Source organism: Streptomyces sp. A0958 (assembly GCF_004795035.1).
GTDB lineage: Bacteria > Actinomycetota > Actinomycetes > Streptomycetales > Streptomycetaceae > Streptomyces.
Genome location: NZ_SSBK01000048.1, coordinates 1 through 41,149 on the forward strand (window position 1 = coordinate 1; position 41,149 = coordinate 41,149).

The 41,149-nt window shown below is 70.7% G+C and carries 40 protein-coding genes, 1 rRNA gene and 3 pseudogenes; 26 read left to right on the top strand and 18 right to left on the bottom strand.

Features of this window, described 5'->3' with window-relative positions; translation table 11 throughout:
* Window positions 1-112: 112 nt before the first annotated feature.
* Both E6P78_RS29685 and E6P78_RS29690 read right to left on the bottom strand, forming a co-directional pair.
* Window positions 113-943 carry a hypothetical protein gene (locus E6P78_RS29685; protein WP_136206727.1) on the bottom strand — a complete coding sequence of 277 codons (831 nt, stop codon included), beginning with the start codon at window positions 941-943 and terminating at the stop codon, window positions 113-115.
* Window positions 944-1,015: 72 nt separating this feature from the next.
* Entirely contained in the window at window positions 1,016-1,762 is a 747-nt protein-coding gene (locus E6P78_RS29690; protein ID WP_136206728.1) for an ATP-binding cassette domain-containing protein, read from the bottom strand.
* A 719-nt stretch (window positions 1,763-2,481) separates the two neighbouring features.
* Between E6P78_RS29690 and mshD the strand changes: the two genes are divergently transcribed.
* The 11 genes from mshD (at window position 2,482) to pstB (ending at window position 14,166) form a co-directional block, all read left to right on the top strand.
* Window positions 2,482-3,420, top strand: coding sequence for a mycothiol synthase (gene mshD, locus E6P78_RS29700; protein WP_136206730.1), 939 nt, complete (start codon window positions 2,482-2,484; stop codon window positions 3,418-3,420).
* A gap of 88 nt (window positions 3,421-3,508) precedes the next feature.
* On the top strand, window positions 3,509-3,919 hold the full coding sequence (locus E6P78_RS29705; protein ID WP_136206731.1) for a GntR family transcriptional regulator: 411 nt from the start codon (window positions 3,509-3,511) through the stop codon (window positions 3,917-3,919).
* Window positions 3,916-4,812 (top strand): ABC transporter ATP-binding protein, encoded by an 897-nt coding sequence (locus E6P78_RS29710; protein ID WP_136206732.1) that lies wholly within the window; start codon window positions 3,916-3,918, stop codon window positions 4,810-4,812. The genes E6P78_RS29705 and E6P78_RS29710 overlap by 4 nt, the downstream gene beginning before the upstream one ends.
* Window positions 4,809-5,822 (top strand): hypothetical protein, encoded by a 1,014-nt coding sequence (locus tag E6P78_RS29715; protein ID WP_136206733.1) that lies wholly within the window; start codon window positions 4,809-4,811, stop codon window positions 5,820-5,822. Before E6P78_RS29710 ends, E6P78_RS29715 begins: the two co-directional genes overlap by 4 nt.
* A 273-nt stretch (window positions 5,823-6,095) precedes the next feature.
* Window positions 6,096-8,351 (top strand): RNA degradosome polyphosphate kinase, encoded by a 2,256-nt coding sequence (locus E6P78_RS29720; protein ID WP_136206734.1) that lies wholly within the window; start codon window positions 6,096-6,098, stop codon window positions 8,349-8,351.
* A complete protein-coding gene (locus E6P78_RS29725; RefSeq protein WP_240799422.1) occupies window positions 8,338-9,354 on the top strand; it encodes a CHAD domain-containing protein in 1,017 nt (338 codons plus the stop codon). The genes E6P78_RS29720 and E6P78_RS29725 overlap by 14 nt, the downstream gene beginning before the upstream one ends.
* Window positions 9,351-9,764 (top strand): NUDIX hydrolase, encoded by a 414-nt coding sequence (locus E6P78_RS29730; protein WP_136206736.1) that lies wholly within the window; start codon window positions 9,351-9,353, stop codon window positions 9,762-9,764. Before E6P78_RS29725 ends, E6P78_RS29730 begins: the two co-directional genes overlap by 4 nt.
* A gap of 259 nt (window positions 9,765-10,023) precedes the next feature.
* The gene (gene pstS, locus E6P78_RS29735; RefSeq protein ID WP_136206737.1) at window positions 10,024-11,160 is read left to right on the top strand and encodes a phosphate ABC transporter substrate-binding protein PstS; all 1,137 of its coding nucleotides are present in this window, start codon (window positions 10,024-10,026) and stop codon (window positions 11,158-11,160) included.
* A 136-nt stretch (window positions 11,161-11,296) separates the two neighbouring features.
* A complete protein-coding gene (gene pstC / locus E6P78_RS29740; RefSeq protein WP_136206738.1) occupies window positions 11,297-12,283 on the top strand; it encodes a phosphate ABC transporter permease subunit PstC in 987 nt (328 codons plus the stop codon).
* Complete coding sequence (pstA, locus tag E6P78_RS29745) at window positions 12,280-13,362, top strand: phosphate ABC transporter permease PstA (protein WP_136206739.1); 1,083 nt, start codon at window positions 12,280-12,282, stop codon at window positions 13,360-13,362. Before pstC ends, pstA begins: the two co-directional genes overlap by 4 nt.
* Window positions 13,363-13,389: 27 nt before the next feature.
* Window positions 13,390-14,166 (top strand): phosphate ABC transporter ATP-binding protein PstB, encoded by a 777-nt coding sequence (gene pstB, locus E6P78_RS29750; RefSeq protein WP_136206740.1) that lies wholly within the window; start codon window positions 13,390-13,392, stop codon window positions 14,164-14,166.
* Between the two features lie 136 nt (window positions 14,167-14,302).
* Here the strand turns inward: pstB and E6P78_RS29755 are convergent, their stop codons facing one another.
* On the bottom strand, window positions 14,303-15,301 hold the full coding sequence (locus E6P78_RS29755; RefSeq protein WP_136206741.1) for an inorganic phosphate transporter: 999 nt from the start codon (window positions 15,299-15,301) through the stop codon (window positions 14,303-14,305).
* Window positions 15,302-15,306: 5 nt separating this feature from the next.
* Window positions 15,307-15,927, bottom strand: a complete 621-nt coding sequence (locus E6P78_RS29760) for a DUF47 family protein (RefSeq protein WP_026242618.1) — start codon at window positions 15,925-15,927, stop codon at window positions 15,307-15,309.
* Between the two features lie 200 nt (window positions 15,928-16,127).
* Here E6P78_RS29760 and E6P78_RS29765 point away from each other — a divergent pair, with 200 nt between their 5' ends.
* Complete coding sequence (locus tag E6P78_RS29765) at window positions 16,128-16,523, top strand: metal-sensitive transcriptional regulator (protein ID WP_136206742.1); 396 nt, start codon at window positions 16,128-16,130, stop codon at window positions 16,521-16,523.
* 33 nt (window positions 16,524-16,556) lie between these two features.
* Here the strand turns inward: E6P78_RS29765 and E6P78_RS29770 are convergent, their stop codons facing one another.
* Both E6P78_RS29770 and E6P78_RS29775 read right to left on the bottom strand, forming a co-directional pair.
* The gene (locus tag E6P78_RS29770) at window positions 16,557-16,751 is read right to left on the bottom strand and encodes a hypothetical protein (protein WP_018554431.1); all 195 of its coding nucleotides are present in this window, start codon (window positions 16,749-16,751) and stop codon (window positions 16,557-16,559) included.
* A 285-nt stretch (window positions 16,752-17,036) separates the two neighbouring features.
* Entirely contained in the window at window positions 17,037-17,894 is an 858-nt protein-coding gene (locus E6P78_RS29775; RefSeq protein ID WP_136206743.1) for a hypothetical protein, read from the bottom strand.
* Between the two features lie 178 nt (window positions 17,895-18,072).
* Between E6P78_RS29775 and E6P78_RS32945 the strand changes: the two genes are divergently transcribed.
* Both E6P78_RS32945 and E6P78_RS29780 read left to right on the top strand, forming a co-directional pair.
* Window positions 18,073-18,246 (top strand): hypothetical protein, encoded by a 174-nt coding sequence (locus E6P78_RS32945; RefSeq protein ID WP_168712737.1) that lies wholly within the window; start codon window positions 18,073-18,075, stop codon window positions 18,244-18,246.
* A gap of 42 nt (window positions 18,247-18,288) precedes the next feature.
* Window positions 18,289-19,896, top strand: coding sequence for an FAD-binding oxidoreductase (locus E6P78_RS29780; protein WP_136206744.1), 1,608 nt, complete (start codon window positions 18,289-18,291; stop codon window positions 19,894-19,896).
* 622 nt (window positions 19,897-20,518) lie between these two features.
* Here the strand turns inward: E6P78_RS29780 and E6P78_RS29785 are convergent.
* The 7 genes from E6P78_RS29785 to E6P78_RS29810 all read right to left on the bottom strand — a co-directional run bounded on the left by E6P78_RS29785 (window position 20,519) and on the right by E6P78_RS29810 (window position 26,805).
* The gene (locus tag E6P78_RS29785; protein ID WP_136206745.1) at window positions 20,519-21,253 is read right to left on the bottom strand and encodes a phosphatase PAP2 family protein; all 735 of its coding nucleotides are present in this window, start codon (window positions 21,251-21,253) and stop codon (window positions 20,519-20,521) included.
* A gap of 239 nt (window positions 21,254-21,492) precedes the next feature.
* Entirely contained in the window at window positions 21,493-22,497 is a 1,005-nt protein-coding gene (locus E6P78_RS29790) for a bifunctional lytic transglycosylase/C40 family peptidase (RefSeq protein ID WP_206307953.1), read from the bottom strand.
* Window positions 22,498-22,578: 81 nt separating this feature from the next.
* A complete protein-coding gene (locus E6P78_RS29795; protein WP_240799423.1) occupies window positions 22,579-23,118 on the bottom strand; it encodes a hypothetical protein in 540 nt (179 codons plus the stop codon).
* Window positions 23,115-24,914: an alpha/beta hydrolase gene (locus E6P78_RS29800; RefSeq protein ID WP_136206746.1), complete on the bottom strand. Its 1,800-nt coding sequence runs from the start codon at window positions 24,912-24,914 to the stop codon at window positions 23,115-23,117. The genes E6P78_RS29795 and E6P78_RS29800 overlap by 4 nt, the downstream gene beginning before the upstream one ends.
* Window positions 24,911-25,324, bottom strand: coding sequence for a hypothetical protein (locus E6P78_RS33700; protein WP_240799424.1), 414 nt, complete (start codon window positions 25,322-25,324; stop codon window positions 24,911-24,913). The genes E6P78_RS29800 and E6P78_RS33700 overlap by 4 nt, the downstream gene beginning before the upstream one ends.
* Window positions 25,325-25,485: 161 nt before the next feature.
* The gene (locus E6P78_RS33705; RefSeq protein ID WP_240799425.1) at window positions 25,486-25,719 is read right to left on the bottom strand and encodes a hypothetical protein; all 234 of its coding nucleotides are present in this window, start codon (window positions 25,717-25,719) and stop codon (window positions 25,486-25,488) included.
* A gap of 162 nt (window positions 25,720-25,881) precedes the next feature.
* Window positions 25,882-26,805, bottom strand: coding sequence for a hypothetical protein (locus tag E6P78_RS29810; RefSeq protein WP_240799426.1), 924 nt, complete (start codon window positions 26,803-26,805; stop codon window positions 25,882-25,884).
* A 178-nt stretch (window positions 26,806-26,983) separates the two neighbouring features.
* On the opposite strand from E6P78_RS29810, the gene E6P78_RS33710 reads away from it, so the two are divergent.
* On the top strand, window positions 26,984-27,505 hold the full coding sequence (locus tag E6P78_RS33710; protein WP_240799427.1) for a hypothetical protein: 522 nt from the start codon (window positions 26,984-26,986) through the stop codon (window positions 27,503-27,505).
* A 62-nt stretch (window positions 27,506-27,567) separates the two neighbouring features.
* On the opposite strand, the gene E6P78_RS29820 is transcribed toward E6P78_RS33710, so the two are convergent.
* Entirely contained in the window at window positions 27,568-28,827 is a 1,260-nt protein-coding gene (locus E6P78_RS29820; protein ID WP_240799428.1) for a hypothetical protein, read from the bottom strand.
* A 165-nt stretch (window positions 28,828-28,992) separates the two neighbouring features.
* Here E6P78_RS29820 and E6P78_RS29825 point away from each other — a divergent pair, with 165 nt between their 5' ends.
* The gene (locus E6P78_RS29825; protein WP_136206747.1) at window positions 28,993-29,805 is read left to right on the top strand and encodes a DUF4232 domain-containing protein; all 813 of its coding nucleotides are present in this window, start codon (window positions 28,993-28,995) and stop codon (window positions 29,803-29,805) included.
* Between the two features lie 63 nt (window positions 29,806-29,868).
* Here E6P78_RS29825 and E6P78_RS29830 read toward each other — a convergent pair whose 3' ends face one another.
* Together E6P78_RS29830 and E6P78_RS29835 are read right to left on the bottom strand one after the other, a co-directional pair.
* The gene (locus E6P78_RS29830; RefSeq protein ID WP_136206748.1) at window positions 29,869-30,282 is read right to left on the bottom strand and encodes a VOC family protein; all 414 of its coding nucleotides are present in this window, start codon (window positions 30,280-30,282) and stop codon (window positions 29,869-29,871) included.
* A gap of 48 nt (window positions 30,283-30,330) precedes the next feature.
* Window positions 30,331-30,726 carry an AraC family transcriptional regulator gene (locus E6P78_RS29835; RefSeq protein ID WP_206307954.1) on the bottom strand — a complete coding sequence of 132 codons (396 nt, stop codon included), beginning with the start codon at window positions 30,724-30,726 and terminating at the stop codon, window positions 30,331-30,333.
* A 121-nt stretch (window positions 30,727-30,847) separates the two neighbouring features.
* Between E6P78_RS29835 and E6P78_RS29840 the strand changes: the two genes are divergently transcribed.
* The 7 genes from E6P78_RS29840 to E6P78_RS29870 all read left to right on the top strand — a co-directional run bounded on the left by E6P78_RS29840 (window position 30,848) and on the right by E6P78_RS29870 (window position 39,300).
* Entirely contained in the window at window positions 30,848-31,537 is a 690-nt protein-coding gene (locus tag E6P78_RS29840; RefSeq protein ID WP_136206749.1) for a DUF402 domain-containing protein, read from the top strand.
* Between the two features lie 278 nt (window positions 31,538-31,815).
* A complete protein-coding gene (locus E6P78_RS29845; RefSeq protein ID WP_018101695.1) occupies window positions 31,816-32,124 on the top strand; it encodes a hypothetical protein in 309 nt (102 codons plus the stop codon).
* 182 nt (window positions 32,125-32,306) lie between these two features.
* Window positions 32,307-33,176 (top strand): hypothetical protein, encoded by an 870-nt coding sequence (locus tag E6P78_RS29850; RefSeq protein ID WP_136206750.1) that lies wholly within the window; start codon window positions 32,307-32,309, stop codon window positions 33,174-33,176.
* Entirely contained in the window at window positions 33,166-34,536 is a 1,371-nt protein-coding gene (locus E6P78_RS29855) for a hypothetical protein (RefSeq protein WP_136206751.1), read from the top strand. Before E6P78_RS29850 ends, E6P78_RS29855 begins: the two co-directional genes overlap by 11 nt.
* A complete protein-coding gene (locus E6P78_RS29860; protein ID WP_136206752.1) occupies window positions 34,533-36,083 on the top strand; it encodes an SCO6880 family protein in 1,551 nt (516 codons plus the stop codon). The genes E6P78_RS29855 and E6P78_RS29860 overlap by 4 nt, the downstream gene beginning before the upstream one ends.
* A 159-nt stretch (window positions 36,084-36,242) precedes the next feature.
* The gene (locus E6P78_RS29865; protein ID WP_136206753.1) at window positions 36,243-37,661 is read left to right on the top strand and encodes an ATP-binding protein; all 1,419 of its coding nucleotides are present in this window, start codon (window positions 36,243-36,245) and stop codon (window positions 37,659-37,661) included.
* A gap of 1 nt (window position 37,662) precedes the next feature.
* On the top strand, window positions 37,663-39,300 hold the full coding sequence (locus E6P78_RS29870) for a type IV secretory system conjugative DNA transfer family protein (protein ID WP_136206754.1): 1,638 nt from the start codon (window positions 37,663-37,665) through the stop codon (window positions 39,298-39,300).
* Between the two features lie 144 nt (window positions 39,301-39,444).
* Here E6P78_RS29870 and E6P78_RS29875 read toward each other — a convergent pair whose 3' ends face one another.
* Window positions 39,445-40,002 (bottom strand): GNAT family N-acetyltransferase, encoded by a 558-nt coding sequence (locus E6P78_RS29875; protein WP_136206755.1) that lies wholly within the window; start codon window positions 40,000-40,002, stop codon window positions 39,445-39,447.
* 143 nt (window positions 40,003-40,145) lie between these two features.
* Between E6P78_RS29875 and E6P78_RS33950 the strand changes: the two are divergent.
* The 3 pseudogenes from E6P78_RS33950 to E6P78_RS29890 all read left to right on the top strand — a co-directional run.
* Window positions 40,146-40,403, top strand: a pseudogene (locus E6P78_RS33950) (ATP-binding cassette domain-containing protein); the annotation flags it as partial.
* A 1-nt stretch (window position 40,404) separates the two neighbouring features.
* Window positions 40,405-40,653: pseudogene (locus E6P78_RS33720) on the top strand (sensor histidine kinase); the annotation flags it as partial.
* Window positions 40,650-40,963 (top strand): annotated as a pseudogene (locus tag E6P78_RS29890) (LuxR C-terminal-related transcriptional regulator); the annotation flags it as partial. The pseudogenes E6P78_RS33720 and E6P78_RS29890, both read left to right, overlap by 4 nt.
* A gap of 59 nt (window positions 40,964-41,022) precedes the next feature.
* Here E6P78_RS29890 and rrf read toward each other — a convergent pair.
* Window positions 41,023-41,139, bottom strand: a 5S ribosomal RNA gene (gene rrf, locus E6P78_RS29895).
* Between the last annotated feature and the right edge of the window lie 10 nt (window positions 41,140-41,149).

Sequence of the window (41,149 nt, forward strand, 5' to 3'; positions counted from 1 at the left end):
CGTACAGGGCCACGGCATCGGCCTTGAACTCGTCCGAGTAGTCCTTCATCGCCATCGGCGGTGTTCTCGCTTCCTCCGGATCAAGCAGATCCAGTATCAGCGTGTCCACCACTCAGGGGGAGGCCCCCGCTGCTATTCCTGCGGCCTCAAGCCGCTTGAGCGGCTGTACGGCATCCCGTCGCAACTGCGCGGCGTAAGGCTCGTACTCCGGCGGTACGCACACCATTGGTGCACGTCCGACACAAGAAAGGCTGACGTCGCATGGCTCCATGGGATTGCTGTATCCCCAGCCGATCACGGCAGCGCGGCCTGCGACGACTGCAACGGTAAGCACGACCAGGGCAGTGATCACCGCCGCGCCGCGCGGGCGCATTTGCGCCAGCACCCAGAAGGCGAGGGCCAAACCTGTCACGACACCCCATGGCACGAGGTACACGGCTGGAGTCAGCACGTCGGTGACGGTCGACTCACCATCGATGAACCCTCCCAGGTGTCGTATCCAGGGGGCGGACATCGCATGCGGCATGGTCAGCCAGGCCCAGCAGCCGACCGCGGCAAGGGGCGCCGCTACGCTCCGGGGCAGGAGCACCCCCAACGACCAGCCGATGAACAACCAACCGCAGGAAATGACGAGTAGGTGCCCCACCGCGAGCCACCCGATTCCGTCGGGCAGCGTGCCGACCTCCCGCTCGGCCATGACAATCGCACCACCGACCAGGACGATCAGCAAGAACAGCACCGGGACGGCGGCTCGCATGAACTGCCGAACCGCGCCACGTCGGCTGGTCCTCCCCAGAGCACCCAGCAGACGATGGCGCCCTGCCTCCCACGCGCCGGCCGCCGCTACGGCCGTCGCTATGGCCGCGAGGCCCTGTGCGGCCAGTTCCCCGGCTTGAACGCCGTATCCCGACGGTACGGTATATACGGCGCCGTCGATATACACGCCCGCGAAGATTCAGAATGGGAAGCACGAGCCAGGGCGCAGAGGAGGCCCGGAGATTGGCCCAGGTGATCCTCATTCGGCAGCCTCCAGGAGCGACGCATAGGCGCTCTCCAGACGTCGGCCGGGGGCGCAGTCCGGGGCGGCATGGCCGGCGAATGCGTTGACGGTTCCCCTGAACCTCGGCTTTCCCGCTTCGAGGACCACGACCTCGTCGAAGGACTCGTCGAGGTCGCCGATGTCGTGGGTCGAGACGATCACATGCACCGTGCCGCGCAGGGAGACCAGCAGGTCGAGGAAGCGGCGACGCTGGCTCGGGTCGAGGCCGACGGTCGGCTCGTCAAGGAGCAGCAACTCGGCGTCGTGGACGAGTGCCTGCGCAATCGCGATGCGCTGCTGCTGGCCGCCGGACAGGGATGTGATCTTGCTCTGGCTCTTCTCGGTAAGACCGACGCGTTCGATCGCCGCGGCCGCCGCGTGCCATGCCTCGCGCTCTCGCATGCCCTTGAGCCAACCCACGTAGGCCACATGCTCCCTGCACGTCATCCCGGGAAGAAACCCGGGGCGCTGCGGTAGCCAGGACACCTTGCTCCGGTAGGCGCGCAGGTCCTTACGGATCGCCGGATCGAGCGACTGATAGCGGACGCGACCGGCCTCGGCCTTGGCGGCCCCGGCGCCCAGCGCGAGGAGCGTGCTCTTGCCCGCACCGTTCGGGCCGAGGAGGACGGTGTGCCCAGGAGCGAAATCCAGGTCGAGCCCGTCCAGGACTGAACGTGATCTGCGTCCGTAACGGAAACTGCAGGACTGATAACGCAAAGGCATGAGACACCTCGAGGCCGGAAAGGGAGAACCTCCCCCGCAGACGTCGCCACGCTTTGCGGGCGCGCTCCGGGGGAGGCGAGGAAATGACGCTCAGTAAATGGTCGTGATCGACGCGACCCAGACATGCACACCCACAAGGGCCCCATTGACATCGAAGTAGTAGGAACCGGAACCATGGTCCTCCCACCACCCGGAAGACGTCCCGCCACTGAAGCACTTCGAAAATGCCTGAGCCGAGTAATACGCGTCCGGCGCGAGCTTCCTATTCTTGAAAAGGGTGACTGCCGCCCTCTTGTTGGTGTAGTCATCCGTGCAACCGGAGAACTTGATGTTCGTCCTACCGCCGTCGTCGTCCCAGCGACGGGACTCATAGCCTGGACCAGCCCCCGTCAAGTGGCCGGTCCAGCTGGATGCCTGGGCGGGAGCGGCGATGAAGCCCAGGACGGCGGCGGCACCCAACGCCACCGCGCCTACGCGACGGCGGATTCGCGGGAGGCAGTCAGACGCAGACGGCTGGATCTCATGTCTGACCTCCGTAGTTGGAACGTGCAACCAAGGCGAGCAATCGCACACATGATCCACACACGAAGAGCACGTGAACAACAGGATCGGTATTTCCAGACAGACATTGGCCTGATCCTTCATTCGGCCCAACGCTTGTCCGCCCCGCCTTCCCGCTCCCACGTCACGAGCGTCCCACCCCCCGTACGCTCGTACGCATGACGACTGACGTACCCCTCCCCGCCCCCGGCCGCGAGATCCAGACGCTCGACGCCCTCTCCCCCGAGCAGGCGGAAGCCGTCTCCGGGCTCCTCGCCGAGGCGGCCGTCTCCGACGGCAGGCAGGCCGTGTCCGAGCAGGGGCGGTTGCAGTTGCGGGGCGGGCACCGGGAAGGCGTGCGGCACTTCCTGCTGAGCGCGGGCGGCGTGCTGGCCGGGTACGCGCAGCTGGAGGACACCGACCCCGTGGAGGCTCCGGCCGCCGAGCTCGTCGTGCATCCCTCGCACCGGGGGCACGGGCACGGGCGGGCGCTCGGGGCGGCGCTGCTGGCCGCCACCGGGAAGCGGCTGCGGGTGTGGGCGCACGGCGGCAGGTCCGCGGCGCGCCATCTCGCGCAGGTGCTCGGCCTCTCGCTCTTCCGCGAACTGCGCCAGCTGCGGCGGCCGTTGAGCCCGCTGAACATCGCGGAGCCGGTGCTGCCGCCGGGCGTCACGGTCCGTGCGTTCGTCCCCGGCCAGGACGACGCCGCCTGGCTGGCCGTGAACCGCGCCGCCTTCGCCCACCACCCCGAGCAGGGCTCGCTGACCCAGCGCGACCTCGACGACCGCAAGGCCGAGCCCTGGTTCGACCCGAAGGGCTTCTTCCTCGCCGAGCGCTCCACCGATGACGGCAGCACCGAGCTGCTCGGCTTCCACTGGACGAAGGTGCACGCCGAGGAGCAGCTCGGTGAGGTGTACGTGGTCGGCATCCGGCCCGACGCGCAGGGCGGCGGCCTGGGCAAGGCGCTCACCGCGATCGGGCTGCGCCACCTCGCCGCCGAGGGCCTGCCGACCGCGATGCTCTACGTCGACGCGGACAACACCGCGGCCGTGACGGTGTACGAGCGGATGGGTTTTGTCACCCACGAGGTCGACCTGATGTACCGCACGGAGTCCTGACCCCACGACTCGCTTCGGGGCGGCGTCGCTTGACGCCGCCCCTTCCTTACGCCACTCTTTCACTACTCAATTAGTGAAAGGGGTAAAGATGGCCGAGTCCGCAGCGGTCGAGTTCCGCATCGACCGGCGCAGCGGCGTCGCCACGTACCTCCAGATCGTCCAGCAGACCAAGCAGGCCCTGCGCCTGGGTCTGCTGGAGCCGGGCGATCGGCTGCCGACCGCGCGGGAGGTGGTCGAGGCGACCGCGATCAACCCGAACACCGTGCTCAAGGCCTACCGGGAGCTGGAGCGCGAAGGGCTCGTCGAGGCCCGGCGCGGGCTCGGCACCTTCGTCACCCGGACCCTCGGCGGCGCGGCGGCCGCCGACGACTCCCCGCTGCGCGCCGAACTCGCCGGCTGGACGAGCCGGGCACGTGCCGCCGGTCTCGACCGGGACGACGTGAGCGCACTCTTCACCGCCGTACTGGACAGCACATTCGAAGGGGACCAGGACCGATGACAGGGACCGCGCTGGAGGCCGACGGCCTCGGCATGAAGTACCGGAGCAGGGGCGGCGGCTGGGCGCTGCGTGACTGCTCGTTCCGGCTCCCCGCCGGCCACGTCTGCGCGCTCGTCGGGCCCAACGGGGCCGGCAAGTCCACCCTGCTCGCCCTCGCCGCGGGCTTCCTGCGGCCGGGCGAGGGGGCCGTACGGGTCCTGGGGTCGGAGCCGGCCGAGGCCCGGACCCGGATGGCCTTCGTGGCCCAGGACAAGCCGCTGTACCCGCAGTTGACGGTCGCCGAGACGCTCTGGGCGGGCGCCGAGCTGAACCCCGCCACCTGGGACCAGGACGCCGCCGAGCGCATCACGGAACCACTCCCGGCTGACGCGAGGGTCCGCGACCTGTCCGGCGGCCAGCGCACCCGGCTCGCGCTGGCCCTCGCGCTGGGCAAGCGGCCCGAACTGCTGCTGCTGGACGAGCCGATGGCCGACCTCGACCCGCTCGCCCGGCACCAGCTGATGGGCGCCCTGATGGCCGAGGCCGCCGAGTACGGCACCACCATCGTGATGTCCTCGCACATCCTCACCGAGCTGGAGGGCGCCTGCGACTACCTGCTCCTGGTCGACGGCGGCCGCATCCGCCTCGGCGGCGAGACGGACGACCTGCTCGCCGCGCACACCCTGCTCACCGGTCCCGTACAGGACCTCGCCCCGCACACCGTGGTCAAGTCCCGCACCACGGGACGGCTGCTGACCGCACTCGTACGGAAGGAGGGCCCGGTGGACATCACCGCCTGGGAGACGGCCGAGCCGTCGCTGGAGGAACTGCTGCTGGCGCATCTGCGGTCGCCCGAGGCGCCGGCGCTGCTGACGCCGAGCGCGACGGCCCGTGGGGCGGTGGCTGCCGCATGAGCACGCTCGTCGCGCCTGTCGCGCCCCGCACCACCCCGTCCGGCCCCACCCTGCGCGCCGGTGCCCGCGTCGTCGTGCTCCGGCACCGGCGGGCGCTGTGGATCGCGGGCGCACTCGCTCTGGTCTGGATCGGCACCCTGGTCGGTTTCACCCTGTGGGCCGACCACGTCGGCGACGCCTTCGCGGCCGACCCCTGTACGGCGCAGTCGGCCGACCACGCCTGCAATGAGCGGCTCCGGGAGTTCAGCGACTCCATGCACCTCTTCAGCACAGTGCTGAAGAACGCGGGACTCGCCCTGACCGTCCTGCCCGCGCTCGTCGCCGCGTTCGTCGCGGGCCCGATGATCGCCAGGGAGTTCGAGAGCGGTACGTACAAGCTCTCCTGGACGCAGTCGGTGTCCCCCGCCCGCTGGCTCCTGGCCGAACTCGCCGTTCCGGCCGCGCTGCTGGTCGCGGGGGTGTCCGTCCTGTCCGCCGTCTTCGCCTGGGCACGGGCGCAGGCCGGCGAGGAGTACCCGGTCGGCCAGTTCGAGCACACCGCCTTCGGCGCGATGGGAACAGCACCCGTCGCGTACGCCCTGCTCGGGCTCGCTCTCGGCGCGCTCGCCGGACTCCTGACGCGCCGCACCGTGCCCGCGATGTCCGCGGCCGTGCTCGCCACCGCCGCGGTGGGCGTGACGCTGAACCGGGTACGCAGCGGGCTGTGGCCGCTGAGCACGCAGACCAGCACCGGGACGTCGTACGTGCCACAGGTCCCCGACGACGCGTGGATCAGCGAGACCGGACGGATCACCGGCGACGGCACCCGCCTGCCGTTCGGCACGTGCTGGGAGGCCGGACCCGAAGTGGACCGCTGTCTCGCGGGCCACGGCGTCACCGGCTACTACATCGACTACCACCCCGTCTCCCACTTCTGGCCCCTCCAGCTCGTCGAGACCGGCATCCTGCTCGTCCTCGCCGCCGCCGCGGTCGCGCTCGCCTTCCGGGTGCTGCGCCGCCGCCACGGCTGAGCCGCCGACGGCCGTGCCCGGGGGCCGCGACCCCGGGCACGGCCGCGCCCAACCCCGTACGCACCCCACACACGGCCGCTCACCGCTTCCTGCACGTCATGTCGTCGTTACCGGGCATTCAGACGCCCTTGCGACCCTCTCAGGATGCAGCCAGCTGTGCCGACCCCCCGCAACGGGCGAAATCCCGGCGGAACGCGCCCCGACCGCGCCGCCTCCGCGATCTCGTCCTCCTCCGACGCGCCCCCTGAGCGCTCCGCGCGGAACAATGGGCTCATGAGCCAGCAGCCCAGCTCCGAGGTCCCGGTCCAGCCCGCCGCCCAGCCCTCCGTCGGCTCCCTCGCCGCACACCGGCCGCACGCCGTCGCCTCCCCCTCGTCCAGGGGGGCCGGTCTGTCCACCGCGGCGGATCTCGATCCCGACATCGACGCGGACGCCGACGCGTACGAACCCGATGTGGACGGGGACGAACTGCCCCAGGGCCGGTTCCTGGACCGGGAACGCAGTTGGCTCGCGTTCAACGAACGTGTTCTGGAACTCGCCGAGGACCCCGCCACACCCCTCCTCGAACGGGCTAATTTCCTCGCCATCTTCGCCTCGAACCTGGACGAGTTCTTCATGGTCCGGGTGGCCGGCCTCAAGCGCCGCATCGCGACCGGGGTCGCCACCCGGTCCGCGTCCGGTCTCCAGCCCCGCGAGGTCCTGGACCTGATCTGGACCCGCTCGCGCGAACTCATGGCCCGGCACGCCGCCTGCTACCAGCAGGACGTCGCCCCCGCCCTGTCCGACGAGGGCATCCAGCTGATCCGCTGGCCGGAGCTGACCGAGAAGGAGCAGGGCCGCCTGTTCACCTTCTTCCGACAGCGCGTCTTCCCCGTCCTCACCCCCCTCGCCGTGGACCCGGCGCACCCCTTCCCGTACATCTCCGGCCTCTCGCTCAACCTCGCCGTCGTCGTGCGCAACCCGGTCAGCGGCCACCGCCACTTCGCCCGGGTCAAGGTGCCGCCGCTGCTGACCCGCTTCCTGGAGGCCTCGCCGCAGCGCTACGTGCCCATAGAGGACGTCATCGCGGCCCACCTGGAGGAGCTGTTCCCGGGCATGGAGGTGCTGGCGCACCACATGTTCCGGGTCACCAGGAACGAGGACCTGGAGGTCGAGGAGGACGACGCGGAGAACCTTCTCAAGGCCCTGGAGAAGGAGCTCATGCGGCGCCGCTTCGGCCCGCCGGTCCGCCTGGAGGTCGAGGAGTCCATCGACCCGTACGTGCTGGACCTGCTGGTCCGCGAGCTGAAGGTGTCCGACGCCGAGGTCTACCCGCTGCCGGGACCGCTCGATCTGACCGGCCTGTTCGGCATGGCGTCGCTGGAGCGGCCCGAGCTGAAGTTCCCCAGGTTCATCGCCGGCACCCACCGCGACCTCGCCGAGGTGGAGTCCGCGTCCGCCCCGGACATCTTCGCCGCCCTGCGCGAACGCGATGTGCTGCTGCACCACCCGTACGACTCCTTCTCCACCTCCGTCCAGGCCTTCCTGGAACAGGCGGCGGGCGACCCGGACGTCCTCGCGATCAAGCAGACCCTGTACCGGACCTCGGGCGACTCGCCGATAGTGGACGCCCTCATCGACGCCGCCGAATCCGGCAAGCAGGTCCTCGTCCTCGTCGAGCTCAAGGCCCGCTTCGACGAGCAGGCCAACATCAAGTGGGCGCGCAAGCTGGAGGAGGCGGGCTGCCACGTCGTCTACGGGCTCGTCGGCCTCAAGACGCACTGCAAGCTCTCCCTCGTCGTCCGCGAGGAGGGCGACACCCTGCGCCGCTACTCGCACGTCGGCACCGGCAACTACCACCCCAAGACGGCCCGGCTCTACGAGGACCTCGGCCTGCTCACCGCCGACCCGCAGGTCGGCGCGGACCTCTCCGACCTCTTCAACCGGCTCTCCGGCTACTCCCGCCGCGAGACCTACCGCCGCCTGCTCGTCGCCCCCAAGTCGCTGCGCGACGGCCTGATCGCCCGAATCGCCAAGGAGGTGACGCACCATCGGGCCGGCCGCCCCGCCTACGTACGGATCAAGGTCAACTCGATGGTCGACGAGGCGGTCATCGACGCCTGCTACCGGGCCGCGCAGGCCGGGGTGCCGGTCGACATCTGGGTGCGCGGCATCTGCGCGATCCGCCCCGGCGTCGCCGGTCTCTCCGAGAACATACGGGTCCGCTCGGTCCTCGGCCGCTTCCTCGAACACTCCCGGGTCTTCTCCTTCGGCAACGGCGGCGAACCCGAAGTCTGGTTCGGCAGCGCCGACATGATGCACCGCAACCTCGACCGCCGCATCGAGGCCCTGGTACGGGTCACCGACCCCGCCCACCGGGCCGCGCTCAGCCGCCTCCTGGAGACCGGCATGGCCGACACCACCTCCTCCTGGCACCTGGGCCCCGACGGGAACTGGACCCGGCACTCCGTCGACGCGGACGGCCGGCCCCTGCGGCACGTACAGGAAATGCTCATTGACGCCCGGAGGCGCCGGCGTGCGACGCCCTGACCACCAGACCCAGGCCGGCCCGACCGGCGCGGCCGGCACCACCGGCGTGAGCGCCGGAGCGGTGCTCGGCCCTTACCTGCGCACCCAGGCCGCGGACTTCCTGCGCAGCCTGCGCCTGCACCGCGAGAACACCGCCCCCACGGACGCCGGTTCCCGCGCCGCCGAGCAGGCCGCCGCGGCGCTGCGCCGCTCGTCGCGCCGGATCGGCTCCACCCTGCGCACCTTCCGCGCGGCGCTCGACCCGCTCTGGGCCGAGCAGCTGCGCACCGAACTGGCCTGGCTGTCCGGCACGCTCGCCCGCGAGCACACGTACGCGGACCGGCTGACCCGGCTCCTCGAAGCGCTGCACGGGCTGTCCGGCGACCCCGCACTCCCCGCCGCCCGCACCTCCGGGGAGCCCGCCGGCGAGGGGCGCCCGGTCCTCGGTGTCGGGGCGGCGCGCGCCGGAGCGCTGCTGGAGCGGCAGCTGACCCTCGCCCGGACCCGCGCCCACTCCGCCGCCCTCCAGGCGCTGGGCTCCGCCCGCTTCCACGCGGTGGCCGACGCGGTCGCCCTGCTCGCCACCGAGGTGCCGCTCTCCGCCGCGGCGGCCGGTCCCGCCGGTGAGCTGCTGAGCGGCCCCGCGGACCTGGCGGAGCAGCGGCTGCTCGGCGCGGTGGCGGCGCTGCCGTCGGACGAGTCGGCCGAGCCGTACAACGAGGCACACGACGCGCCCTGGCACCAGACCCGGCTGCTGCTGCGGCTGCACCGGTACGCCCTTGAGGTGGTGCGCGGCGCCCCCGATCCGGTCCTGGCCGCCCCCGGGCACGCGCTCGATCTGCACCGGGACGCGGTGGAGGCGGCCGGTGCGGCGGCCACGGCCGCCCGTACGCCGAGGATCGCGCCCGCGACCGCGTACGCCCTCGGTGTCCTGCACGCCGACCAGCGCCACGAGGTGGAGGGGGCGCGCGCGGTGTTCCGGGAGAGCTGGCCGTACGCGACGACGGGCGCGGTCCGGTCGTGAACGGCACGGTGCGGGCGGCGGGCTGCGTGCTGTGGCGCCGCCCGCCCGCCCCTGCCGGGGGCGTGCAGCTGTGCCTCGTGCACCGGCCGCGTTACGACGACTGGTCGTTCCCCAAGGGCAAGCTGAAGCGCGGCGAGTCCCTTCGGGAGGCGGCGGTCCGCGAGGTCCTGGAGGAGACGGGCCACCACTGTGTGCCGGGGGCCGTGCTGCCCATGGTCCGGTACGTCGCGAACGGCCGCCCGAAGGAGGTCACGTACTGGTCCGCCCAGGCCACGGCGGGCTCCTTCGTCCCGAACAGCGAGGTGGACGGCGTGCTGTGGCTGCCGCCGGACGCCGCCCGCGCCCGCCTGTCGCAGGACCGCGACCGCGAGGTGCTGGACGCGGCGCTGGGGACGTTGCCGGGCGCGTAGGGCGGCCCACCAGCCCGTCCGGCGTTTGAGGACGGAACCGACGCCCACGGCCGGGCCGCCCACGCGTGCGTGCCGCCCGCCGCGCCCGGAACCCAAGGGCCCGCCACGGTTCACCCCCCGTTCACCCACCCCCGCAAACCACGTCACCTGTTCTGCCTAATTTCAGACCTACCGGGTGCAGCGATCAGCCACTGCACCACTCGCGTCGCACGCCGCCCGCAACAGCAGCCGCGGCGGCTCCTGGAAGGAACACCCGAAAGTGAAGCTTCAGCGCAAGAACCGGCTTCGTGCCACCGCGCTCGGTGCCCTCGCCGTCTCCGGCGCCCTGGTCCTCACGGCGTGCGGTTCGGACGACAACAGCGGCGACACCTCCGCCACCGGCGGCACCAAGACGAAGGCCGCGTCCAACGTCGCGTGCGACGGCGCCAAGGGCCAGCTGCGCGCCTCCGGCTCCAGCGCGCAGAAGAACGCCATGGACCTCTGGGTCAAGGAGTACATGGCCGCCTGCTCCGGCGTGGAGATCAACTACAACTCCTCCTCGTCCGGCGAGGGCATCGTCGCCTTCAACCAGGGCACCGTCGGCTTCGCCGGCTCCGACTCGGCGCTGAAGCCCGAGGAGGTCGCCGACTCCAAGAAGGTCTGCAAGACCGGCCAGGGCATCAACCTCCCGATGGTCGGCGGCCCGATCGCGGTCGGCTTCCACCTCGAAGGCGTCGACAGCCTGACGCTGGACGCCCCCACCCTCGCCAAGATCTTCGACACGAAGATCAAGAAGTGGAACGACGAGGCGATCGCCAAGCTCAACCCCGACGCCAAGCTCCCGGACAAGGCGATCCAGCCCTTCCACCGCTCGGAGGACTCCGGCACCACGCAGAACCTGGGCAAGTACCTGGGCGCCGCGGCCCCGTCCGACTGGAAGTACGAGGCCGAGAAGAAGTGGCCGGCCCCCGGTGGCCAGGCCGCGTCCGGCTCCTCCGGCGTCGCCACCCAGGTCAAGCAGGTCGACGGCTCGATCGGCTACTTCGAGCTGTCCTACGCCACCTCGCAGCAGCTCAGCACGGTCGACATCGACACGGGCGGCTCCGCCCCGGTCAAGGCGTCCTCCGAGAACGCCTCGAAGGCCATCGCCGCCGCCAAGGTCAAGGGCACCGGCAAGGACCTGGCGCTCGACCTCGACTACACCACCAAGGCCGACGGCGCCTACCCGCTGGTCCTGGTCACGTACGAGGTCGTCTGCGACACCGGCAACAAGGCCGACACCCTCGGCACGGTCAAGTCCTTCCTGACCTACACCGCCTCCGAGGACGGCCAGAAGCTCCTCACCGAGGCCGGCTACGCCCCGATCCCCGCGGAGATCAACGCCAAGGTCCGCGAGACCGTCGCCGGCCTCTCGTAACGAGAACAACGCGCACAGCACGTACGAAGCAACCGGCGGCCGGTCCGGGACACCCCTCCGGACCGGCCCGCCACCAGCCCATCCGGTGCACCGCCGCCAGGGGAGCCCCCGCTCCCCCACACAGACCGGAAAGACCATGGCTTCCACCACACCACAGATACAGACCCCGCCGGCCGGGCGGTCCCGCCCCCGGTCCACGGGCCGCGCCGGGGACCGGATCTTCCTCGGCCTCTCACGCGGCTCGGGCATCCTGCTCCTGGTGATCATGGCGTCGATCGCCGTGTTCCTCGGCTACCGCGCCGCGGTCGCCATCTCCGAGGACGAGGGCAACTTCCTCACCACCTTCGACTGGAACCCGGCCGGTGACCCGCCCGTCTTCGGCATCGCCGTCCTGCTCTTCGGCACCGTCGTCAGCTCCGTCATCGCGATGGTCATCGCGGTCCCGGTCGCCGTCGGCATCGCCCTGTTCATCTCGCACTACGCCCCGCGCAAGCTGGCCGGCGTGATCGCGTACGTCATCGACCTGCTCGCCGCGGTGCCCAGCATCGTCTACGGCATCTGGGGAGCCCTCGTCCTGGTGCCGTACCTGGAGGGGCTGAACCTCTGGCTCGACCAGTTCTTCGGCTGGACGTACGTCTTCGAGAAGACCGAGATCGGGGTCGCCCGCTCGCTGTTCACCGTCGGCATCCTGCTCGCGGTCATGATCCTGCCGATCGTGACCAGCGTCAGCCGCGAGGTCTTCCTCCAGGTCCCCCGGATGAACGAGGAGGCCGCCCTCGCCCTCGGCGCGACGCGCTGGGAGGTCATCCGCCTCTCGGTCCTGCCGTTCGGCCGCTCCGGCGTGATCTCCGCCTCGATGCTGGGCCTGGGCCGCGCACTCGGCGAGACGATGGCCGTCGCCACGGTCCTGTCGCCGAGCTTCCTCGTCTCGCTGCACGTGCTCAACCCGGGCGGCGGGACGTTCGCCCAGAACATCGCCGCGAAGTTCGGCGAGGCCGACGCGTTCGGGCGGGACGCCCTGATCGCCTCCGGCCTGGTCCTCTTCGTCCTCACCCTGCTGGTCAACGGCGCGGCGCGGCTCATCATCGCCCGCCGCAAGGAGTACTCGGGGGCCAACGCATGAGCCACGCCACCACCGGCGTCCAGGAACACCCGACGCCCGCACCGCCCGCGCCGACGAGCAGCCTCAGCAGCCGCACCCTGCCCCGCCTCGCCCCGCTCGGCTTCGCCGCCGTCGCGGTCGCCCTGGGCGTCGGCGCCGGCCTCGCCGCCGGCTGGCAGAGCCGCGTCCAGTGGGGCCTGATCTCCGCGCTGCTCTTCCTGGTGATCTCGTACGTCACCACCAGCGTCGTCGAGAACCAGCGCCAGGCCAGGGACCGCCTCGCCACCAGCCTGGTGTGGGTCTGCTTCCTGCTCGCCGTCGTCCCGCTCGCCTCGCTGCTCTGGACCACCATCAGCCGCGGCTCCGAGCGCCTGGACTTCTACTTCCTGACCCACTCCATGGCCGGCGTCCTCGGCCCCGAGGCCGGGGGCGGCGTCTACCACGCCCTGATCGGCACCCTGGAGCAGGTCGGCATCGCCACCCTGATCTCCGCCCCGCTCGGCCTGCTCACGGCGGTCTACCTGGTGGAGTACGGCAAGGGCGCGCTCGCCAAGGCCGTCACCTTCTTCGTCGACGTGATGACCGGCATCCCGTCCATCGTGGCCGGTCTGTTCATCCTGTCGATCATGCTGCTCGCGGGCCTGGAGCCGTCCGGCCTGATGGGCGCGCTCGCCCTGACGATCCTGATGATCCCGGTCGTGGTCCGCTCCACCGAGGAGATGCTCAAGCTCGTGCCGAACGAGCTCCGCGAGGCGTCCCTCGCCCTCGGCATCCCGAAGTGGCGCACGATCCTGAAGGTGGTCCTGCCGACCGCGATCGGCGGCATCGCGACCGGCGTCATGCTCGCCGTCGCCCGCATCGCCGGGGAGACCGCGCCGATCATCCTGCTGGTCTTCGGCAGTCAGCTGATCAACACGAACCCCTTCGAAGGCGCCCAGTCGTCACTGCCGTTCTACATCTACGAGCAGTACAAGGTCGGCGAGACCGCCTCCTACGACCGCGCCTGGGCCGCGGCCCTGGTCCTGATCGCCTTCGTCATGATCCTCAACCTGGTGGCCCGCGGCATCGCCCGCTGGAAGGCCCCGCAGACCGGCCGCTAGGCCCGGCGGAAAGCAGCAGTGATTCAGATGGCCAAGCGCATAGACGTCAGCGGACTGTCGGCCTACTACGGCAGCCACAAGGCGATCGACGACATCTCCATGACCGTGGAGCCCCGCTCGGTGACCGCCTTCATCGGCCCGTCCGGCTGCGGCAAGTCCACCTTCCTGCGCACCCTGAACCGGATGCACGAGGTCACCCCCGGCGGCCGCGTCGAGGGCAAGGTGCTCCTGGACGACGAGAACCTGTACGGGACGAACGTCGACCCGGTCACCGTGCGCCGCACGGTCGGCATGGTCTTCCAGCGCCCGAACCCGTTCCCCACCATGTCGATCTTCGACAACGTCGCGGCCGGCCTGCGGCTCAACGGCTCGTACCGCAAGAGCGCCCTGACCGACATCGTCGAGAAGTCGCTGCGCGGCGCGAACCTGTGGAACGAGGTCAAGGACCGGCTGAACAAGCCCGGCTCCGGTCTCTCCGGCGGTCAGCAGCAGCGCCTGTGCATCGCCCGCGCCATCGCGGTCGAGCCGGACGTGCTGCTGATGGACGAGCCGTGCTCCGCGCTCGACCCGATCTCCACCCTCGCCATCGAGGACCTGGTCGGGGAGCTGAAGGAGCGGTTCACGATCGTCATCGTGACGCACAACATGCAGCAGGCGGCCCGTGTCTCGGACCGCACGGCGTTCTTCAACCTCGCGGCGGTCGGCAAGCCCGGCAAGCTCATCGAGATCGACGAGACGGAACGGATCTTCTCCAACCCGTCGGTCCAGGCCACCGAGGACTACATCTCCGGCCGCTTCGGCTGAGCCCGGACCGCCCCCCCCCCTGGACGGCCTTGAGGTGCTGCATGGCGGTGCCACCACAAGGCGAAGGGTCCGCCCCGCCCTCCGGGAGGAGAGCGGGGCGGACCCACACACGCATACGACCGGGGCGGCTCCGGCCTCAGCCGAACAGCAGGAAGACGATCCCGTAACTCGCGGCAGCCACCAGCGCCGCGGCCGGCATCGTGATGAACCAGCCCAGGATGATGTTCTTCGCGACGCCCCACCGCACGGCGTTCACCCGCTTCGTGGCGCCCACACCCATGATCGCCGAGGTGATCACGTGCGTCGTCGAGATCGGCGCGTGGAACAGGAACGCCGATCCGAACATGATCGACGCGCCCGTCGTCTCGGCGGCGAAGCCCTGCGGCGGGTCCAGCTCGATGATCTTCCGGCCGAGCGTACGCATGATGCGCCAGCCGCCCGCGTACGTACCCAGCGACAGCATCAGCGCGCAGACCAGCTTCACCCAGACCGGGATCGGGTCGCTCGGGGACTCCACGTCGGCGATGACCAGGGCCATCACCACGATGCCCATCGTCTTCTGCGCGTCCTGGAGGCCGTGCCCGAGCGCCATGCCGGCGGCCGAGACCGTCTGCGCGATACGGAAGCCGCGCTTGGCCTTGTGCGGGTTGGACTTCCGGAACATCCACATGATGGCGACCATCACCAGATAGCCGACCACCAGGCCGATCACCGGCGACACGAACATCGGGATGACGACCTTGTCGAGCACCCCGTCCCAGTGCACCATCGTCCCGCCGGCCAGCGCCGCGCCGACCATGCCGCCGAACAGGGCGTGCGAGGACGACGAGGGCAGCCCGAAGTACCAGGTGACGAGGTTCCAGATGACCGCGCCGACGAGCGCGGCGAAGAGGATGCCCATCCCCTTGTGACCCTCGGGCGTCGCGATCAGGCCCTCGCTGACGGTCTTGGCGACCCCACTGCCCAGGAACGCACCGGCGAGGTTCATCACCGCCGCCATCGCCAGGGCCGCACGCGGGGTCAGCGCCCGGGTGGAGACCGACGTCGCGATGGCGTTCGCCGAGTCGTGGAAGCCGTTCGTGTACGTGAAGCCGAGCGCGACGCCGATGGTCACGATCAGTACAAAGGTGTCCACGTGGTTCAGGACTCCTTGACCGCGATGGTCTCCACCGTGTTCGCGACGTGCTCGAACGCGTCGGCAGCCTCTTCCAGCACATCCACGATCTGCTTCAGCTTCAGCACCTCTATGGCGTCGTACTTGCCGTTGAAGAGGTGGGCGAGCAGCTTGCGGTGGATCTGGTCGGCCTGGTTCTCCAGACGATTGACCTCGATCCAGTACTCGGTGAGGTTGTCCATGGTGCGCAGACCCGGCATGGCCTCGGCGGTGAGTTCGGCCGCCCGCGCCAGCACCTCGACCTGCTGCTCCACACCCTTGGGAAGCTGATCGATCTGGTACAGCACGACCAGGTCGACGGCCTCCTCCATGAAGTCCATGATGTCGTCGAGCGACGACGCGAGGTTGTAAATGTCCTCACGGTCGAACGGCGTAATGAAGGAGGAGTTCAGCTGGTGGAAGATCGCGTGGGTCGCGTCGTCCCCCGCGTGCTCCGCTGCCCGCATACGCTCCGCGATCTCGACTCGGGAGGCAGAATCCGCCCCGAGCAGTTCCATCAGGAGTTTCGAGCCCGTGACGATGTTGTCCGCGGACGCGGAGAACATGTCGTAGAAGCTCGTCTCCCTGGGGGTCAGACGAAAGCGCACGTGGGGTCCTCGGGGTGCTTTGGATTCGGTCAGGCTGATGCTAGGCGCATCATCCGGCCACGGCTAACCGGCATTCTTCAGTGTCGCGCATCAGGCACAGTGATCAGCACGGGGCCCCGGTCACGTTTCAGCTGAATTCGTTAGGATATACCCGCCAGGGGTATATAAACGGCAGGGTAAAGGGAAAACGGGAGACAGCAATGACGACCACCGAGGCCACGGGGACACACCCCTCACCGGACGCGGCGTCCGGCACCGACCCGGCGGACGCCACGGCCCCCGTGGAAGCGATCGTGACCGATCACGACCGGGGAATACACGGCTACCACCACCAGAAGGCCGAGCACCTCAAACGCCTGCGCCGCATCGAGGGCCAGATCCGCGGCCTCCAGCGCATGGTCGACGAGGACGTCTACTGCATCGACATACTCACCCAGGTCTCGGCGTCCACCAAGGCGCTCCAGTCCTTCGCGCTCCAGCTCCTGGAGGAGCACCTGCGGCACTGCGTCGCCGACGCGGCCGTCAAGGGCGGCGACGAGGTCGACGCGAAGGTCGAGGAGGCCACCAAGGCCATCGCCCGCCTGCTGCGCACCTGATACCCGGCCGCCCCCGCCGCTTCGAAAGGCCCGTCAGCCCCGGTGCTCGCCCTGCCGGGGGACGGTGGTGCGGTCGGTGCTCACCTTCACATCGAGCACCTCGTCGATACGGTCCGCACTGAGCCGTTCCCCGATCGCCGCCGATGCCGCGATCATCAGTTCCCCGCACAGCTCGATCTCGGCGAGCGCCACATGGTCGGATACGGTCGGGGCGCTGAGCGTCACCACGTCACTCACCTCTCACTGCCGTCACCGGCTTCCTAGGGTAGAGAGCCCGATACGCGCCGCGCATGGCACGGACGGACCATTTCGATGCCACCGGATGGCTAGGGGACATCCCGGATCTCACGGGACGCCCGGCCCTCGCGGAACGCCCCGGTCCTCGCGGAACGCCCCGGTCCTCGCGGAACGCCCCGGTCCTCGCGGAACGCCCCGGCCCTCGCGGAACGCCCCGGCCCTCGCGGGATGCCCCGGTTGTCTGCCGTGGGGCGCCCTGTCCTCGTGGGGTTCACCTCACGCGCGCCCCTGCTCGATCTCGCCGGTGTAGATGTCCCGCTCGTCCGGCAGCCGTACGGTGACCGGCACGCCGAACCCGTACAGCAGCGTCGTCGACACGACCTCCACCGACGGGCCCTCGTTGGCGAAGCTGAAGCGGTGGCGCACCTTGCGCAGCCGCCCCTGCTCGTCCAGATACGCGTCGAACGGCACCACGGCCGTGCGGAACCCCTTCGCCGCCGCCGCCAGCGACGCCCGCGAGGGGGCGGCCGCCAGCCGGGCGGCCCGGCCGATGTCGGCGGTCCCCCGGTAGTGCCGTACGGTCACCCCGGCCAGATCCGTCTCGCCGACGTACGTCACGACCCCCGCGCCGCGCAGCAGTTCGGCGGCGACCATCGGGTCGGTCACCCCGCCGGTGACCAGGTTGCCGTCCTCCAGCGCCGTCGTGTCGATCCGCACCCACTTGCCCTCGGGCACTCCGGCGCCGCGGTTCATCATGTAGAGGGCACCCGGGGCCAGCAGCTCCGTGATGGGCCGGTACTCCTCCTCGCCCGCGGCGTCCGGCGGCAGCACGACCTTGAGCCGGCCGGAGCCGGCGCGGAAGTCGTACGCCCCCGTCCCCCTGATCGTGACCCGGGTGCCGCCCGCCGCCGTCTCCATCGACGTACTCACCTCGGCGCTCGCGACACCGTCCCCGGCGAGCACCGCCGCCGCCCGCCGCACCACCTCGACCGCCCCGTCCCGGGCGTCCGCGGCGGTGGCACGGTCCCCGCCGCCGTCGCCGGCGCACCCGGCGGCCGCCGCGATCACGCCCATCACGGCGAGGGCACGCACAGCGCGCACCCCGCCTCCGGACCTGTGCTGCTGCACCACCATCGCCTGCCAACCCCCAACGACGTACCGCCTGCCCGATCCCCCACCCGCCCCGCATAACGACGGCCCCGGGCGGCTGTAACGTCCTCACCCCCGATTGGCACCCCCCGCGCGCCCCGGGGCCTTCGCACAGCCCGTCCACCCCTGCCGGCCGGGCGGCCCCGCCCAGTACCGTGGTCGCGTGTACGACCAACACGCCGCCGAGGTCCCGCGGGACCGGCCCGCCCATGAGCCCACCACCGCCGAACGCGGCTCGTTCTGCACCGCCCGCTGCGCCTGCGGCTGGTCGGGCCCGGCCCGCAGGTCCCGCGACCGGGCCCGCGCGGACGCCGAGGAACACCGCACCACGGCCTGAGCACCGGCCCTCCCCTTCCTCTCCCCCCACTCCGGAGGTCCGATGACCCAGCCGAACCGGCGCACCCTCCTCGCCGCGGGCGCCGCCGCCGTCCTCACCGGCGCCACGGCCACCGCATGCGACTCCCCGGACCCGGCGCAGGGCGCCGCCGGCCCCACCCCGGCCTCCTCGGGCTCCTCGGGCTCCGCCTCCGCGTCCTCGACGAAGTCCGCTTCCGCCGCTGCCTCCTCGGTACCGGCGGACTGGTCCGCGCTGGCCAAGAGCCTGGAGGGGTCGCTGGTCCGGCCCGGCGACACGGCGTACCCGACCGCCCGTCAGCTCTACAACACCCGCTTCGACGACCAGAAACCGGCCGCCGTCGCGTACGTCACACACGAGGACGACATCCGCGAGTGCCTGGCCTTCGCCCGCCGCACCTCCGTGCCCGTCGCGATCCGCAACGGCGGCCATTCCTACGCGGGCTGGTCGAGCGGCAACGGGCGCCTGGTCGTTGACGTCTCGTCACTCTCCCGCGTCGAGCGGGACGGCACGATCGGCGCCGGCGCCAAGCTCCTCGACGTCTACCAGGGGCTCGCCGCGCACGGCCTGACGATCCCCGGCGGCTCGTGCCCCACGGTCGGCATCTCCGGCCTGACCCTCGGCGGCGGCCATGGGGTCGCCGCCCGTGCTTACGGCCTGACCTGCGACAACCTCACCTCCGCGACGCTCGTCACCGCCGACGGCAGCACGGTCACCGCCGACGCCAAACGCCACCCGGACCTCTTCTGGGCGCTGCGCGGCGCGGGCAACGGCAACTTCGGCGTCGTCACCGAACTCCGCTTCCGCACCCGTCCCGCCCCGCAGACCGTCACCGCGTACATGTCCTGGCCGTGGTCGCGCGCCCGTGCCGTCGTCACGGCCTGGCAGGAGTGGGGCCCGGACCAGCCCGACGAGATCTGGTCCGCCGCACACCTCGCGGCCGGCCCGGGCGGCATCAACCCGACGGTCTCGGTCTCGGCGTTCAGCCTCGGTACGTACGGGGACCTGCAGAACGCCGTCGACCGCCTCGCCGACCGCATCGGCGCCTCCGCCACCTCGGTCTCGCTGCGCCGCCGCAGCTACCAGGAGGCGATGCTCGTGTACGCGGGCTGCTCGGGCATCACGGACGCGCAGTGCCACCTGCCGGGCACCACGCCGGGCCGCACCTCGCAGGGCACCCTCCAGCGCGAGACGTACGCGGCGGCCTCCGACTTCTACGACCGCTCCCTGCCCTCGGGCGGCGTCTCGGCCCTGCTCACCGCGGTCGAGGCGTTCACCCGGCTCGACGCGGGCCAGGGCGGCGGCGGTTCGGTCGCACTGACCGCGCTGGGCGGAGCCGTGAACCGCGTCGACCCGCAGGCCACGGCGTTCGTCCACCGCCGCTCCCGGATGCTCGCCCAGTACATCGGCGCCTGGCGCCCCGGCACGGCGGGCACCGCCCAGCAGAACTGGCTGAAAGACACCCACACGGCGATGCGCCCGTACGCCTCCGGCGCGGCGTACCAGAACTACACGGACCCGTCCCTGACCGACTGGCGCCAGGCGTACTACGGCACGGCGACGACGCGCCTGGCCCAGGTGAAGAAGCAGTACGACCCGGAGGGGCTGTTCACGTACCCGCAGGGGGTGTGAGGGGGGCGGGGGGTGGAGGGCCGGACGTGGGGTGCGTGGGGCCGGGAGTGGGGCGCGGGGCGCGCACCTCGCGGCGGGGGTGGGGGTGGGGCGCGGGGCGCGGGCCCGCGGAGTTGGGCGAGAGGCGCGGAGCGCGGGGCTCGGGGAACGGGCGCGCGGAGTTGGGCGAGAGGCGCGGAGCGCGGGGAACGGGCGCGCGAAGTTGGGCGAGAGGCGCGGAGCGCGGGGAACGGGCGCGCGGCCCGTGGCGCGCGGCGGGGAGGGGGCGCGCGCGGCGAGAAGCGGAGCGCGGGGCCGGGGCGCGCGGCGAGAAGCAGAGCGCGGGGCCGGGACGCGCGGCGAGAAGCAGAGCGCGGGGCCGGGACGCGCGGCGAGAAGCAGAGCGCGGGGCCGGGACGCGCGGCGAGAAGCAGAGCGCGGGGCCGGGACGCGCGGCGAGAAGCGGAGCGCGGGGCCGGGACGCGCGGCGAGAAGCGGAGCGCGGGGCCGGGGCGCGCGGCGAGGGGTGAGGCGCGCGCCGCGCGGCGGCGGGCCCGCCCCCCGGGTCCGCGCCGCGCGCCTAAGCCCCCGTCAGGCGGCCAGATTCGCGGGCCCCCTCAGACGGCGAGGCCCGCCGGCTCCCTCAGGCGGCGAGGCCCTTCTCGCCCTCGGAGCCGCCGCCCGAACCGGGCCGGGGCTCGGGAATCCCGAGCGCATCGTCTTCCCGGCCGTCGGATGCCGCCGCCCGGGGTCGGCGCGAGCGGACGAGCGGACCGAGGCGGGCGGACCGGGAGACGGCACCCACCAGGGGCGTCAGCACCATCATGGCGAGGGGCGCGAGGAGCAGCGCGACGGCCGTGCCGAGGGCGAAGCCGCCGATGACGTCGGTCGGGTAGTGCACGCCCATGTAGATCCGGCAGAAGCCTTCCAGCAGGGCGAGCCCGATGGCTGCGATGCCGAACTTGCGGTTGGCCACGAAGAGGCCGACGCCGAGGGCCATCGCCATGGTGGCGTGGTCGCTGACGAACGAGAAGTCGTTCTTGCCGTCGACGAGGACGTCGAGCCCCTGGTGGTCCTTGAACGGCCGGGGGCGCTCCACGAAACCGCGGATCGGGATGTTGATGAGCAACGCGATCCCGGCCGCGAGCGGCGCCCAGACGAGCCCTGCCACCGCCGACACCGATTCCTCGGCCGTGCCGCGCCGGCGGACGCTCCACCAGCACCACAGGACCACGAGGACCATGCCGAACATGATCCCGTACTCACCGACGAACTCCATGACCCGGTCGAACCAGGTGGGAGCGGCCTTGGCGAGCCCGTTGATGTCGTAGAGCAGGCTGACGTCGGGGTTCGACCCATCCAGTGCGAGTCCAGCCATCTGCTGCGGCCCCTTGCCTTGTCTGCTGCTGCGACACACGTCCCTGTGCGCCGCGCTTACGAACCCCCGTATTCGGTCCGTCCACGTCGATCACTCACGCGCCCACCAGAGAACGACGCACCCCGTGCGTACGTTCCACTCTCCACCGAATGATCACCATGACGTTATCGAAGAGTGACACGTCGTCGCTGCTCAGGGCTCGGGCTTCACGGACAGTTCCGGCCACTGGCCCACGGCGGTCAGGCCGCGGGCTGCGCGCTCGGCAGGGCCGCGGCACCGTCCTTGGTCACGCGGGTGGCGCCGAAGTAGTCGGGCGTGTCGATCTTGTCGAACCGGATGACCGCACCAGTGTACGGAGCGTTGATCATGTAGCCGCCCCCGACGTACAGGCCGACGTGGTGGATGGCGCGCGAATTGGTCAGATCGTCGGAGAAGAACACGAGGTCGCCGGGGAGCAGTTCGTCGCGGGCGGGGTGCGGCCCGGCGTTGTACTGGTCGTTCGCCACGCGGGGCAGCTCGATGTCGACCGTGCGGTACGCGGCCTGGGTCAGCCCGGAACAGTCGAAGCGCCCGCCCTGCTCGGGGGTGCCGTTGCCGCCCCACAGGTACTTCGTGCCGAGCTTCTTCTGCGCGAAGTAGATGGCACCGGCCGCCTGCTGAGAGGGCTGGACGCGGCCGACGGGCTGGGCGAAGCTCTTCTCCAGGGAGCGGATGATCTTGACGTAGTTCTGGGTCTCGGCGATGTCCGGAACACCGCCCGCCTTGATCACGCGGTAGGCGCCGGCGTTGTAGGCGGCGAGCATGTTGTCGGTGGGGTCGCCGGAGACCTTCTTCACGTACCCGGCGAGCTCGCAGTCGTAGGAGGCGGCGGAGGGGATGGCGTCGGCGGGGTCCCAGACGTCCCGGTCCCCGTCCCCGTCCCCGTCGATCCCGTGCCCGGCCCAGGTCCCGGGGATGAACTGCGCGATGCCCTGCGCGGCGGCTGAACTCTCGGCGCGGGGGTTCCAGCCGCTCTCCTGGTAGAGCTGGGCGGCGAGGAGGGCCGGGTTGATGGCAGGGCAGAGGTCGCCCCACTTCTGCACGAGCCCCTGATACTTGGCGGGCACAGCCCCCTTGGCCAACGCAACGGCCCCGCCGCCGCCACCGAGGCCGGCTGCGGCGGAGTACGTACCGACGACGAGCAACGCCACGAAGCACATGGCGGCACCGATGCCGATCCCCGCAGCCAACCAGAATTTGCGCACCCGTCAACCATCCCCCATCGGAGGCGGGTTCGTGAGTGTTTTCGACGGTGCGTACGAGTCATCGGGCGCACTGACGAGCGCTCAGGTGGCTCCGGCAGACCAGAAGTCGGAGTGGACGTTGGGTCGGGGCAGCGGATAGACACCGTCGTAGGAGGGCCCGTTGGGCGGCGTCGTCGACTCCACCACCTCGGATTCCTCCACGCAGGGACTGTCGACCTCGAAGAAGGCTTGGCCACCCCCAAAGATGAGGCTCACTCCGAAACCACCGCTTGTTTGAGCGTAGATTGCCGGCGAGTCTTGATCATTGTTGATCCCCTTGATCCTGTAGCCACGCTCTTTCCAATCTCGCTCGACGACCCCCAGAAAACTTCCTCGGCGTTCATCGGAAACAATGGTCATCACCGAGCGCCGACGCGTCACGTCACAGCTCCCGGTAGTCGTGGGACCGTGAGCCCACTGAACAGCCGGATCAATGCTCGCTAGCGTCGCATTCATAATTTCGTCCGCGTGATCAGCAGCGGCCTGCATGTCCATATCTGCCCTCTTTCCGCTTCCAAGACATCCAGAAAGTGACATCCCCAGGATCAGCGCCACCATGCGTACTGCGAGGCGGTGCCTCATCTATACTCCTCAGCCTTCACTCTCTGCGATTTACCGGCACCAACTAGAGCGATGCTGTTGGCAGACGAAGCATCACGCACTGGATCGAAGTACTGCCCGTGAGCATCGACAGACAATTTCCCGCCGCTTACAAGTGCGGGACCTTCGTCCACCGGAAACCGCCTTGCACCGAACGCCTCGCTCGCTGGGTCCTTACCGAACCACAGATCATCATCCCCCTGGTCAGCCAATTCACCGAAGAGATGCGCACCCGCAGGCCCCAAATTGGTCAGCCCAATGAACCCGACAACTGCCTGCATTTTCGATGGGGCCTTGGTGACGACGTCGTTCTCTGCCGCGCCTACAAATACGTGATCCTTCCCCACCCCGAGGTCCTCTGCCCGGTCTACGCCGACCCCTGGGCTACCGACCAAAACGATATCGTCAACCCCAGGGATTCCACCATCTTGCTGTGTCGCAGCCCCGACCGTGCGTGATCCATACGAATGCCCGATTGCCGTCATATGCGGGTTCTCGTTTTCGTTCGTAGCCGACAGGCCACCCATGAACTGATTGAAGGAAGCACCACCCTTCACGGCTCGCTCATCCCCAGACACATCCAGGCTGTCGAGTCCGTCCAGGAATTGAGGCGCGTCATACCCAAGCCAGACAATCGCGGTGCTCGAAGAATCGTGTCTTTGCATTCCGATAGCCGTATCCCTGGCCCGCTTGAGGTCCCCCGTAGCGAACTCCTCATCCAACGCCGTATTCAACCCCGGCACATAAGCCGCAACATTTCGCGCCGTATCCGGGTTCCCGAACGACACGATCGCTCGGCCGTTCCCCTCATCCCCGATACCGAGTAGGTACATCGGCGGTTGGCCGTCCTTCCTCAGCTGGCGGTCGATCTCCCGCAACCCCGCCAGCTGCGTGCGTGACGTCTCGTCGTCGCGGCCCTCCAGCTTGCCGATCAGGAGTTGGAGGTTGTCGCGGTTCGCCGTGTCGCGGACGAGCGACGGGATGCCGTCCAGGTTGCCGATCTGGTCCGGGTACACCGCGAGGTATTCCTCGCGCTGTTCGTCCGTCAGGTGGGCCCACCACTCGCGGCGGGCCGCAGGCGTCGCGTCGCGTGGGATGCGGGACTTCAGGTAGCCGCGCGCGGCATCCCGGACCGCGGCCGCGTCGCCCGCCGCGTCCGTCCACGTGCGGTCGGGGACCTTCAGGCCCTCCTCCGCCTTCAGACGTCGCAGGGTGCGGGTGAACCGCCAGTCGATCTCGGCGGCCGTGCGCACCGCCTTCGTCACCCGGTCCGCGATGTCCTGCGCCTTCGCGGCGTACGGGTTCGGGGCGACCAGCCCCGGCGGAGGAAGCAGGTCGGGCAGCGCGTTGCCCCTCGCCGTCCCGCCCGACAACGGCTTGCCGTCGATCAGGCCCTCGCCCGCCGCCGGGTACGTCACCGAGCCATCCGCGTGGACGGTGAACTTCAGCGCCTCCGCGTCGTCCAGCGCGTTCCGCAGGGCCTTCTGCTGGGCCCGCATCTCGTGCGCGAGGCTGTTCAGCGCGGTGCGGACGAGGCCGCATTCCGTATAGACGTACTGCAGGTTCCGCCCCAGCTGCCGCAGCCTGCTCACCGCCGCGTCGGCCGCCGCACCCTGCTGGGTCTCGCGCAGGCCGGTCAGCAGCTGCTTCTCGATGCGGTCCCGGCCGGCGTCGGCGCGGTTGCTCGCCTTGCCCCAGCCGTCGGCCGCGTCCTCCAGCTCGGCGCACTTCAGGTCGCGTAACTGCGCCCACGTCAGAGTGGAGGACGACAGCGTCATCGCTCGACTCCGTGCGTCAGCCGGGCCACGAGGGCGAAGGACGACCGTACGGACTCGTTCGTCTCGCCCTGGGCCCGGGCCACGGCCCGCAGGTTCCCCGCCAGCGCCCCGCACTCGTGGCGCGCGCACTCGAAACGCCGCACCCAGGATTCCCGTACCGCCCCCAGCTCGGCCAGTGCGTTCAGGCCGACGGTGCCGGCGAGCAGGCCCTCGTGCGCCGTCGCCAGTTCCGTGCGCACCGGGCCGAGGTGCGCGCCCATCCCCTCCGCGCCCCCGGCAGCCCGCAGCCACGCCCCGTCGCTGTGGCGCAACTCGCCCCCGGCGGAGAATCCGCCCCCGGCAGGGTCTCCCCCGGCCCCGTCGCCCGCCAGGTCGCTCAGCCTCAGCCGCACACCGCTCACACCGCTCACCCCGTTCCTTGATCGTGGAGCGGCACTGTGCCAAACCCGGCAACCGCGACACGCCGCACGCCAAGGCGCCGGGGCGCGGGCATCAGCCCGCTCCCCGGTGCTCCCAACGCATCGCCCCCGCCCACGGATCACCCGAACGGTGGACCGGTACCAGGGGGCCTCTAGGCGGTCCTCGGGTCCACCGTGACCAGCCGGTGCAGCGCGGCCGCCGCCCGTTCCTCCGGTGGGGTGCCGTCCTCGGGGAGGCGCCACAGGAGCTGCTGGGGGAAGCCGTCCTCGGCGTCGTACAGGAGGCTCAGCGTCGTCTCGTCGGGGTTCAGGAAGTCCGTACCGGACCAACCGAGGCGCAGGCCCCAGCGGGTGAGCAGGTCCGGACGGGCGATCAGCCGGGCCACCTGGCGGGCCGGCCACGCCCACGTGCCGTCGCCCTCCGCCCGGGCGACCTCGGCGCCGTACGCAACGGCGTCGAAGCGGAGTTCGGGCAGTTCCCGTACGACCGGCGACTCAAACGGGGGCCCGGTGGGGGCGGGCAGCGCCAGTCGGACCAGACGACCTCGTCACCGTCCCGCTGGGCCCCAGTCGTGCAGCATGCAGGAGCCCGTGCGGAGTTCCTGGACCGCCGTCACCAGGAGGCCGTAGTGGTCGAGCGTGGGCGTCAGGAGGCCGGCGCACCGCGCGAGCGCTTCGTACGTGCGCGTGGCGTGCGGGTAGGAGAGGATTTCGGAGCGGTAGTCCCGCACGCTGGTCATACGGAACAACAATCGGCCCGCCTGCGCGACCAATGCGGCGGCCTGCGGGTCCGGAACCTCCGGAACCTCCTGTACCGCGGACAGCAGTTCCACCGTCCGGGTGGCCTCGGCCACCCTCCGTGCCACATCGGACGACACGTCCCCCGGCAGCGCGATCAGGTGTTCCCGTACCGCGGCCTCGTCATGTGCCGTCAGTTCTGGGATGAGCGCGGCGAGTTCGGGCGGCCCTTCCTGGCTATGAAGGGCGAGCAGGGCCCCGGCGGGTCTGTCGACGGCGTCGAGCGCGTGGATGACGGGGCGTACGAGGGGCCGGAGCAGGCCCAGCGTCTTGAGGTACGGGGCGTCCTGCGGTTCACCGAGCCGGGCCAGCAGGGCGAGGCCGAGGCTGACGGGCAGGTAGCTGACACCCGTGCGCACCAGGCACCGTGCGAGGGCGCGTGCCCGTGCATCGTTCTCCAGTGGCAGCGCGCGTACGAACAGGTGGACGCACCGGTGCCGGAGGGGCGGGTCCATGGCGTCGAGCCGCCGGCCGGCTTCGTACGCCGCCTCGGCGGCGTCCTGGGCGATCAGCGGCGGGCCGAGGAGAAGGGCCAGTTCGTCCTGGGTCTCCGCCCAGCGCCGGCTGGTCCTGTTGCCCTTTCGGGACCGGCGTTCGGGAGGTGGTGCCGCGTGCTCCTGGGACCACGGTCCCCCGGGCTCGGCGTCCTGGACGCGCAGAGCGCAGCCGTACAAGGACGAAGGCCTGGGAGTGAGCGCTCCGCGCTCTTCCGGGGCGCTCAACGGGCGGGGCGGGTCTCGATTCCATAGGTCATGGACGGAGGGTGGCAGTGCGGCGACACCGCGGGCCAGCGAATTTCCGCCGGGCACGGCCCGCTCGTCGTACCCGGTTCAGCCGGAAGAGTGCGCCCCCATGAGCTGCTCATCCCCCGTCACCAGCTTCTGGCACCGTCCCATGGTGGCCCGCCGCGCCGACGAACAGCACCGCGCCTCGACCATGCTGGAGCTGTTCTTCGACCTCTGCTTCGTCGCGGCCGTCGCCCACACCGCCGGTCACGGCCACATCTCCGACCGCGCGGCGGCCGCGGCCTACACCGTTCCGGTCGCCGTGTTCATCACCCTCGTCCGGCTCCTGCACCACCGCTCCGCCGGGCTCCGCCGCGCCGCGGACGTCCTCCACCCGGTCGCGGTGCTCGCCGTCCTGGCGGCCACGTTCGCCCCGTCGCCGATCCTGACGACGGGCATCATCGCCGCACTCCTCATCGCCGCAACGCTCCTCCTGGGCCCGCGACGCCGGGCGCGAGTCCGCCGCCCACTGAACCGCCGCATGCACAGCGCCGGACCGCCTACCGCCGCACGCACCACGCCGGACCGCCTACTTCAGCGAGGTGGTGTCGCGCACCACCGGGGCACGCCTGGGCGGAAGTACTCGTAACGGCGGCGAACGACCGCCGCTGCCGTCCCGTCGTTCCCGGCATCCCCCTCCTTTCCCCTCGTTCAGCGCCCGCCCCGCGCCGCCTGCCCGGGCAGGACGACGCCCTGCGCATGGGCGGTCTTCCCCGGCCGCAGGGTCCACGGCACCGGGGGCGTGGCGGTCAGCCAGCCCTCCGCGAGGAGGCTGCCCACCACGATCCCGCGCAGCGCAGACGACAGCTTCTTCCAGCGCAGGCCCCTGCACAGCTGGTTGTACGAGGGGCCGTGGCCGTGCTCGGTACGGAACGCCACGGTGAACAAGGCGGCCTCGCGCCCGCAGTCGGGGTGCGCGTCCCGCCAGGTGCCGTAGGCATCCAGGACCGTGCGGGGCGCGGGTACGGAGGAGGGTGAGGCGAGGAACGCGTTTGCGACCCGACCGAAGGGGAAATGGCACAGCGGGCACTGCTCCACCGCCTCCACGTGGCGCAGCAGCGCGGGGCTGATACCGGACTTCCACTCCGCCCAGCGCTCCCGAGTCACCTCCTTCGGCTGTAGGGCGGACGCGGCCTCCCGCGCCGCCCGCCGCTCCTCTTCCTCCTGCGCGAGTGCGGCCAGCTCCTCCGGCGTACGGAACATGCCGGCGAGATGCCCCACCGCCGTGCCGAGCCGATAGGTCTGCCCGGACACCTCGGCGAGGAACCCCTTCTCCAGGAGCGTGGGCACCGCCCCGTAGCAGGCGCCGGGCAGCTCGGCGGGCGCGTGGCCGACCAGCTCGGCGGAGCAGTGGGCCGCCAGGAACAGGGCGGCGAGCCGTACCGCCGGCGAGCCCTTTTTCACGGGTTTGGCCAGCCGTGTACGCATCGACCACCCCGAGACCCGCGACCGCGCCTCCTTGCCGAGGGGCAGCACGTGGCCGGGGCCTGGGGCCATGTCCGGTACGACGATGCCGACCGGCTTGTCCGGGTCCCCGTCGATCAGCGGGCCCGGCACCTCCCAGCCTGCGGCGACCAGTTCGGCCAGGGCGCCCTCCGGATCGTCCAGACGCAACGAGCGCAGGTCGGTCCCCGTGAGGTTGCCGACCCCGGTATGCGCGGCCCGGATCGCCACGACGACGGCGAGTAGCTGCGCGTCGACGGAGGTCAGCGGCAGGGAGGCGACGTACGACAGGAGGGCGCGCGCGGCCTCCCCCTGGTGGTGCGTCAGCAGGAAGGGCAGCGGCTCGGGCGGCGGGGCGACGGCCTCGGCGGGGACAGCGGCAACAGCGGCAACAGCGGCAACAGCAGGCTTGGGCACATCACATCTAACGGTGATCTGACCGCCGAAGTCACGCGTGACCTGACGCACGCCCCGAGGGCGTCAGCGGGACGTCAGGGAGGCGTTAGCAGAACATGAGCGGCAGGCGGGAGGCTTCCTGTGCCAGACGGTCAGGAGGGGGAGCGGTTCGCCGCAAGTTCCGGGCTTGTCTGCACCGAACCGACCACTCCACCGCCACACACTTCGGGGATTCACATGCGTACGAACCGCAACCGCAAGCGCACCGCCGCCCTCGGCGCCGCCGTCACCGCCGTGCTCGCTCTCGCCCTCACCGCCTGCGGCGGGGACGACGGCGGTACGAAGTCGGCCGGCCCGGCGGACAGCCCCGCCTCGGCCCCCGCGTCGGCCGACGCCACCACGGCTGCGGACACCGCCAAGGACAAGGACGCCGCGACGACCGACGGCTCCGCGACGACCGGCGGCGCGTCGACGGCCGGCGGCTCCACGGACGCGGTCAGCTCCAGCACCGGCACTTCCAAGGGCGGCGCCGCGAAGACCGGCGGCTCCACGGGCAGCACCGCGGGCGGCGACACCAGCGACAGCTACGCCTACAAGCACCCCTGCAAGAGCGGCGACCTGTCGGTGCGCGTGTACGCCCGTGAGGGTTCGTCCACCCAGCACGTCATCGAGGTCAACAACACCGGCACCAACTCCTGCGGCCTGAGCTACTTCCCGCGCGTCAGCCTGGGCGCCGCGAACGCCGCGGACCACAGCGGCGACATCAGGCCGCTGATCCCGGGCGGCCTGGGCGGCGCTCCGGCGTACCCGGTCAAGCCGAAGACCGCCGCGATCGCGGTGATCGACCTCAACCCGAGCGGCAGCGCCAACGCCCTGACCTGGATCAACGAGCTGAACGTCCTGGCCGACGGCGACCACATGCCCAACGCCGACCAGCTCAACTTCGCGCTCGGCCCGAACGTCAAGGTGCGCGACCCGAAGCTGGGCCTGTACGAGAACTCGGTCGCGGACGCGGTGAGCTCCATGAAGCAGGCGGACACGAAGTCCTGACCCGGACCGGGACGGGAAAGCCCTCGGACGGACCGCGACGGTCCGTCCGAGGGCTCTGCCGCGTCAGCCGGCTGCCAACTGGGTGAAGCGGAGGCGGTTGCCGAACGGGTCGCGCAGGCCGCAGTCCGTTCCGTAGGGGCGCTCGGTGGGCTCCTCGGTGAACTCGACGCCCTGGGCGAGCAGCGTCTCGTACGTCTTGCGGCAGTCGTCCGTGGTGAGGATGAGCCATCCGCCCATCGCCCCCTTGGTCACGAGGTCGCGTACCTGCGCCGCGGTCTCCTCGGACATCGCCGGCGGGCCCGGCTTCTCCAGGAGTACCTGGTGCTCCGGGTGGCCGGGGACGTTCACGGTGAGCCAGCGCATGGGGCCCATGTCGACGTCGGCGGCGACCTCGAGTCCGAGCTTGCCGACGTAGAAGTCGAGGGCTTCGTCCTGGTCCAGAACGTAGATCTGTGTGTGCGTGATGGCGTTGAACATGACGTTCACGCTACGGGGGAAGAGGTGCGAAAACTTATCCGGAACTGCTCAGTCGGCGCTGGGCCGGCTCCACGCCATCGTGAAGCAGGTGGGCACGCCTCGGGCGGGCGCTTCCTTGCGGTAGGCCCGGGGTGCCCGGCCCACGATGGCGCGGAACGTCCGGCTGAAGGTGCCCGTACTGCCGAAGCCGACCTCGAAGCAGATGTCCGTCACGCTGCGGCCGGTCTCCCGCAGCAGGAACATCGCCCGCTCGATCCGGCGCCGCTGCAGATAGTGGTGCGGCGTCTCGCCGAACGTGGCGCGGAAGGTGCGCGAGAAGTGCGCCGGTGACACATGGGCGATGCGGGCGAGCGCGGGCACGTCCAGCGGCTGGGCGTACGCCCGGTCCATCGCGTCCTTGGCCCGCAGCATGCGGCGATTGGACTCCTCCGTGGCGCGGCTCACCCGGCCATCAGACCACGTCCCGGCGCGCCCGCGCACCGCCCCAGCGGCGTACTCGCGCGAGGTGCCCGGATACGTGTTCGGAGACGTGTCCGGAGACCGGCCGACGGGCATGATCAATTACATGAAAAAGGACAAGAGGGGCAGCGCGAGCGACGGCCAAGGGCAGATCCTGCACTGGAACTTCTTCATAGGCGGCCATCTGAGCGCCTCCGTACCCGTGCGTCTCGTCGAACGCACGGAAGCCGGTCAGCTGGTGTGGATGGAGTCGGGCACACCGATGTGGCACACCGCCCTCCCACGCGGCGTCACCCACTTGCGGGACCTAGACCCGAACGAGCGTCCGGCCGGGGGCTTCCCCGTCGTCGCGGGCCGCTGGCCGATGGGCGACGCGCTCTTCTACCAGCCGACGGGGGCCGCACACTCGGTGCTGTGGCTCTTCGGCCGCAGACACACGTTTCGCGGCTGGTACGTGAATCTCGAACGCCGCGTGCACCACGGCGACGACATCGACATCACGGACCACGAACTGGACATCAACGTGGCGCCGGACCGGACCTGGAGGTGGAAGGACGAGCAGTCCTTCGCGGAGAAGACCGGCCACCCCGCGTACTGGACGGCCGAGGAAGCCGTCGCCATCCGGTCCGAAGGAGCGACGGTCGCACAGCTCGCCGAGGCCGGAACCTTTCCCTTCGACGGCTCCTGGTGCGATTTCCGGCCACCCTCGTGGTGGAAGACCCCGTCCCGCCCACCGAACCCCCGCCACCCGCTCCTGCGCCCGCTGGATGAACCCGCCTCACGCCCCATGCCCTGAGCAGCGCGGTCGGACACCGCGAGAGATCCCGGCCAGGGTGGCCTGATGACGATCATTGCTCGACGTCACTCTCCGTGATACACAGAGTGACCATACGTATTTCGCCCACACACCGATTCGATCCGCAGGTCAGGGCGGCCAGACCGGTCAAATGTGCGAGATCCGGGTAAAGAGAGCCGTCAAGCCGTCGTACGAAAGCAGTTTCATCAGCGAAGATAGAGGGTGACCCGTGCCGTGCGGTGCGGGCGCCGAACTACCCAACAGGGGCGGTGACTTACATGATCCTGGCAGCGGAAAAGGGCGACATCACCACCATCATCGGCGGAATCGCCCCGAACTGGGGGCCGTTCGGGACCCTGGGCAACGAGGCCCGCGTAATGATCGAGGTGGTGATGGCGATCGCCATCCTGCTGTGCCTCGGCATCGCGGTCTGGGGAGCGGCCAAGCAGCGGATCGGCGCGACGGCTCTGCGTGACACGTTCAGCGCGGAACAGGGCAAGGGGCTGATCGTGGCCGGCCTGACCGGTGTGTTCATCATCGGATCGCTCGGGACCCTGTTCACCATTGTCTACGGGATGGCTGTCTGACCGGCCGTCATCCCACGCCCCGGGGCCGTCCCGCCCCACCCCTCCCATCCGTCCGTCGTGCCCACCGGCAGAGGTTGCGTCTCCCTGATGTCGAGTCACCACACCGCGTCCGCGCGGAGAGCAGCACGGCTACCGTCGTACTACGACGCGATTCGAGCAATGGTTGAGGGGGCGTACGCGGCATGAGCCTCGGCGACGAGAACGGCTACGGCAACGACGCGGGACGCGGCGACGCCTACAGCACCATCGGCGGCACGCGCCAGACCCGCACCCGCCTCCCCGACGGCCCGGCCGGCGACACCTACGGCCCCCGCCGCCCGCCGCGCAGCTCCCGCTCCCTCATCACGGTCGTCGGCGTGGTGGTCCTGCTGCTGGGCGCCATCGCCTTCGCGAACATGGGCGGAGGCGACAGCGGCAACGGCGGCACGTCCGGAGGCAGCGCCAACAACAAGACCGGCGCCGCCCCGACCGCAGCCACGGGCACCAAGCCGGTGACGGGCAAGAACGGCACGATCCCCTCAGGCTTCGCGCACGACGAACAGGGGGCGGAGAGCGCGGCGGCGAACTACGCGGTGGCGCTGGGCTCCGCCGGAATGTTCGACAAGGACCAGCGACGCGCCATCGCGGGCGCGGTCTACGCGCCAGCGGTCGCCGCTGCCCGCCAGGGCGCACTGGACAAGGTCTACTCCGACGCCGACTTCCTCGCGAACATCGGCTTGAGCCCTAATGGGACCGCACCTGCCGGACAGGCATTCATCTCACGCTCCAACCCTGTCGGCACCAAGGTCGTGAAGTTCAACGGTGACACGGCCAGCATCGCAGTCTGGTACTCGGCTCTGTTCGGCCTGGCCGGAGACGGCTCGAAAAACCCCGTCTCCGAAAGCTGGTTCACCAACACCTTCGACCTCGAGTGGACCAACGGAGACTGGAAGGTCACCGACTTCACACAGAAGGACGGCCCGGCCCCAGTAGGCCGGGACCAGGCTGCCGCCTCTGCTGAGGAGATGGCCGACGCGGTCGAACAGTACGGAGGGTTTACGTATGCCCGGTAGTCATCGCACCCGTGCCCTCTCGTTGACAGCACTTGCGAGCTCCGTACAGATCTTCCTGGTCCTGACATCCACTCGCACTTTTGCCGCGCCGTCACCGACCCCGACTCCCAGCGGGAACAACAACGCCTGCGACCTCATTCGCGGCCCCGCCAAGGACTACTGCGAAGGCGGCAGCGCCAACGCGCCCAAGTCCACCCCGCCCTCCAGCACCGACCCCGCTCTCGACCCGCTCACCTCCCTCGGCCGGGGCTGCGCCGACGCCGCCGCGTGGATCGTGGGCAAGCTCAGCGACGCAGTCAAAAGCACCGCCAACGTCGACTTCACGAACACCCGCTTCCTCCAGCAGTACGCAATCGTCTTCGCCGCCTCCACCGTCCTGACGCTCGTCCTGTGGCTCCTCGCCGTCGCCAAGCGCGCGATCCGCGGCGTGCCGCTCACCACCGCGATCTCCGAGGCCATCGGCTTCCTCTGGCTCACCGTCCTCGCCTCCGCGTTCACTCCGCTGATCCTCTACACGATCGTCTCCGCGACCGACGGCGTCACCGACGTGATCGCCTCGTCCTCCGGCGGGCAGACCGACGTCTTCTTCGGCTCCTTCGCCGAGGCTCTCAAGAAGGACTCCGACATCGGCGGCGGCCCGATCATGCTCATCGTCGTCTCGCTCGTGTCGATCCTCGCCGCCGGCATCCTCTGGCTGGAGCTCGTCATCCGCGCCGCCCTGCTCTACGTCGGCGCCCTCCTGGGAACCGCCGTGTACGCGGGGCTCGTCGACAAGAACATGTGGGGCCACGTACGCCGCTGGGCGGGCATCATGGTCGCGGTGATCATGGTCAAACCCGTCATCGTCGTCGTCCTCGGCCTGGCCGGCGCCCTGTCCTCGGACGACGGCCCCGACGCGTTCTCCGCCGTGGTCTCCGGCCTCGCCATCATCCTGCTGGCCATCTTCGCCTCCGGGATGATCTACCGCTTCGTCCCCGGCTTCGGCGACGAGATCCAGGGCGCCCGCACCAACCGCAAGCAGGCCACCGACGGCTCCCAGGCCGCCGCCATGATCAGCTCCCCCGCCGCGCTCGTCTCCCAGGGCATCAAGACCCACAGCAGCCGCGGCGGCCAGAACGGCGGCGACACCAGCAGCGGCGGCGGCCGGCCCGCCAACCCGGTCAGCGGCGGAGTCGCCGCCCACAGCTCCCGTAACCCCGGGAGCGGGGTCGGCGGCGGATCTGTCCCCTCCGCCGCACCTCCGCCCCGCAGCGGTTCGGGCCCCACCTCCGGCACCCCGCACAGCAGCCGCGGCTCACGCGGCGGTCCGGGCAGTCCAGGCAGCACAGGTAACAACCGCACAGGAGGTGGCGGGCGTTGAGCACTCAGTCCCATCCGATCACGCCCCGCCGTACGTATCTCATCGGCCGCGCCCGGCCGAACGCGATCGTCGGCAAGAACCGCGAGACGGGCGAGATCGCCCTGATCATCGCCGGCGCGTTCCTCGGCATGATGAGCGGCCTGCTCGTCCCGGTCCTCTCCCTGCGCATCGTGCTGCTCACCGGCTTCCCGCTGCTCGCCCTGGCCGTCGTCTACGTCCCGTACAAGCACCGGACCTTCTACAAGTGGTTCGAGATCAACCGCAGCTACAAGCGCTCCCTGCGCCGCGGCACCACCTACCGCTCCCCCGCCATGGAGGCGGGCACCCGCGCCGACGGGCGTGAGGTCGAGATCGGGCCGCCCCCCGGCATCGGCCGGATCAACTGGATGGCCGCCCCCTTCGGCCCGGACGAGATCGCGGTCCTGCTGCACGCCGACCGGCGCACCGTCACCGCAGCCATCGAGATCGAGGGCCCCGGCGTCGGGCTGCGCGACAGTGAGGACCAGGAAGCGCTCGTCGACCGGTTCGGCACCCTGCTCAAGCACGTCGCCAACGGGGACGGCTTCGTCACGCGCCTCCAGATGCTGGCCCGTACGCTCCCCGCCGACCCCGACGCCCACGCCAAGGACGTCGCCCAGCGCGGCGACCACACGTCCCCGCGCTGGCTGCAGGACTCCTACGACCAGCTCCAGTCCATGGTCTCCACCTCCAGCGAACAGCACCGCGCGTACCTCGTCGCCTGCATGCACTTCACCCGCGAGCTCGCCGCCGAGGCCAACGCCATGGCCCGCGCCGCCCGCCCGCATGCCGGCCGCAAGCTCGACCGGGACGCCGGGCTGGCCGTCGTCATGGCGCGCGAGCTCACCGACATCTGCGCCCGCCTCGCCGAGGCCGACATCCGGGTCCGCCAGCCCCTCGGCCAGAGCCGGCTGGCCTCCCTCGTGCACTCCATGTACGACCCCGACCACCCCATCGACCACATCCAGGCCATGACCAAGCGCAACGCCTGGCCGGCCGAACTGGACGCGGTCGAGCCGACGTTCCTCCAGGCCAAGACCCGCGAGTCCTCCACCCGCGCCCCCTGGTGCCACTCCACGGCCTGGGTGAAGGAGTGGCCGATGACGCCCGTCGGCGTCAACTTCCTCGCCCCGCTCCTCGTCCACACCCCCGACGTGATCCGTACGGTCGCCGTCTGCATGGACCTCGAACCCACCGAGCTCGCCATCGAGCGGATGCTCACCGAGAAGACCAACGACGACGCCGAGGCCAGCCGCCAGGCCAAGATGAACCGGACCGTCGACCCCCGCGACATCGCCGCCCACGGCCGGCTCGACCAACGGGGTGAAGATCTCGCCAGCGGCGCCGCCGGGGTCAACCTCGTGGGGTACATCACCGTGTCGTCGCGTTCCCCCGAAGCCCTCGCACGCGACAAGCGGACGATCCGGGCCTCGGCCGGAAAGTCGTACCTGAAGCTGGAGTGGTGCGACCGCGAGCACCACCGCGCCTTCGTGAACACCCTGCCGTTCGCCACCGGCATCCGCCGCTAGCCCCCGCACCAGCACCAGCACCAGCACACAGAACACCAAGCACACCAAGCACACCAAGCACACCAAGCACACCAAGCACCGAGCGCCAAGCACACCGAGCACCGAGCACCGAGCACCGAGCACCGAGAGAGACGAGACGAAAGGGAGGTCGGTCACGCCATGCGAGATCCGCTGTCCGCGTTGTCGGACGCCTTTACCGCCTTCCTCTTCGGGAAGGTGGAGACGACCCGGCTGCCCGTCCGGACCTCGACCGGACAGGCCCAGGCGGTCTACCTGCCCACCGCCGCCCCCGGCCTCGGCGACTCCGGCGTGATCATCGGCCGCGAGGTGTACTCCGGCAAGGGCTACATCTACGATCCCTTCCAGCTCTACGGGCAGCAGCTCCCCGCCCCGCACTGGCTGGTCCTCGGCGAGTCCGGGAACGGCAAGTCCGCGCTGGAGAAGACGTACGTGCTGCGCCAGCTCCGCTTCCGCGACCGCCAGGTCGTCGTCCTGGACGCCCAGGGCGAGGACGGCGTCGGCGAGTGGAACCTCATCGCACAGGAGCTCGGCCTCACCCCCATCCGCCTCGACCCCACCTCCGCCCTCAACGGCGGCATCCGGCTCAACCCGCTCGACCCGGCGATCACCACGACCGGCCAGCTCGCCCTGCTGCGCACCATCATCGAAGTCGCCATGGGCCACGGCCTCGACGAGCGCTCCGGCTTCGCGCTCAAGGTCGCACACGCCTACGTGAACGAGACGACGACCGACCGCCAGCCCGTGCTGACGGACATCGTCGAACAGCTCCGCCACCCCGAACCGGAATCGGCCCGGGCGATGAACGTCGACATAGACGACGTACGCGCCTGGGGCCTGGACGTCGCGCTCGTCCTGGACCGGCTCGTCGACGGCGACCTGCGCGGCATGTTCGACGGCCCGACGTCCTTCGGTATCGACCTGGACGCCCCGCTGATCGTCTTCGACCTCTCGCACATCGACCGCAACTCGATCGCCATGCCGATCCTGATGGCGATCGTCGGCGTCTGGCTGGAACACACCTGGATCAGGCCCGACCGCAAGAAGCGCATCTTCCTGGTCGAAGAGGCCTGGCACATCATCAACTCGCCTTTCGTCGCACAGCTCTTCCAGCGCCTGCTGAAGTTCGGCCGACGGCTCGGTCTCTCGTTCGTCGCCGTCGTCCACCACCTCAGCGACGTGGTCGACGGCGCCGCGGCACGGGAAGCGGCGGCCATCCTGAAGATGGCGTCGACGCGCACGATCTACGCCCAGAAGGCCGACGAGGCGAGAGCCACCGGCCGGGTGATCGGGCTGCCCCGCTGGGCGGTCGAGATCATCCCCACGCTCACCCCCGGCATCGCGGTCTGGGACGTCAACGGCAACGTACAGGTCGTCAAACACCTGATCACCGAGGCCGAACGCCCCCTCGTCTTCACCGACCGCGCCATGACCGAGTCGTCCACGAGCGACCTGCTCCCGGACGACGTACGGGCCGCCGACCTCGAAGCAGAGCAACGCGCGGCCAGGATCGAGAACCAGCAACGGCTGAACGAGTCGTCCGAGTCAACGGTGGCATGACATGGCGGGGAGCGGAGGGGCACGGTCCGGTGGCGGCCGAGGGGGCGGCATCCCCGACGGCCTGCTCGTCGGTCTGCTCGCCTTCCTCCTCGGGCTCACCCTGCTGGTCTGGGTGGCCACCGGGCTCGCCGGACTCCTCGCGCACGGAGCCTGGCCCGACGGCGTCACGCTGACCGAGACCCCGCTGGCGCTCCGCCGGCTCATGGGAGCCCCGCACGACCTGCCCACCGCCTGGCCGAACACACCGCCGGGCGAGCTCTCCGGGTACGGGCTGTTCTGGGGCCTGCTCATCGGCGAACTGATGGTGCTCGTGGTGCTGGTGGTGTTCGTGATGGGCGTTGTCACCCGCTGGCGCGCCGTACACGCCCGCCAGCGCGCCGAATGGCTGGAGCAGCAGGAGCAGCTGCGCCGGGCGGAGCGTTCGCAGCACGGGGAGCGGCAGGCGGAGGGGGCGGCGCGCAGCCGCCGTGGCAAGCGCGAGGAGTACGCCCACGAGGCGGCGCTCCCCGCCCCCGGACCGCCCCCGGAGCCCACCCTCGCAGTCCCCGGCCCCACAGTGCCCGCCCCCACAGAACACGTCACCGAAGCCGCGCCGAAGTCAAAGGCAGCGACAGAGACGGCATCCCTGAACGCCCCGAAGCCCGGCAACCTCACCACCCCCATGCCGACCGCCATCCCCGTGACGACCGCCGTCCCCTCCCCGCGCACCCCGCTCGTCGTCTACGGCCCCGCCGCCACCCGTCGGCCCACCGCCGTCCAGGCCATCCACGAAGCCGACGGACCCGTGCTCGTCGTGACCTCCGACCCCAGCGTCTGGGCCGAGACGAAGGACGCGCGCGCCAAGCTGGGCCCGGTCCTCGTCTACGACCCCGGCCACTTCTGCGACACCCCGGCCAGGCTGCACTGGGCGCCCACCGCCGGATGCGAGCAGCCCGACCGGGCGGCGGCCCGCGCCACCGCGCTGCTCGCCCCGGTGCGGCCGCAGGCCCGTATCGACGCGGCGACGGCCGACACCGCCGAGACCCTGCTGCGCTGCTGGCTGCACGCCGCCGCCATCGACGGCCGCCCCTTCCGCCAGGTCCACCGCTGGGCCCTCGGCGGCAGCGCCCACGAACCGGTCCGCCTGCTCCGCACCCACCCGAAGGCGGCGCCCGGACTCGCCGGGCTGCTGGAGTCCGCGCTCACCGCCCACCCCGAACGCCGCGAGATGGCACAGGAGCTGAACGTACGGGCCTTCGGCGCCCTCTCCTCCGTCCACATCCGGGATGCCTGCACACCAAATCGAGCAGATACGCTGGCATTGAATTCTTTTGTGGACGAAGGGGGCAGCCTCTATGTGGTGGGTGAACCCATCGAGACCCCGCGATCCGGTCCGGGGGCCATGCCCCTGCTCACCGCGCTCGCCTCAGACGTGGTCGAGCACGGCCGCCGCATGGCCGCACGGTCATCCGACGGCCGGCTCGACCCACCAATGACACTCGTCCTGGACGACGTCGCGGCCGTCGCGCCGCTGCCCCGACTGCCGGAGCTGCTGACGACCGGCCAGGCCCAGGGCCTGTCGACCGTAGCGCTGCTCCGCTCCCCCGAACAGGCCCGCTCCCACTGGCCGCAGCAGCTCAGAACATCCCCGACCCTCTGACCGAACGGACCCCACCGGAGAGCCCTCCCACCGGACAGGCCTTCCGCCAGGCCGCCCCTCCGACCGGCAACCCACGTCGGCGAACGGCGCACTCAACAGGCGACGCACTCTCACAGACGGCGCACTCCCACAGACGGCACACCCCTACGGGCGCGCCACCGCGTACTCCAGCTCACGGGCCGTCGGGTCGCCCGGCATGGGCACCGTCTCCCCGGTCGGCGTGAAGCCGATCCGGCGGTAGAAGGCCGCGGCGCGCGGATTGTCCTCGTGCACGTACAGCCGTACGCGCTCCAGCCGCGGATCGTCCAGCGACCACGACCACTCCAGAGCGGCCCGGAACAGCGCATCGGCCACGCCCGCGCCCCGCGCCTCGGGCCGTACGAACACACCGACCACGTGGCCCTGGTTGATCGGGGCCACGTCACCGAACCCCGCCTCGTCGTCCGGCCGTTCGACGAGCACGGTCACCGAGCCCGCCCAACGGCCGTCCGGGTCCTCGGCGACGAACTGCCGCACCGCGCCCGCACCCTCATCGGACGCATCGGCCGTCTGTTCCCGCCAGGCGTCGTCGGAGCGCTTCAGGCCCTGTTCGTACGTCTCCAGGAACGCCACCGGAGCAACCGGGTCCTGCAGGGCGGCCAGCCGGAGCTCCTTCGCCGGCTGCCAATCGTCGGCGCGCACCGGCCGTATCACGTAGTCCATGCAGTGATCTTGGCCCGCACTCCTGTGACCGCGCAAACGCATTGCCCCGGGCGGCCGATGTCGTACCCCGGTACTGCGCGGGCCCGCATGTCCCGCCCCCGGTCCGACGCCCGGGCGCCCGCCCGCTCCGTAGCGTCGGCCGTATGATCAGGGTCCACGCACTCACCAAACGCTACGGCGACACCACCGTCGTCCAGGACCTCGACTTCACCGTCCGCCCGGGCACGGTCACCGGCTGCTCCGTCGCCGGGTAACGGATCAAGGGGTTCTCACTCGGCATGGGCCAACGCCTCGGCATCGCCGCGGCCCTGCTCGGCGACCGGGCGGCCCTGATCCTGGACGAACCGGTCAACGGCCTCGACCCGGAGGGCGTCCTGTGGATTCGCAACCTGCTCAGGTCCGGCCCAGGCACTGGACGCCATCGGCACCACCAGCCGCCAGGCCCTGGCGGAGCTCCGCCGCCTGCTCGGGGTGTTGCGCGACCAGCCTGAGGACGCCGAGCGCACTCCGCAGCCGACTCCGGACGACATGGACGCGCTGCTGGAGGGCGTACGGCGGGCCGGTCTGGCCGTGCGTCTACGGGTGGGCGGGACGCCGCCGGCCGTACCGCCCACCCCGGGGCGTCAGCTAACGGTCTACCGGGTGGTGCAGCGGCGGCGACGCAGTGGTCGCCCCGAGCCTGACTCGCCGTCTCCTGGACGCGTACGTACAGCACTCGCCGGCCGCCCCGGGCGAACCGGCCCCGCACGATCCCCGTATCGCCGCTCTCACCGGCCGCGAGCGGGGAATCCTCACGGTCATCGGCCGGGGCTGGGCCAATTCCGAAATCTCCGAGCGCCTGCATCTCGCCGACTCGACCGTGAAGACCCATGTCTCCCGCATCCTCGCGAAGACGGGCTCCAGAGACCGCGTCCAGGCGGTGATCCTGGCGTGCGACACGCACTTGGTCACCGCAGGGTGAGACCCTGGTAAACGCAGAAAAGCCCCGTGCCAGAGGCACGGGGCTTTTCCACAATGATTGTTCGGCGGCGTCCTACTCTCCCACAGGGTCCCCCCTGCAGTACCATCGGCGCTGAAAGGCTTAGCTTCCGGGTTCGGAATGTAACCGGGCGTTTCCCTAACGCAATGACCACCGAAACACTATGAA

What these genes read in the sequence shown, in the direction of transcription:
- E6P78_RS29690 (WP_136206728.1), bottom strand. Translation starts at nt 1,762, where the DNA reads ATGCCTTTGCGTTATCAGTCCTGCAGTTTCCGTTACGGACGCAGATCA.
- mshD (WP_136206730.1), top strand. Translation starts at nt 2,482, where the DNA reads ATGACGACTGACGTACCCCTCCCCGCCCCCGGCCGCGAGATCCAGACG.
- E6P78_RS29705 (WP_136206731.1), top strand. Translation starts at nt 3,509, where the DNA reads ATGGCCGAGTCCGCAGCGGTCGAGTTCCGCATCGACCGGCGCAGCGGC.
- E6P78_RS29710 (WP_136206732.1), top strand. Translation starts at nt 3,916, where the DNA reads ATGACAGGGACCGCGCTGGAGGCCGACGGCCTCGGCATGAAGTACCGG.
- E6P78_RS29715 (WP_136206733.1), top strand. Translation starts at nt 4,809, where the DNA reads ATGAGCACGCTCGTCGCGCCTGTCGCGCCCCGCACCACCCCGTCCGGC.
- E6P78_RS29720 (WP_136206734.1), top strand. Translation starts at nt 6,096, where the DNA reads ATGAGCCAGCAGCCCAGCTCCGAGGTCCCGGTCCAGCCCGCCGCCCAG.
- pstC (WP_136206738.1), top strand. Translation starts at nt 11,297, where the DNA reads ATGGCTTCCACCACACCACAGATACAGACCCCGCCGGCCGGGCGGTCC.
- pstA (WP_136206739.1), top strand. Translation starts at nt 12,280, where the DNA reads ATGAGCCACGCCACCACCGGCGTCCAGGAACACCCGACGCCCGCACCG.
- pstB (WP_136206740.1), top strand. Translation starts at nt 13,390, where the DNA reads ATGGCCAAGCGCATAGACGTCAGCGGACTGTCGGCCTACTACGGCAGC.
- E6P78_RS29765 (WP_136206742.1), top strand. Translation starts at nt 16,128, where the DNA reads ATGACGACCACCGAGGCCACGGGGACACACCCCTCACCGGACGCGGCG.
- E6P78_RS29775 (WP_136206743.1), bottom strand. Translation starts at nt 17,894, where the DNA reads ATGGTGGTGCAGCAGCACAGGTCCGGAGGCGGGGTGCGCGCTGTGCGT.
- E6P78_RS29780 (WP_136206744.1), top strand. Translation starts at nt 18,289, where the DNA reads ATGACCCAGCCGAACCGGCGCACCCTCCTCGCCGCGGGCGCCGCCGCC.
- E6P78_RS29785 (WP_136206745.1), bottom strand. Translation starts at nt 21,253, where the DNA reads ATGGCTGGACTCGCACTGGATGGGTCGAACCCCGACGTCAGCCTGCTC.
- E6P78_RS29795 (WP_240799423.1), bottom strand. Translation starts at nt 23,118, where the DNA reads ATGAGGCACCGCCTCGCAGTACGCATGGTGGCGCTGATCCTGGGGATG.
- E6P78_RS29800 (WP_136206746.1), bottom strand. Translation starts at nt 24,914, where the DNA reads ATGACGCTGTCGTCCTCCACTCTGACGTGGGCGCAGTTACGCGACCTG.
- E6P78_RS33710 (WP_240799427.1), top strand. Translation starts at nt 26,984, where the DNA reads ATGAGCTGCTCATCCCCCGTCACCAGCTTCTGGCACCGTCCCATGGTG.
- E6P78_RS29825 (WP_136206747.1), top strand. Translation starts at nt 28,993, where the DNA reads ATGCGTACGAACCGCAACCGCAAGCGCACCGCCGCCCTCGGCGCCGCC.
- E6P78_RS29830 (WP_136206748.1), bottom strand. Translation starts at nt 30,282, where the DNA reads ATGTTCAACGCCATCACGCACACACAGATCTACGTTCTGGACCAGGAC.
- E6P78_RS29840 (WP_136206749.1), top strand. Translation starts at nt 30,848, where the DNA reads ATGAAAAAGGACAAGAGGGGCAGCGCGAGCGACGGCCAAGGGCAGATC.
- E6P78_RS29845 (WP_018101695.1), top strand. Translation starts at nt 31,816, where the DNA reads ATGATCCTGGCAGCGGAAAAGGGCGACATCACCACCATCATCGGCGGA.
- E6P78_RS29850 (WP_136206750.1), top strand. Translation starts at nt 32,307, where the DNA reads ATGAGCCTCGGCGACGAGAACGGCTACGGCAACGACGCGGGACGCGGC.
- E6P78_RS29855 (WP_136206751.1), top strand. Translation starts at nt 33,166, where the DNA reads ATGCCCGGTAGTCATCGCACCCGTGCCCTCTCGTTGACAGCACTTGCG.
- E6P78_RS29865 (WP_136206753.1), top strand. Translation starts at nt 36,243, where the DNA reads ATGCGAGATCCGCTGTCCGCGTTGTCGGACGCCTTTACCGCCTTCCTC.
- E6P78_RS29870 (WP_136206754.1), top strand. Translation starts at nt 37,663, where the DNA reads ATGGCGGGGAGCGGAGGGGCACGGTCCGGTGGCGGCCGAGGGGGCGGC.
- E6P78_RS29875 (WP_136206755.1), bottom strand. Translation starts at nt 40,002, where the DNA reads ATGGACTACGTGATACGGCCGGTGCGCGCCGACGATTGGCAGCCGGCG.